This is a genomic window from Microseira wollei NIES-4236, assembly GCF_020521235.1.
In the GTDB taxonomy this organism is placed as follows: domain Bacteria; phylum Cyanobacteriota; class Cyanobacteriia; order Cyanobacteriales; family Aerosakkonemataceae; genus Microseira; species Microseira wollei.
Genome location: NZ_BLAY01000007.1, coordinates 1 through 57,671 on the forward strand (window position 1 = coordinate 1; position 57,671 = coordinate 57,671).

Consider the following 57,671-nt stretch of genomic DNA (forward strand, 5'->3'; position numbering starts at 1 on the left):
GGCACGGCAATCTCCAGATTGTGGGTGTGAAGACTTTGGTGATCGATGCCGTGCCCCTACTGACTGGGCACGGCAATCTCCAGATTGTGGGTGTGAAGACTTTGGTGATCGATGCCGTGCCCCTACTGACTGGGCACGGCAATCTCCAGATTGTGGGTGTGAAGACTTTGGTGATCGATGCCGTGCCCCTACTCAACGGGCACGGCAATCTCCAGATTTTGGCTGTGAAGATTTTGGGGATCGCTGCCGTGCCCCTACTCAACGGGCACGGCAATCTCCAGATTGTGGGTGTGAAGATTTTGGGGATCGCTGCCGTGCCCCTACTCAACGGGCACGGCAATCTCCAGATTGTGGGTGTGAAGATTTTGGCGCTCGATGCCTTGCCCCTACTCAACGGGCACGGCAATCTCCAGATTGTGGGTGTGAAGATTTTGGGGATCGCTGCCGTGCCCCTACCACTCGTATTCCAGCTCGCCTTTTTCAATTTTTTCCAGGATCAGGGTTCTGTACAATTCCAATTCTTCAACGGAAATCTTGCCGTCAGCCCATTCTGCTGCCTTAATCGTTTCTAGTTCTTGTCGCGTCACCTTGCCATCCGCTGTGGCACGCTCGATCGCCGCTTTGAGTTTTTCCAGTTGTCGGATTTCTTCGGCTGTGGGGTTTTTGGCGTTGGGGCGTGAAATTTTCATCGTGGCTTCCCTCCAACGAGTTTGAGTCTATCTTATGACCCCTAGTCCGCGATCGCGAAAAGCTTAACTGGGATTTAAACTATTTATTTGCGCCCCTTTAATAAATACGCCATCATTTCTCCTTTGCCTTTGACCGCGATCAGACCCCGTTCTTGCAGCCAAAAACGATCGCGCAATCGATCGTAGGTATCCTGGGTTACCTGAATCTCACCCGGTATCCCGTGAGATTCCATGCGGCTAGCTGTATTGACCGTATCCCCCCAGAGGTCGTAGATAAACTTTTTAACACCAATCACCCCCGCCGTCACGGGGCCGGTATGAATCCCAATTCGCATCCTAAAATTTTGACCAGTCTCGGCGTTAAACTGAACCATTGTGGCTTGCATGTCGAGTGCCATTTCCGCCACCGCAAGGGCGTGATCCGGTTTGGGGAGGGGAATACCTCCCACTACCATGTAAGCATCTCCGATCGTCTTGATTTTTTCTAACCCGTGTCGGTCGGCGAGATAGTCAAACTCTGAAAAAATCGCGTTCAGCATATGAACCAATTCTGTGGGCGAGATGCGAGTTGATAGTTCTGTAAAGCCAACGATATCGCCAAACAGAACGCTTACTTCAGCAAAGTGTTCGGCAATCGTTCTTTGATCCTTTTTCAGGCGTTCGGCAATCGTGGCGGGTAAGATATTCAACAGCAAGCGATCGGTTTGTTGCTGTTGATAGCGCAGTGCTTCTTCTGCTTGCTTGCGCTTCATATACTGACCGATTTGGCTACCAATCGCCGCCATCACCTGGAGCAAATCTGCATCGGGTGGTTCGACTTCGCGACCAAAAAATGTCATCACCCCCAAAACTTCACCGTTTCCCATGATGGGAAAACCCAAAGCCTCGTGCAATCCCTGTTGCGATGCCAAACTCGCGAGGGGAAAGTTGGCATCATCCACCACATCGGTCATCCACAAGGGGGAACAATTCTGCCAAACGCGACCAGCTAATCCTACACCCAACTCAAAGCTACTATGCCAGGTAAGGTTGGCAAACTCTGAGATGGAAACTGATGGTTTTACCCACTGTTGGGCGCATCGCAATAAGATCGGAATCGGACAACTTTCCCCTGCATTCGCTGGTGGAATTGCCTGCTGATTGGGTATCCACAGTTGACCCACATCCCATCCCAAATGTTCGCAAAGCGCTGATAAAATTTTTGGCGCGGCGACAGAAAGCGTGGCAGACTCGGATAAGCTGCGGGTTATGGCATACTGCGCCGCCTTGCGCTTTTCGGCGCGCAGGCGTTCGGTGATATCTCGACCGACATAAACAAAATCGGTAATCCCCTCGATTTCTGTCTCAATTGCGGAACAAGAAAAGGCCACGTCAATTTTTTTGCCGGTTTTGGTTTTACAAACGATTGTTAAATCTTTAAATACTTCATTTTGTTGCCCGTAACGCGATTCAATCGCTTGCAGCAATATTTTTCCATCTGATGCGATCGCTGAAATTGGCTGGTCGATTAATTCCCCTTCGCTGTAGCCAAACAAATCTATAGCCGCTTGATTGACTGTTTTGATATTTCCCAAGTTGTTGGTCACTAACAATACTTCTGCCATCGCATTAATAATGCCATCCAAGTAATGCTTCGCCGCAGCCATTGCACTGGCTAACAAACTGGTTTCATTGTATCCCTGGACTAAGTTTTGCTCCAAAACCATCTGTTTGGTTACATCTTCAATTAAAAAAAACAACCGTTCTTGCAACTTTTCTTCACTATATTTATCGCTGACAATTAAAATATCCACATACAGGGGATTGTGCGGGTCTAACAACCGACCAATCGCTTTTAAATTGAAACTTTTCTCCCGACCTTCAAGCACGTCGATCAGGATCTCTTCACACCCGAACAGTTCCGGAAAGCCAAATCGGACATCTTGCCCCAGCTTCACCTGATTCGGATCGTCGGCGAAGCGTTCCACACCCTCAGACATTTCTAGAATGTTGAATTCCCGGTCTACTGCCAAGTATTCCAGGTTCCGGTTTGGCAATAAGTGAGTTAATAGTTGCTTGACGAGGGTGTTCATTAGGTGTTATTATTTTAGTATCTATTTTTTCATAATATATCAATCTAAGAGTATTTTTTTTAGCGATGGCTCTACCTACAAGCGCTCGTTAATTCTCGAACAACATAGACAAAATCTTGGCATTCGTTAAATTCTGTTTGAATAGTTGAAGGGGAAAAGGTGACGGCAATTTTTTGACTATTTTTTGTTTTCAGATCTTTTAAAAATTTGCTATTACAGGTTTTATGGGCTATTTTCTCATCAGCGACGAGGGTTAATATCGGTTGAGCAATTAATTCTGCCTCCCCATACCCAAACAACTCTAAAGCGGCTAGATTAACTGTTTTTATCTTTCCCGAACTCGTCGTCACGAAGGCTTCAGGCATTGAGGTGAGAATTTGATTCAGGTAATTTTTGCAGGCATCTAAGGCAATTGATTGCCGAGTTGTTTCACGAATTGTCTGTGCTAAATATTGTTCTGAAATCATTTTTTCCGTCACATCTTCCAACAAAATTATCAAATTCGGTTGAAAAGACTTTTCATTTCGCTCTGAAACCCTAGCAATTCCTGTTAATTCAAAAATATCCTGCCTTGCTGGAAGCACAGCGGTTAAAATATCTTCAAACCCAATCAGTTCGGGAAAGCTGTCGCGGATATCTTTTCCCAGCTTCACTTGGGTAGCATGTTCGGCAAACTGTTGAACTTGCTGGGATATGTCTTTGATGCTGAAGTTTTCATCCACTACCAGGTATTCCATTTGGCGTGGTTTTGAAGCGTGGTTGAAAATCTGATCGAGTACCCAGTATTTCATAGTAGTAATGGAATAGTTCAAGAAAGTCCTTGACTCAAGGGTATCGTGACTGTAAACTTAGTGCCCACTCCTACTTCGCTCTCCACTGCAATTTTGCCCCCGTGCAAGTCTAAAGCTTGCTTGACAATTGATAAACCGAGTCCGGTTCCGGGAATTTTACCTACATTTTTCCCTCGATGAAACAACTCAAACAATTGTTTTTGGTCTTCTGAAGTAATGCCAATGCCCTCGTCTTTAATTTTAAAAATTACTGATTGCTCCTGATAATTTAGGTCAAAATAAACGGTGGTGCCTTCAGGAGAATACTTCACCGCATTCGAGAGTAAATTTGTCAGGATGTGCCGCAGCAGGTTTTCATCCATACAATGAAAAAAGGGGGTAAAGTTGCTTTCCTTTCCCCCTTCATTGTCGTTATTAATGGCAAAAATAATTTGGCGTTTGCCCCCCGCCGCCAGTTTTATTTGTTCTACTAATTCATTGCAGAATTTTATTAAATCGATGGCTGCTGGATTAAATTTTAATTTGCCTGCTTCTGCTTTGTTGATGACCAACACATCTTTTAATAGCTCGGTCATTTGGTTAGCGGCTGTTTTAATGTTCTCAATATATTCGAGGTTTTCTTCTGGGGTTGATTCAGTACCGTAGTGTTCGAGTAAGGCAACGGACATGAGTATACTGTTGAGTGGATTGCCAAATTCATGGGTGACCATTGAGAAAAAGCGGAATTTTAATTCGCTGAGTTCTTTTTCTTTAGCCAGCGCCTGACGAATTTCTGCTTCCGCTTGCTTGCGCTTGGTGATGTCCCGACCAATATAAACAAAATTGTGTAACTCTTCTATATCGGTTTGAATAGGAGAACGGGAAAACCCTAAGATAATTTCTTTGCCTGTTTTGGTTTGACAAACTACTTCTACATCTTTAAATATGCTTTTTTTAGGTGCGTCAGGTTTTTGCACAACCTTCGATAAAAAAATTTCATCGGGTATTAGCGTCGAAATATGTTGATTAATTAACTCTTCTTCCCTATAACCCCACAAATCTTTGGCGGCTATATTAACTTTTTTTATATAACCCGATTCAGTTGTGACTAACAATATATCTGTCATCGCGTCGATAATTTTATCGATGTATTCTTTGTACTGAGCTAGGGTACTTGATAAAAGACTTGTTTCCCGGATTGTCTGTGCTAAACTTTGCTCTAAAAGCATTTTTTCACTCACATCTTCAAAAATGATAAATATTTCGCTTTCTGAATCTTTTTGATTTTTCCTGAATAAAACAGAAATATCAATGTAGAGAGGAGAATTTGGTTCGGAAAATCGTTGAATTCCTTTTAACTCGAAACTCTTCATTCGTTCATCAAAGATGGCCATCAGGATTTCTTCAATTCCAATAAATTCTGGAAAGCCGAGGCGGATATCTTTTCCCTTTTTTACCTCATGAGGAGAATCAGCAAAGCGTTGCACTGCCAAGGAAGTTTCTTGTATTTTTAATTCTCGATCGAGCGTGAGGTAATCCATAATTCTAAGCAGATTCAACGATGCGGTAACTTAATTTTTCAAAAAGCTCGTCAACATGGATTCCGGTTTTGGCGGATGTGGGATAGGTTTGTATCACTCGCTCGTGGTCGTTGAATTGATAATTGAAAAGTAGTTTTTCTACTTTCTCTTCATCTACCAGATCGGCTTTATTTAAAGCAATAACAATAAACCCTTTGGGATTTACGGATAAAAACAGCTGAATATGCTCTGGAATCCGATCTAAGGTTTCCTGACGGCTGAAATCGCCAACGATGACGGCGCCAGCGGCACCTTGCAGATAGGTGGGAGCGATCGCTTTAAATTTGGTATGACCTTCAATATCCCAAATCAGCAACTGCACGTTCAGCTGATCTTGCTGTTTTATGTCGGCTAATTCCACCGTTTTGCGGGAAATCTTGACTCCCACCGTTGAAAGATACTTATCGTTGAACTGGCGTTCTACAAAGCGACGAATTAAGCTGGTTTTACCCACCCCGAAATCGCCAACCATACAGATTTTTTTGGATATTGCTGACATGACTTAATTGCTCTATTTTATCTGACAAAAGCTTACTATCATATCACTTATTATCCGCTCTTGCTTAATATTTTATTTTTATTTAATTGCTGGAACTGGCGTCAACGCCTCGAACCGCACAACGCGGCTTCTGGCGGCCTCTCGCTCCGGATCGACATCGAGGGGGGGTTGAGCGGTTCCAGCTATCAGTAAGCGCTTGGGGGCGATGCCAGCGCGGATGAGAGCATCTCGCACGGTTTTGGCTCGTTCCAAGGATAGGCGCTGGTTTTCTGGCAGGGTGCCGGTGCGATCGCTATGCCCGATTATTTTTAGATTTATTCCTGTATTTTTGCTGAGAATATCCTTAACTTGGTTAATTTTGTCACCCGCATCTGGGAAAGTTAATTCAGCAGAACCCAATTCAAAATAGATGCGGGCGTCAATTTTGAACGGCTGTAGCTGGACGGTGTTGGTCACAGATGTAACACCGGGAATTTGAGCAAACGCTTGGGTAATTTTCTGGGCATCGGTAAAAGAGTTGACAGTCCCGGACAAGGTCACTTTACCTGCATTGTATTGCGCCGCGATCGCCATGCCGTTAGTTTGATTGAGAACAGATGTCACCCGTTTAACTTCTGCACCTGCTAAGACCGGATCGGGAGGAACTTCGACGGCAACGATCTGATTGTATAACTTTAGGTTGGGTGCCGAGTCGCGGGCGATTTTTTCGGCTTTTTGGCGCAGATACTCAGTTGGCAACTTGCCAGACAGACGCAGGGTATCTCCATCCGCCTTGACGTTGAGGCGGTATACGGCTAATTCTGGGGCAGATGCTAAAGCTGCGGCGGCGTTAGCTTCGATGCGGCGGTCGATGCTGTTGCGATAGGCAAAAATTCCCCAAGGCACGAGAACCAAGCTCAAAGCTGCTAAGCTAACGCCGATCAGGGCAACTGGCGGTTTTGCTGCTTTCTGCTTGGAGGGGGTTTCTATCAACTTATCTAACATCGATCCCACCGGCGCGGGAACGTTAGCAGGATCGCCGTCAAACGACTCGATGGCTTTACCGTACTTGATGATGATAGTACTCAATGTTTGCCGCAGTTGTTTAATGAACTGTTTGGGCGGATCTCCTTTAATCACGATTGCCAGGTAGCAATATCCCGCCACTTCTAAAATGATTTTAGAATTGCCGTAGTCGATGGCATCGAGTTCGGAAATCTCTCCTGTCTGCGAGATACAATCATTGACGAAACTGCGGATAGCGGTGAGCATTCCTGCTACCATGTCTGCTTCTAGTCTCTGCTCTCCAGACATCTGGACTTCTGAAATTACCAGTCCAGAAGTTTTGTGAATTAAAAAGATAGCTTGGACGGTAAAGGGTATTGATTCTTTGAATATTAGTTCTCCCTCAGAAACTCCTTGCACTTTGGCGCGGATTTTGCGGCTAATTCCTTGTACGCTAAAAGCATTGGAGACTTTTTCGTTAATGTCGCGAATCGCTTCGGCTATGTATCTGGCAACGGTGCTGCCAATTACTGGATAAAGTGCGTCTACCATTGCGTCGCGTTCGAGGGCAATTTGTTCTTTGATTGCTTTGCCCATTGTCGGTGCAAGCGCTTGAGCAACTTCTTCGGGAGCATTGCTGATTTGTTGGGTAATTGCCGCCGCGATTAAAGGCGCTAAAGCCGCACTCATTGCTTCCCGGTCTTGCTCGGTTCTGCTCTCAATGATTTGATCTATGATCGGAGCGATCGCCCCTACTACTTCATCTTTAGACTCGTCTACTTTGCGACTTAAAAGTTCTGCTATCCACGGCAAAAGTAAATTTATCAACTCGCTTGGTTCGTAAATTTGATGCTCTAGATTTGCGACTTTCTGGTCTACATAAGCCACCAATTCGCGCACCTCAGATACTTCTGGCTGTACTAAAATATCTTGCAACCGCTTAAACGGATCGTCCTCGATTTCCGCTTCTTCTTCCCCGATTGCGGCTATCTCTGCCTGGTTTTCCCCCAAGGCATTCTCGATTTCTAAATTCTCTTTACTCGTTGTTGATCCCGCCACCGAAAATAACTGACTTATCAGTTCTATCGATCTATCTTCGTCGATTTCCGGCGTTTGGTTTAAATTATTTTCTTCTGGTTGGGATTGGTGATTCCAAGTTTCTTGACTGCGTTCGATTCTAGTTGGTAGGGGGGATTTTTTTTCCTTTTCCGCGTTTCCTGCATTGCTACCCTGAAGCGATGGCAACCCAATTTCTTTTGCGGGTGGCAGTGCCAACATTTGGGGTGGTTGAAACAGGTTTTTCCATGCTTCTATTTCCCCGCCTGTTTCCTCAAGCGATGAGGGTTTTAAATCCAACTCAGGTGACTCGTTCTGGTCGATGATTTTTAGTTCTACCAGCAGATCCAACAAGCCATTGATCTGGTTTAGTGCTACGGCACTTTCAACCTCTGGGGAATGGATCTCCTCTAGATTTTCTTTGGTTGTATCCATGCACTGCCATCCCTATCCTTATCCTCAAGCTTTAGCCGCCTACAATTCCCCCCACCTGTTTTATCTTAGCTCCAGATTGACTTTATGGGTTATCCTCGTCTTCCAGGACGGCAATACCGCCATAAACTTCTGTATCGGTTGCTTCTTTCAATTGGCGAACAAATTCAGTGCCTTTGATTCGCATTGCCACTTCAAACAGAATTTCTGCCATGTCATCTTTGGATACCTTGCCACTCCTCAAGGAAGAAAATTGCCGGTCTAGTTCTTCAAAAATTTGATCTCTAAGATTCCGGACATCTTCTTGGAGTCTGGCTTTAGATTCGGAAAGTTCATCGCGCAAGGAAGCAACTTGCTTATCGACGCTATCATTTAAAGCTTCAATCGTGTTAGAAAACCTTTTGTTCATGCGATCGCTCAACTGCCGCAGGTCGGCACTTTCTTCAGAAGCGGTTAAGCTGACCGCCTTAATTTTTTTATCTAAAGATTCAACCGTGAGGCGAATTTCAGCCGCGAAAGAGCTTTTGGTTTCTTCAATGCGATCGCGCAGATCTTGGCGCAGTAAAGATAAGTCCGCCTCTACCTGAGCGAGACGAGTTTCATAGTCTCGCAGTTGCGGCCCCATGAGAATATCGCGGATTTGGTCTATGTTTCCGAGTCTGTCGCGTAATGCTTCTTTTGTTACTTCAGCCATGAGAAATACCTAGTAGGGACATACAGATCAGCCATAAAACTTGGCTGTCTATCGTCAGTTTACCATCCAAGGCAGATTTAAGAATAAAGTCAGGCTAATTTTATGACTAGCGGGCAATTTTATCCTGTAATTTTGTTTTTCCTTAAACCATTGCGGCAGCATCTGGATACAGGTAAGAGGGAGAACGAAACTTAGATTCTTCGCACTCTAGAGTTTTTGCTCTCTCACTCTGGGTTGTCCCTCTCCCTGTCACTTTTACCGCTTTTCGAGTCAAGATAGAGTTAGTATGCTAATTGCTAGCCGGTATGAGTTATTGTCTTAATCCCGCTTGCCCCATGCCCCACCAGAATCTGGAGGGGACAAAGTTTTGCCGCAGTTGTGGGTCAAAATTGCTACTCAAAGACCGCTACCGAGCGATTAAACCCATCGGTCAGGGAGGTTTTGGCAGAACCTTTCTCGCCCTGGATGAAGATAAACCGTCTAAACCGCGTTGCGTTATTAAGCAATTTTTCCCCCAAGTCCAAGGTACCAGCAACATCCAAAAAGCCGCCGAATTATTTCACCAAGAAGCGATGCGCTTGGACGAGTTGGGCAAACATCCCCAAATTCCCGACTTGCTGGCGCATTTCGACCAAGATGGCTTTTCGTATCTGGTACAAGAATTTATCGCAGGATCAACCTTATCGCAAGAGTTGGCATCGAAGGGAAGTTTTAACGAAACCGAAATTCGGCAGGTATTAAACGATTTGCTCCCCGTGCTGCAATTTGTCCACTCCCAGGAGGTAATTCACCGAGACATCAAACCCGCCAATATTATTCGCCGCTCCCCCCCCAATGCAAGGGGGGGCCAGGGGGGGATCGACCCGCCCAATGCAAGGGGGGGCCAGGGGGGGATCGACCCGCCCAATGCAAGGGGGGGCCAGGGGGGGATCGTCCTGGTAGATTTTGGCGCGTCTAAAGTTGCAACCCAAGCTGCTTTACAACAAACGGGAACGACGATTGGTAGTCCCGAATACGTTGCCCCCGAACAAGCAAGAGGTTGGGCAGTATTTGCCAGCGATATTTATAGTTTAGGCGTCACCTGCATCCATTTATTGACAGGGTTATCTCCGTTTAACTTGTACGATATTCAACAAGATCGATGGGTTTGGCGGCAATCCTTGAAGCGTCCGGTGAGCGAAGCCTTGGGTAAAATTTTAGACAAAATGATCGAATCTGCAATCAATCGGCGCTATCAATCCGCTACTGAAGTGTTGAGAGATTTAAATCCACAAACCCCAGCCTCAGCTACTCCAAAACCTCCATCGCCTCCTCCAATCAAATCGTCGCCCGTTTTCGCCCCACCGCCTGCTGCTAAAGGAATTATCGACCAAGAATTAGCCGATGTGTCTTCTCAGTTTATAGGCGCTACCCCTGCTAAAAACCATCAGGAACCAGCAAATTCCCAAAAACCTTTGTCTTCGCCTAACACCAAGTCTAAAAGCCAAATCGATCAAGAATTGGAGGAATTAAGATCGCAGTTTATCGACCCAGGAAAGTGAAAAAACAGATGAGCTTCAGGTGCTTCAGGTGCTTCAGGTGCTTCAGGTGCAACTACTGTCCATAGTTCCGTTTTCGATAGCCAAATATAGACAGGCTATTTGACACGGCTTGAAGCGACTCCAACTGTTGCACGGACGCGCTCGAACGTTGGAGTTAACCGCCTTGGATGTACTACCAAACATCCCCTATCCCTCGCTACAATTGGGTTAAGTACCTCAAATGCAGTCGGGATTACTTTTAAGCCGATGTTGTAAGCACCATTGACATCGGCATGAATCTTTAAACCCAATTGAGAAACGTACCAGCTGCGAGCCACACGCCGACCTGAGAAACTGTGCTTTTCATTGTTATTCGGTCTGTAGGTTGGGATGTTGTCCCAATCCAAAAATGAAGCCTTACTCGTGTAAGATTCTTCACCGACCACAACTTTAATGCCGACTGCTTCTAACTTGTATGTCAGCAGGAAAATGAATTTCGCATGTGGCACAAAGACAAACTTCTGATTTGTCCGCTTACCCAGATTGATAGAAGTCTTCCATTGTGAGTTTTTTCCAATTGCTACAGTAGTCACACCTGCTGCCAACAACTCTTTGACTACCATCCTTGAGCATTGATGAAGGTACGAATCTACAAAGTTGTTGCGGTTACGGATAATATTTTCAATTCGTCTTGACGTATAAGTCCCTCCCGGCAAGAATCCTTTGAACAAAGCAATCTGCTTATTGTAAAACTGGTTGACTGATTTAATTGCTTTGCCGTTGATAATTATTGGTTGAGTCTGACCATCATTAAATACAATCGTTGCTAGGTTATCTAATCCAATATCAATCGCCGCTCTTAATCCCCCATTCAGACTACAGAAGAAATCCTCAGATTGTGTTATCTCTACGACAACTTCAATCACAAAGCATCCAATCTTCGGCACAATCCGAATTTCACATAAGTCAGCCAGTTTTATGTTCGGTTTTACTGGAATCCGAATTGGCGACATTGATGGCACAATGAAACCATTTTTAAACTCACGTTTACTAATTGCCTGATTATTGAACTTAACTAGGTTTCTGCTATGAGCATATCCTGGTGGTTTCGGCTTGCCTGTAAACTTTGACGCATCTTTGTCGTAAGCTAGAACTGCTTCAAAATAACTTGTCCAACTGTCGGCACATTGCTTCAGTACTAGCTGAGACACTTTGCTTGGCATGGCTTTATAGGCTTGATGCTGTTGGAACATCTTGTCTAGGAACGCAATTGATTGCGTTCCATGATGATAGAATAAACCTTGCCGTTGCACGTATTGTGCTGAGTTAAATAACTGTCTCGAAACATTGGTAATGCGATCGCAGTAACCAAACCATTCGTGATTTGACTTGATTATGTGCTTTTCAACTTGTTTCATCATCCCTACCGGACTGTAACTCACAAATAATCTTTTCCGTCTTTCGTTTGGCACGACGTTGACCATAAAGCCGTGCCGCAAATGATGTAATAATTGCCACTAAGTCTTGCATTAACTCATCTTTACCGTTGTCAGCCAAATTAACAATCTCAAGTCTCACTCCTAACTTTTTAAGTAATACGTCTATGTAATTAACACCGAACCTCGCTAAACGGTCTTTGTGTTCAACTACCAGTATTTCATACTCCTCATCTATTAATAATTTCTCTAGTTTCTTGCGATTATCATTTAGCCCACTGCCTACTTCTTTCACGACTTTCACAACAGTATATCCCTTGGCAACACTATATTTTACTAATCTTTCTGCTTGTCTATCTAGGTTATCTTTGTTCTCTGATGACGACACCCTACTGTAAATTGCGGCTCGATTAATCGGCTCATGCTTATTTGATGAATTTGGTACGTAATCAACAATCACCAGCCCCGTTTCTGTTTGGCGTGCTGGATGTGGCAACTTACCTGCTTTCCACCATCGCCAAGCCGTTTTGTAGCTAATCCCTAGTTCCTTTGCATAGTCTGGTAGCTTCATTTATCCATGAGAGTCTACTCTTGTCTATATATGTCTATTATATTAACTAATTTTTACAATACCTGTTACAGCGGATTGCAGCCCTATGAGGTAAGGCGCTTCGTTTGTGTAGGGGCAGCATTAATGCTGCCCCTACACAAACAAAGCATAGTAGCTTTACCTAACTCATTTGCAATCCGCTGTAATAAACTTATGATAATTTATTGTAACTTAGCCAAAAGTTAAGCTAGTTAAACTGTTAACAACCTACTAACCCAAGTTGCTAGTTACATCCTTTGACAAAGAAACCCGGTTTCTGCGTCGATTTCTCCCTGTCAAACCCACGATTTTTCAGAGAAACCGGGTTTCTTTGCCGCCAAAACTTATAACTAGCGACTTGCGTTACTAGCGCCAATTGTGATGCCAAAAGCGATCGCATATACCAACTCCGTACACAAACGCTATGTTTGATGTAACTATTGTCCCTGTCCCATGAGTAAAGTACCCTATGCAAATTACGCTTCAGGCACTTGACAAGTAGGTATGATCGCGCTTGTAAGTGGAGTGGCTTTAGATTAATCTCAACTCAGTTGTGTCTCGAGCTGGCTCGTCATGTCTGACCCCCACACCCCCGATTGGTACGACCGTTCCCTGGAAAAAGCTCTAACTAATAATTTGGTAGACCGCTATTTTAGCGAGTCCGAAAGCTGGCTGCGAGCCATCTTACGGATGTGTATTTTTTCACTTACTTATACGGATCGACAAGCGGCGCTGTTAATCGAATGCCCAAATCAGGCTGTAGCAAAGCGTCTGAGTCGCAAGACTTATCCACTGCAAGAGTTTGTGCAGCGTTTCAGTCGGCGATCGCGCGCCAGCAAGCGAGTCCTGATCTGCTACTTTGAAGACCCACTGGGATCTTGGCGCTGTTTCGATACTAAAACCAATGCTTGGAAAGATTTAAAAACTTGTCAAGTTCCGACATTGGGTAATTGGTAATTGGTAATTGGTAATTGGTAATGAGCAGATTAATTAAATCCAATCTAAAATTCCCCATTACCAATTAGCAATTAGCAATTAGCAATTAGCAATTAGCCCGTATTTCTCATTCCGGCGGCGATACCGTTGATGGTCAACAAGGCGCCGCGCAACAATTCGCCGCGACTGTGACGGGAGTCGATCACGCCGGAGGTGCTGTGAGTCTTGCTTTGACGCAGGCGTTTCAACAGAGACACTTGAAGGAAACCCAGGGGTACGATGTTACCGTTGCGTAACTGCACGGAGCGCTGCAAGTCTGGGTCGCCATCCAACAGCCGTTTGTGGTCGGTGATGTTTAGCACCAGGTCGCGGGTAAGATAGTATTCTTGGGCGATTTGCTCGAACAAACGTTCAAAGCGATCGCGGTCTTCTGGTTTTGATAATTCTTGCAGGTAGTGATGGGCAAGTTGCAGGTCAACTTTAGCTAAGGTCATTTCTACTTTAGAAATCACCATTCTGAAGAAAGGCCACTTGTAATAAAAGTAGCGCATTAACTTCAGATTTTCTTGCGGTTCTTCCTGCAAAAATTCTTGCATCGCCGTCCCCACTCCGTACCAAGCGGGTAACAAAAATCGACTTTGCGTCCAACTAAATACCCAGGGAATCGCGCGCAGGGTACTTAAATCTTTTTTACCACTCTTGCGACGGGCGGGACGAGAACTAATTTGCAGTTGGCTAATTTCATCAATCGGGGTTACTTGGTGGTAGAAATCGATGAAATCGGGTTGTTCGTAGATCAAGGCGCGGTAGTGTTCTCTTGACCGAGTTGACAACTCTTCCATAATTTCGTTCCACGGTTGGATATCGTCAAATCCAGTCCGCAACAAACTTGCTTGGATGACGGCGGTGGTGACGGTTTCCAGATTGTAAATTGCCAATTCGGGCCAAGAATACTTAGACGCCAGCACTTCACCTTGTTCGGTAATTTTAATTCGCCCGTTGATACTGCGACCCGGTTGGGCCAGAATAGCTTCGTAAGAAGGACCGCCACCGCGTCCGACACTGCCGCCGCGTCCGTGGAAGATGCGGAGGCAGATGCCGTGCTGTTCTGCCATTGCTTGCAAGGCTTTTTGTGCTTTATGAATTTCCCAGTTACTGCTTAAGAACCCCGAATCTTTGTTGCTATCCGAGTAACCCAACATGACTTCTTGCAAAGGTTGGGGCGTCAGATCGGCACTAGATTTTGTCTGCTGCGTCTTGCTGGGTGCGCCGTGCGCCATGCTTAATTTTTCGTTGCCGCTAGCTAGCATTGAGCGGTAGAATGGCAATTCAAACAGGGTTTGCATCACCGTGGGGGCGCGTTTGAGGTCTTCTACGGTTTCAAACAGGGGTACTACGTGCAGCGTGCCGGTGCCAGTTGCCACGTCGTACAATCCTGCTTCTTTAGCTAGCAGCAACACTTCCAGCAAGTCGCTGACATCGTGGCTCATGCTGATAATGTAGGTGTAGCAGATTTGGGGGCCAAATTCTTGCTGAAGCAGACGCACGACGCGGAAGGTTTCGATAGTTTCCTTAGTTTGGGCGCTAAAGGGCAGTTCTGGGGGAATTAAGGGGCGTCGGGTTTGCAATTCCGATACTAACCATTGAGTTTTTTCTGCTTCTGGCAGTTCGTTATAGGAACAAGGTAAGATTTGCAGGTATTCAACAATTTCGTTGATCGTGTCCGAGTGGCGAGTACTTTCTTGGCGGATATCGAGGTGAGCTAACTTAAAGCCGTAGATTTCTACTTGGCAGATCAGATTTTCTAGTTCGCGACAGTTGATGCCGCTTTCAGCCAAGTTGTGCTGAATCAGGCGCAACTCGGCGAGGAATTCTACGCCAGAGGGATATAGGCCAGTATTGTTAGTGGGTTGATGCAGATCCTGTTGCCAGTCGGTACTTTGGTAGAGTTGCCAATTGCGATCGCGGGTATTTTCCAATCGCTTTTTGACGTAGGACAACTTTAAGCGATAGGGTTCTTGGCGATAGCGAATCGCATGTTGGTCGTACACTTCTGGCATTTGCTGCCGGTCTTGTTCTAAAGATTCGAGCAATTCTGGTAGCACATCGCTCCAATGCAAAGATAAGCTCAAGCGATTAATCAAGCGCTCGACCGATTTGATATACTTTTCCAACACCAAATGGCGTTGGTAGCAAGCAGTTTGCCAAGTCACCTTCGGCGTTACCGAAGGATTGCCATCGCGATCCGAGCCTACCCAAGAGCCAAACTTGCAGAAATTGTAGCTGGGGGCGGTGAGATTGCCAAACGCACTTTGAAGACTGCGGGCAAACCGCTGATACAGTTGGGGCATGGCATCAAACAGCGCTTCTTGGAAGTAGTGGAGGGTATAGTCTACTTCATCCAACACCGTTGGCTTAAATTGGTGCAATTCGTCGGTGCGCCACCACAGGCGAATTTCTTCGGTTAATTGCTCGCGCAGTGCTTGCAATTCCCAGGATGATTCCCCAAAGGTTTTTGGCGCGGTTTCTTCCCAGGATATGGGCGATTCTTCTTCTAGTTTGTCTAGCTGTTGTAGAATCTTAGCGATGCTCCGCTGCTTATCACGGATGGTATGGCGGACGATTTCCGTTGGGTGCGCCGTAAACACTAAGCGAATATCGAGATTGTCGATCAGTTGCTGGATTTGGCGAGGCGGTACGTTCAGCTGTCGCAGATGGTTAAATAACCAGCCAAACGTGCTGCGTTCCCGTCGCGTCCAGGTTGCTTCAGTCCAACTTTTTTGCAGCGCATTGGCTTTGGGTTCGCTGCCAATAGATTCTGCATCGAGTTTAGCAAAGGCTTGTAGCGCCGGATCTGCCGCATTGTGGGCGCTTCCCATGCGTAATGATTGCAGTTGCAGGCGCTGCTCGTAGTGCTGTTCGACAATATTGATCAGTTGGAAGTAGAGGGCAAACGCTCTGGCGGCGCGAATCGCGGCGTTGATATCCAGACTGGCGATGATTCTGGATACTTCGGCGCTGGTTTCGTTCGTTGCTTGACCTTCTGGGGAACAGAGCGATCGCAGTTGCTTGAGTAAATCTACCAACTCCTGACCGCACTCAGAGCGGAGAACCGATTCCCACAAGTCCTCCACTACTTTAAGGCGATGGCGCAGAAACAAATTTGAAGGCGTTACGAGATCGACTGTCTGATGATCCGACTGGAGTATGGGACTCATAGATTCCATTTAGGGAGATAGCGGAGAAATTGTAGCGGATGATATTTTTTTTTTCGGTGTTAGAGTTGACCAAGTGAGAGCGCCGATGTTTTTTATCGGTTTGAGCGTGCCACAGGGTGCGGTCATCAGTAGTTGGGAGGGAAAAAAGTCCTGCTGGTCTTTTTTGTTTGATTTACCACCAACTGGTGCATGACCGCACCCATCGCGGTGTCTTTACTTGGGTTGGCGATCGGGGAAGTCGAGGATTGGCAAGCTGGCGCCCCGAAATACTTCCTCGCTCGCCGACCCAACTGCTTGCAGGAACTCCAGGGATGCTTTAGCGGCTAAAATGCCCACTAGCAATGGCCCCGTCGCCAGACTCAGTAGAATCTCTGTGGGAATTGTAACGCGAGGGGTGTTCAACGACCGACTTTCTTGCAGTTCTGTAATCTCTGATGGCATAGCGTCCTTTTAAACTTTAATCAATGTTGCCAGAAATGAATGTCAAAGATTGGCATTGACTTGATCGGTTGGGAAAGCTTGGTGCTTGACAAGCTTTGGCTTTTGCTCTCCATCATCTCGCTTGTCTTCCATTATTGGGGAGTTTTTTACTATTATCGAGGGGTGCTAAACGCTGCTGGTGTTGGCTTTAGAATCTGATAACAACGGCAGCAAGAAGTAAAACACTGTGTCCAAATCCTCCAGGGTGTGATATCTCTAAGGGTTGGTAGCAGTCACGATAACGATTTGTTGAGATTTCCGGTAGTATTGCCCTGATGCTGAAAGTCAACGAGCGCACAATTGCGGATAACCCCTCACGCTTGGCGCAATGGGCCAAACGGGCGATTGGACTTAGCGGGATACAAGTTAAAGTCCGGTTGCGAGAAAACAAGCTGCATATTCTCTGCGAAGGTCAAAGCTGTCCCGACAGGAAAATAGCATTGCAGCGGCTGCTTTTGGCACTCAAGGCGACCCAGATGGATACGCTGCTTCCTGCTAATCAAGCTCGGATTCACCAAGTGTTTCTTTACGGTCGGGTGTTGGGTCAAAAGCGCCCTGACTGGACAGAACAGATCGATCCCCATCGACTATTGCCAAAGGGGACAGGAGCGAGCCTCAGCCAGATCCAGAAGCCATTAGCAGCCTCGCCAAGGTCTGGGTTGGTAAAATCCACTTCACAGCAGTCACTCAGCTCTAGTGCGGATTTATTTTTGCAGGAGCAGGCGCGCGCTGGGGATACCTTGGCGATCGCTCGCTATTTAGGTTCGAGCCTCAAGTCTTTGGGGGTCAAGGTCAAGGTTGTTGCTAGACCTCTGCCTAAAAAGGAGGAAAGCCCTTTTGAAGGCGCTTTTGAAGATGGGGATCCCATCGAATCTCCTGCCCAAATCGGGTCGTCCTCTAGTGTGGTTCATCCAGCCAAACAACGCCGCCTTTGGGTGTTCTGCGAATCTGCCTACAGCCCCGATCCGTCGCTGCTAGCAACTCCGGTAATCCAACAGTTGCGCTCGCTGCGCCTCGAAGGGTTCCGGGATGGAGTAATTCTATCCCAGGTGACAGGTGAATCAACCCCAGAGTGGATGCTGCGGGTGGATCTGACACCCCCAGAAGAAATGCTCTCGCTTTGGGCAAGTTGGGGCGATGGGGAATCGATCGTTCGCCTTCTATCCGGCGCGTTGGCGGAAGTGGGCATCGCCGTCACCGCCGTTCTCAAAGAATCGACGCTGCATATTTCTTGTCACCACACTACCCTTCCCACCCATCCAAACAAACAACAGTGCATCAAAGCGATCGCGCCAATTTTAGAATCCCTCGCCCCCCGCAGTATCTTCGCCGCCACGATCTACGGTCACGAAGCGTTTGATGCACCGCCGGTATGGGTCGATTGGCTCGATTTACCAGCGGCGAAAAACCCCTCACTAGCAATGTCTGCCCTCGCCTTAGCCCAAGCAGGAGATGAGGGAGCGATCGCATTTTTACTCGGTCAATTGCTCAACCCCGATCTCGACACCCGTCTGGAAACTGGCGGTATTCGCATTCAAGTCCGGTTTAAAGACGATCTGTTGCACGTCATGACTGACGCCCCCGTTTGTCCCACCCAACAGCGCGTCGCCACCCTCACCGCCAAGTTCGTCCGCGACCTGGAAATTACAGATTTATTAGGTGTAAAAATATACGGAAGAAGGGCGGGTCAAAAGCAACCCCTGTGGAATTACAGCGTAGATTTTGTCCCGCGCAAGCAGCCCGCGGCGGGAGGGGCGGTGGAGTTTCCCAAAACCGATGCTTACGCAGACGGGCTGCTGACCCAGGAAGGGGAAGAAAAGGAAGCGGGCTGGCAAACCGATGTCAAAAATGGCTGGCAGCAATTGACTGAAGGAATTGCCAATCATCTGGTGGGTTCGCAACTGTTCGTCGGCAGCGAAGAAGGGCAAAATTTGGCATCAGTACCGAGTCAAATCGGTTACGAAGGCTCAAAAGTCGCTGTGGTTTGGGGCACGGTAGGACTGATGCTGACGGCAGGGGTAGATTTAGTCATCGGTCAAATCTTGCAATCGCCAGTCAATCGAGCAAGTTCATCGTCGTTAGTAGGCACAAACTCACCCCAGACCACCAACGACGCGCTGGGGGGAATCGAACTTTCGCCAAAAGCTCTGCCGTCGCGCCGGGAATCGCGCCGCAACAAAGATGTATTCGATACTACCGGCTTTACTGAACCGGGCAACGTCAGCGTTAGTCTGGACGAGACGGGTCAAAACGCCAAGATTACCACCAACAAATCGTATTACCCCAGCTTCAACAACCCGCAATTAGACGAAAAACTGGCATTTTACCAGCAGCACGTAGCCAAAAATGGTCCGCCAGACGTTTTAATTGTAGGCAGTTCCAGAGCGCTGCGGGGCATAGAACCAGGTGCGTTGGAACAAGCCCTAGCGGCCCAGGGATATGGGAAAATCCAAGTATTTAACTTTGGCGTCAACGGCGCGACCGCCCAAGTAGTAGATTTAACGATCCGCCAAATTTTAACACCAGAACAATTACCGAAATTGATTATTTGGGCCGATGGTGCGAGGGCATTTAACAGCGGTAGAACCGATGGCACATACCGGGCGATCGCCCAGTCGGCTGGGTATAGATTGTTAGCATCGGGTAGCCTTCCCAGACCCGGTGCAGTGGAAGACCCACCCGACAAATCCAATCAACCATTCGCCGCTACGTCAAAGGCATCGGGAGCGTCTGGTAATATTTTGGCAGTCAATTCCAAACAGATCGATTCCTGGTTAAATCAATCGTTGGCAAACCTATCGGCGACCTATCCGATGCGCGATCGCCTGCAAACTCTGTTGCAAGACAGCATCGCCGCGACGCTGAATCATAACTCAGCATCGCAAACAGTTGAGTCCCCCGATGGAGTAAACCGAATCATGGGCGACTGGGATGGGTTTTATCCAGTGTCGATCCAGTTCGATCCGGAAACCTACTACGAACAACACGCCAAAGTCACCGGCGAATACGACAAAGACTATCAAAGTTTTCAACTGGGGGGTGACCAAGCGATCGCCCTAGAATCCCTAGTCCAGTTCACCCAAGCGCGGGAGATCCCTCTAGTTTTCATCAACCTACCCTTAACCGAAGAATACTTAGACACAGTGCGGCGTAAGTACGAACAAGAATTCACGCTGAACATGCTGCGCCTCTCCTTGAGTCGGGAATTTACCTTCCGGGACTGGAGTACCCTGTGGCCTAGTAAAAACGAATACTTCTCCGACCCCAGCCACCTCAACCGCTACGGCGCCGCCGCCGTCGCCGAGAGACTAGCACAAGACCCCCTAATCCCCTGGCCCAAACCGAAACAGTAATGGGTAATAGGTAATGGCGTTCCCAGGCAGAGCCGTGGGAACGAGGGTAATGGGTAATTTTAGATTGCAGATTGAAATTACCCATTAGCAATTAGCAATCAGCAATTAGCAATTAGCAATTAGCAATTAGCAATTACCAATAATGACCTTCATCTCGCTTTCCTACGGACTCTTCTTGCTGTGCGCCATCGCCCTCTACTGGTTAGTGCGACACCAGCGGTTACGATTGTGGATAATTCTAATTGCCAGCGTAGTCTTCTACGCCTCGTTGCAGTGGCAGTACATACCCCTGCTATTTGTCCTCATGCTGATTAACTTTCGCTTGGGACAAGCAATTGGCAAAAATAAATCCCAGAAACCTTCTGATGCCAACTGGCAGAATTATAACCAAGATTGGCCTTTCATAGAAACAGACGGAAATCGCCGCCAAAAGCTGTTATCTTTAGGCATCGCGATCAACGTTTTTTTACTGTTGGGCTTCAAATACGTCCCCTTTATATTAAATTCCATCGGGCAGGTACTAAACTTGCCAATTCTCCAACAGCAAGCCAACTCCATCGGCACTAATATAATTGCACCTTTAGGAATTTCCTTCTTCTGCTTTGAGTGCATCGCCTACCTAATTGACGTGTATCGCGGTGCGCCTCCCACCCAGCAGTTTGATAAATTTGCCGCCTACAAACTGTTCTTTCCCAAACTAATTTCCGGGCCGATTACTCGCTATCATCATTTAGCAACACAGTTGAACCTGCTGCGGTTTCCCAATACCGAACAGATTGTCGAAGGATTGTGGTTAATTACCTGCGGTGCGGTTAAAAAATCCCTAATCGCAGATAGATTGGGAATATTAGTTAGTTTAAGCTTTGATAATTTAGAACGCGCAGGCAGCGGCGATATATGGTTGGCTACCTTCGCCTACGGATGGCAACTGTATCTAGATTTTAGCGCCTATGTGGATATTGCCCGTGGAAGTGCCTTACTTTTGGGATTGAATTTACCCCAAAATTTTGACTTTCCCTATCTAACTACTAGCATTGCCGATTTTTGGCGGCGGTGGCACATTACCCTGGGAGATTGGTTGCGAAATTACCTTTATTTTCCTTTAGGAGGTTCGCGGCGAGGACTGCCACGTACCTGCATCAATCTATTAATTGTGATGCTAATTGCGGGGATTTGGCACGGTGCAGCTTGGGGATTTATTATTTGGGGTGGGTTGCACGGTTTCGCCTTAGTAGTTCACCGCATTACCGAAGCGATATCTAGTCGCATTTCCTTGCTAAAAACTTGGTGGGTAAGCGTACCTGGGATTATTTTTGCATGGCTGCTGACCCAAGGAATGGTTTTCACCTGTTGGATCTTTTTCCGCTTACCCAATTTAAAAGAAGCTGGATGGGCAATTCAGCATTTGTGGGGGCATCAAGGTGACGTGCAGTTTGCACAGAAAGTTTACGTAGAAGCAATGGGTTTAGACGGATTTCAAATCGCTTTATTGCTAGGAATTTTAGTAGCCGCGATGGGGCTTATTTTCGCATTTCAAAGAGGGTTAAAGTTACAGCTTAACTGGCCTGTTAAACTTCTATTAGTGCCAATTTGTCTGTATGCAGTGTGGTTGTTAGCGCCTCAAGAAGTATTACCTTATATTTATTTCGAGTTTTAGTAGGGGCGGGTTTAGTTCTTAACAGAAACCCGGTTTTTTGGAAAAACCGGGTTTCTTTATGCCAAATCGAGGCTCCGCCTCGTGATTTTCGTTCCCAGGCTCTAGCCTGGGAACGAGATGGGGGAGGTTCTACCTCCTGGTTTTTCGTTCCCAGGCTCTAGCCTGGGAACGAGATGGGGGAGGTTTTTCGTTCCCAGGCTCTAGCCTGGGAACGAGATGGGGGAGGTTCTACCTCCTGGTTTTTCGTTCCCAGGCTGGAGTCTGGGAACGAGATGGGGGAGGTTCTACCTCCTGGTTTCTTAAGTTTCGATTTTAAGCAGCTAGAACGAAATCAACATCACTTGCGCCTGCTGTTTGGCTTTGACCGGATGCAATCTTTTCGCCATTTACTTCGACGGCAAAAGGTGTATCGCTCATGTTAATATTGTAATCGGTTTGATCGCCGGTATATCCAACGCTGGCGATCATTTTACGGCCTTCATCTGTGTACTTGAAAGCCAGCATTTGATTTTTGGCTTTTTCGTTGTCGTAAGCCCAAATCACCATGTATTGTTGTCCCTGATAATCGAAAATTTTCGGAGGACGGTTGGGGACGTAACGACCTGGATCGCCGAAACTAGCATCGAGGAAACTTTGCACCGAACTTTCTTCAACGGTGGCATAAGCAACTTCTTCAGCCGAGGTTACTTCAGCATCGCCTTGGCTTTCATCTATGACTTCTTCTTTGCCACGATTTTGAAAATAATCTACTGCTAATTTAGTGCCAATTGCACCAACAGCAGCGATACCAGCCCCTACGAGAATGTTGCGAAGATTCATACTCATCTTTTCTCTTTCTAGGTTGCAAGTGTTCAGGTTAATCGTACCACTGTTGAGGACGCTTGCGTCGAGGTAGAAATTCCAACATTGGCGGTTGGGTTTTCTACCTTGCAACCCAACCCACTACGATTGAACCGCCAGTCGCGATGCTATTGTCTTTAACCCAAAACAGCCAATTATCCTAATTTTTTATAAAAATTAATAATTATGGATGAATAAAAACAAAAAATTGATGTAAATATGACTAAAGATGATTGCAGCAGCAATTCGAGAGGGTTTCTGTACGGGTTTAGCAGCGATATGCCTCCGGCACACTGCGCGAACGCAGCTAAAAAATGAACGATTTGGCAATATATTATCAGTATAATAGAGTAGGGAAAATCACACAAATTGGAGGCAGTCCCACGGTTTACACACGCCCTTTGGCTCGTTTAATTGAGGAATTGCAGCGCTTGCCGGGAGTTGGCCCTAAAACCGCACAGCGCTTGGCTCTTCATATCCTAAAGCGCCCCGAGGCAGAGGTACAAGCTCTGGCACATGCTTTAGTCGAAGCAAAACAAAAAATCGGGCTTTGTTCGGTGTGTTTTCACTTATCGGCTGAGCCAGTTTGCGAAATTTGTCGCAACCAAAATCGGGACGATACAACTATTTGCGTGGTAGCGGATTCTAAAGATTTGATTGCTTTAGAAAAAACCCGCGAGTATAGCGGCAAATATCACGTTTTGGGTGGTGTAATTTCACCGATGGATGGCATTGGGCCGGAACAGCTTAATATTTCACCGTTGGTGCGGCGGGTGAGTCAACAAAGACCGAAAGAAGTGATTTTGGCAATTAGTCCGAGTGTAGAAGGAGAGACGACAACGCTTTATGTCGGTCAGTTATTAAAGCCTTTTACAAAAGTGACCCGAATTGCATTTGGTTTGCCGGTGGGTGGAGATTTGGAATATGCAGATGAAGTAACTTTGGCGCGTGCGTTGGAGGGTAGGAGGGAGTTGGATTAAGCGCATGTGAGAAACCCGGTTTTTCTAACAATACCTTCGCCAAAAAGCCGACACCCTTAAGGGTGTGGCTATACAAACAAAGCCCGCAAGACAAGGGCTGTAAGAATTTCAGCCCACGCAGGTGGGCTTTGTTTGTGTAGCCCCATGCTTTAGCATGTGGGGGTGGGCGTTTCAGAAAATTGGCGCAGGTATTGTCTAAAAAACCGGGTTTTTTACATTTAACCGGGTGTACGGCCTACAATATGGATCTGATCGGTGGCTATGCGATCGCTCGAATCTTGATTAAATGGATCTGACACTCGGTCATTGTCATTTGTCTGAACATCGGACTTAGCAGTATGGGGGACATCAATATCGTTATCCGAGGTAATTGTACCCGGATCGGGGGCGGAAGCGTCTACGGTTTTGGGGCGCTTGTGGATATCTAATTCCATTTTCTTTTCTCCAGGAGCAAGAACTGGCAAGTGATACCATCATTGTGGAAAATTGGTTCGGAGTTTAAATCAGTCTCAGGTGCGAGGTAATGGCTAATTGCTAATGGCTAATGGCTAATTGTCTAGTGATATCATGTTCGTTCGCGGTGGTTGGGTATATTTGAAGGATTTGTAGCGCCAACCAATTAGCAATTAGCAATTAGCAATTAGCAATTAGCAATTAGCAATTAGCAATTAGCAATTAGCAATTAGCAATTCCCACTTATTGGTGTTCTACTCGAAATACATTCGCATAGAGATTAGCCACTATTTGCCTTCCTGCCATTGTCAGATCTAAGTAGTTTAATGCTGGTTCGATGTAAGGATAAACAATATTCCAGTAAAAATTAGGGTAATTCTGCCGCAAATGTCCGGGATTTTTGTAACCCAAATCTTTATTAACTCCTGTTTCTTCAAACTCGTAAAATAGCGCAGCAATTTTTTTCAGATAGCGCGGGTCGCTGAGTTGACCGATTAAATCGGCGGCGCGCACTAAACCGGGATAGTTAACTGTGTCTTGATGATCCTCATCTGCCGGGACGGGAAACCGAGTTAATTCTATGTTGCGCTTAATTGTTGCGGCATCAATCAGTTTGTTAGTGCCAAAACGCTCGTCAATAAATAGTTCGCCTCGGTCTACATGATAAGGGGTAAGACTGGCATCTGTGCAGCCTAAAGGTAGAGAAACCATCGTATTTTCTAGACCAGTAGCATAGAGTCTTTCGGCTAACCGATCTTGCTGGCAAACTCCTTTAACGTATCCAATATCGTGGCACAGCAGAGAAATAATAAAGTGCAGCCAGTCTTCGCAAGTCACTCCACCCTCGCGGATGTGCTTGCCCCAAAGAATTTCCTGTCCTACTAAGGTAACGTAGATTGTATGTTCGACATTGTGATAAAGCGCATCGCTGTTGGCAATGTTTTCCAGCGCCATATTTCCAGCCCAACCGATGATATCGGCGTAATTTGGCTTCAAACCCCCGTAATTGCGACGGTAACCAGCCTGTAAGGTTTGAACAAAGCTATCAATCGTTACTGTTGTGGGATTAAACATGGCTTTACCCTGAATAAACGATTAGCATTGCGGTGGTAATTGGTAATGGCTAATTGCTAATTGCTAATTGCTAATTGGATTAAAAGGCAGTAGGGGCGGGTTTAACGAGATCAGAAACCGGGTTTCGACCATGATCTCTTTCCTTGCTCAACAATTTTTCACAGAAACCCGGTTTCTTTCCACAGATTGATTGGTAAAACCCGCCCCTACTCTTGACAAATACCCATTAGCCATTAGCCATTAGCCATTAGCCATTAGCCATTAGCCATTAGCCATTAGCCATTAGCCATTAGCCATTAGCCATTAGCCATTAGCCATTAGCCATTAGCCATTAGCCATTAGCCATTAGCCATTACCAGATTCCATCCCAGGTATGTCTTATTAGTTTGCCCGCTCTTTTAATTAAAAACAACCAGAAAATTTCATGGATTTAGCAACCTTTCAAATTCTCCATTTTCAAAAACCTCATAAAATCTCAGGAAAGCTCAGTTAATCTGGCCAAATATTACACTTCTTAACCAAAATTAAAATAAAAAATTATCATTTTTTAGAATAAAATTTAAATTTGGGTGAGATTGCTAGATTTGAACGGGGAATAAGTATAATACTTAAATTAAGCACATAAGAAAAACCACAGGTGGTTTATGGAGGTTGAAGAAGCATTAGAATTTGCAGATAAATTAATCTATTCCCAGACAGGAAGGCACCTCAACGATCTGGAAAGACAAGTATTTGTGGGGTCTTGGGAAGGACTGAATTATAAGAAAATTTACCCATTGAATCCTGAGTATATCGAAAAGAATGTCGGTTTCAAATTGTGGAAGAAATTGTCAAGGGCTTTGGGAGAGGAGGTGGGTAAAAAAAATTTTCGGGGGGCGATTGAGCGATGGCTTAAAGACAAGATGAGAAAGAAAGTGTTTATCTGCTATCGTAACCAGGAACCAGACCTAAGTCTAGCGTTAAAATTTTACCAAGGGATCGAGGAGGGAGGAGCGAGGGCTTTTATCGTTACCTTAGATTTTAACACTCCGACCGCAGTGTCACCAGCAGGGTGGGAAGGACTGGGAAACCGAGGCGGAGACTGGTTGGGGCGCATTGATGCTGAATTGAAGCAATGCGACTACTTTTTGCTGTTTTTATCTCCCGAAGTTGCGGTCAGTGAAATGGCAATCGAGATGTTACGGTGGGTTAAAGAGTTGCACTCGAGCCGCAATAAGCCCGTGTTGTTGCCGATCCGGGTCAATTGTCCTCAAAGCGTACCATTGAATCACGATTTGCGCTGCTACCTGGATGGAATTGGACAGCGAGAGTGGAAATCTCCTGCTGACACGCCAATTTTGCTGCAAGCAGTCCTAAATTTATTGAGAGGAAGCGAGAACAAAACATGGGAAGATGAGGATAATTGCAGCGTTTCATCACCGCACCCGGTTGCTCCCTCACTACCATTACCAGTGGCAGAACCAGAGTTACCCAGCGGACAAGTGCGGCTGGCTTCAGCATTTTACGTAGAGCGAGTTCCTTCTGAAGTCCAATGCTACAGGGAAATTTTGCAACCGGGGGCGTTAATTAGGATTAAAGCGCCGAGACAAATGGGCAAAACTTCGCTGATGGCGAGGATTCTTTATCATGCCAAAGAAGAACAAGGCTATCGCACGGTACCGTTGAGTTTTCAACATGCAGATACAGCGGTTTTTACGAATTTAACTCAACTTTTGCGGTGGTTTTGTGGCAAAATTTCTCGCAAGTTACGACTGACGCATCAAATAGATGATTATTGGAGCGACACTTATGGCAGCAAAGATAACTGCACGGCTTATTTTGAAGATTGCTTGCTGTCAAATTCAGACAAGCCGCTGGTATTAGGTTTAGATGAAGTCGATCGGGTTTTCCAATATCCGAAAATAGCTGATGATTTTTTTGGTTTGCTGCGCGCTTGGTATGAGGAAGCTGGATATGGAGATAAAGACAGCAATCTGTGGGAAAAACTGCGATTGGTAGTCGTGCATTCGACGGAAGTTTACGTGCCGATGAATGTAAACCAGTCGCCGTTTAATGTCGGGTTGCCTATTGAATTGCCGGAGTTTAGCTTAGAGCAGGTGCTTGATTTAACAGAGCGGCATAGGTTAAATTGGAACGCAACTCAGATTGAACAATTAATGGCTTTAGTAGGGGGACATCCGTATTTACTGCGGTTTGGTTTGTATAACATTGCACAGCAACAAATAACTCTGGAGAAACTATTGCAAACGGCCGTCACCGAGGCGGGTCTTTACAATGACCATTTGCGAAGACATTTGTGGACGCTAAAACAGTATCCGGATTTGGCAGATGCTTTTGCTAAAGTAGTGAGAGCGAATGCACCTGTGGAGTTGGAATCCTTGGAAGCGTTTAAGTTACACAGTATGGGGTTGGTTAAGTTTGAGGGCAATCAGGTGATTCCTCGGTTTGATTTATACAGGATTTATTTTCGCGATCGCTTGTCCAGTTCGTAGCTACCCAATGACCAATTACCCATTACCAATTACCAATTACCAAAAAATCAGGCGCATTGTATGACCTACACTTACAAAGTCGGCGGACATTTACCTTTAGATGCTCCCACCTATGTAGTGCGACAAGCAGATAGAGAACTTTATGAAGGATTAAAAGCCGGGGAGTTTTGTTACGTTTTAAATGCGCGACAGATGGGAAAAACCAGCTTGCGGGTGCGGACAATGCACAAATTGCAAGCAGAAGGTTTTGCCTGTGCTGCGATCGATCTAACCAAAATTGGTTGCCAGGATATCACTCCCGATCAGTGGTACGCTGGGATGATGCGACGGCTGGTGACGAGTTTCCAACTATCCTCCAAGATTAACTTACAGAGTTGGTTGAGCGATCGCGCGTATCTCCCCCCCTTGTCGCGCTTAAGTGAGTTTGTCGAACAAGTTTTGCTAGAGTCAATTAGTGAAAATATCGTAATTTTTATCGATGAAATTGATAGCGTTCTCAGCTTAAGTTTTAACACCGATGATTTTTTTGGCTTTATTCGCGGTTGTAATGAATACGGTAGTAGGTTAACGTTTGCTCTGTTGGGAGTAGCAACTCCTTCGGATTTAATTCAAGATAAAAACCGCACGCCGTTTAATATTGGTCGTGCCGTTGAATTACACGGCTTTCAATTACAGGAAGCTCAACCGCTTGCTCAAGGTTTGAAGGGAAAAGTGAGCGATCCGCAAGCGGTTTTAAAAGCAATTTTAGACTGGACAGGCGGACAACCTTTTTTAACGCAAAAGTTATGTAACCTCCTCCTGCAAGAAGCGGATATGCCTGGAGATGAGATGACGCAAATAGAAAAATTAGTGCGATCGCGTCTGATCGAAAACTGGGAAGCTTCTGACGAACCGCCGCATCTGAAAACGATCCGCAATCGCATTCTTAGAGTGGGACAACATAAAAAATTGTTACTCGATCTTTATCAGCAAATTTTGCTGCTAGGTGAAGTCCCAGCAGACGACAGTCGAGAACAAATGGAATTGCAATTATCGGGGTTAGTCGTCAAGCAGCAGGGAAAGTTAAAGGTTTGTAATCGCATTTATGCTGCTGTATTTAACCGCACTTGGGTGAACAAGGCATTAGCAGACTTGCAGGCAGATTTTATGCAAGTTATTGTCACCCAAGAACAAAAACTCCTATCCATGCTGATTGTGATGGAGAGCAAGGGATTTGATTATATTCTGCATGAAATTTTTGGTTCTATTACCCTCAAACTGGCGGAATTAATGCGGGTAGACCAAACTAAAATTATCTTTCTTGATGAAGAAAAGTTTGAATTGTGGTCGATTAGTACTAGGGATGGAGGCAGTAGTTACCCAAAGATTGACATTATTTCTCAAAAAGAAACAAAGGATCGCCTCGCCTCTTTTAAAACATTTCTCAATCAGCCGTTCGTGTTTGGCGACGAAGGGAATCAATTGTTAGCAGAAGATGCAGACGAAGAAAAGTTATATCGGAATTACAACGAGTTAGTGTTACCGTTATTAAACGAGAAGGGAGATTTAGTCGCGATCGTTCAATTAGTGAATAAACTAAAATTATCCAGTAATCCTCAAGCGCCTTTATCAGAAAGAATTGACAAACAGGGCTTCACGGAATCGGATCAAAAACAGTTTGCCGACTATGCGCCGGATATTCGCAGAATTCTGCAAAGATGCCAGTATTGTTATAAATTAACGCAAAGATTACAAGCTTCGGAAGCGCTGACAGAAGCCACGCGATCGCTTGCTCAAAGCAGCCTTGATGCGGAAGAAGTGCTGGCTAAAGTCATGGATGAAGCCAAGAAGCTGATGACTGCCGATCGCAGCACCCTATGGCTGATAGATAAAGAACAAGAAGAACTCTGGACAAAAATAACATTTGAAGACGGTTCTGTCAGAGAATTGCGGATTAAAATTGGGCAAGGTTATGCTGGCAAAGTTGCTCAAACAGGAGAGCCATTAAATATTCCCTTTGACCTCTACGATCGCCCAGATTCAGAAACAGCCAAGCAAACCGATCAAAAAACAGGTTATCGCACTTGTAGCTTACTTTGTATGCCAGTTTTTAGTCCCGATGGCGAGTTGCTGGGTGTGACTCAATTAGTTAACAAAAAAAGATTGGGAGAATTTCCCCAATATAATCCAGAAGATTGGCCCGAAGCACCCGAATGTTTTAAAGCTAGCTTTGACGATCAAAGTCAAAAATACATGCAGCTTTTTCACTCTCAAGCAGGTGTAGCGCTGCAAAATGCGAGGATGTTTGCCACCGTTAAGCAAGAAGCAGAAATGCACCATAAAAATAATGTGGTGAGTCAAACCCTAGCAATGCTCAATAGCGTCATGGATAATCAAGGGTTTGATGATATTCTCGATGCCACCTTACGCTCTATTACTATCAGAATGGGGAAATCCCTCAATGCAGACCGCACCAGCATTTTCTTATTAGATGAAGAGAAAAACGAATTTTGGTCAATAGTTGCCGAAGCAGACGGCGATGGTTGTCTAGAAATTCGGATTCCTGCTAATCAAGGCATTGTCGGCGAGGTGGCAACTTCCAAGCAACTGATTAATATACCCTTCGATTTTTATGACGATCCGCGCTCAAAAATGGCTCAAGAACAAGACAAAAAAAATGGCTACCGCACCTACACTATGTTAGCCTTACCGCTGTTAAACGACCAGGGAAATTTAGTTGCCGTTGTGCAGTTACTCAACAAGTTGAAGCCACGTAATAACCGCACTGCTGCTTTATCGGAAAGAATCGATCCCCAGGGTTTTACGCCAGCGGATGAAGAAAAATTTGCCGAAAGCGCACCGATGATTCAAATGATTTTAGAAAGCTTTCGCTCTTATCATAAAACTGCCAGGGGACAACGAGTAGCGGCGGCGCTAATGGCAGCGACGAGATCTGTCAGTCAAAGCAGTTTGGAATTAGAAGAAATTCTCCAACGGGTGATGGAAGCGGCGAAAAAATTAATTAATGCCGATCGCAGTACGTTGTGGTTATTAGATCATCAGGCGCGGGAATTGTGGACGAAAATTACCTTTGAAGATGGTGAGGTTCGGGAAATACGAGTACCAATAGGGCAAGGTTATGCGGGTACGGTAGCAGCAACAGGCGAAACTTTGAATATTCCGTTTGATTTGTACGATCATCCCAATTCAGAAACAGCGAAGAAAACGGATAAAAAAACCGGCTATCGCACTTGCAGTTTACTGTGTATGCCAGTGTTTAGTCCGGATGGCGATTTGATTGGGGTGACTCAATTAATTAACAAGCGGAAACCAGGGGATTTTTCCGACTATCATCCTGAGTGGGAGGAGAATGTACCAGATTATTTTCAGGTTAGTTTTGATGAAAGCGACCAAAAATCCATGCAAATTTTTAACAATCAAGCGGGTATAATTCTTCAGAATGCCGAACTGTTAGCAGCGCTGAAACGACAGGAGCGATTGCTGCGAACTCATCTGAGTTAATTTTAGATTTTGAATTTCGGATTTTAGTTTATAATTTTTCGTATAAACCGGGTTTTTTTACCTAGAGTTTATAATTTGCTAATTGAATTCAATTGAAGTAAAATATTTATTTGTGATTTTGTATGAGTTGAGGTCAAGCGTGAAATTACCATTTGTAACAGAAGTAATTAAAAAGTTAGCGACTCAGATAGGAGCCACGGTTTTAATTGAACCAGAATATGGTTTTGTGGGACATATTACTTTTAAAAACGGCAAGAGAAGCTTTTTTCGGAACGGGAGATTCGAGATTAACAATCATGCTTCGGTAGAGATCGTGAAAGATAAAGGTTACGCTAGTTTCTTTCTTAAAGAATTGGGATACAAGGTTCCTGAAGAACAAACATTTTTCAGCGATAAACTGTGCAGCAAGCTGATTAAAAAGAGAAATATTGATGACGGTTACGCTTTCGCCAAAAATCTTGGCTTTCCTGCAATCGTAAAACCCAACGATCTAAGTAAAGGAATTATGGTCGCTAAAGTTTATAACAAAGAAGAATACTATGAAACAGCCCAACAAATATTTTTAAAGACTTCAGTACTACTGATGCAAAAATTTTACCCTGGTAACGACTACAGAGTTGTGGTTTTAGATGGCGAGATCGTCTCTGCCTATCAGAGAACGCCACTATCGGTAATCGGGGATGGCAAATCTAGTATTCTTGAGATTCTCGCTCAAAAACAGACAACATTTTTACAAGAGAACAGAGATATAACTATAGATTTGGATGATTTTAGAATAGCGGCTAAATTGCAAAGACAGGGACTAACACTTAATAGCGTCATTCCGGAAAATACCAGAATAAAACTATTAGATAATGCTAATTTATCAACCGGAGGTGAAGCAATAGATGTAACAAAAGAAATGCATCCGGATTTTCAAAAGCTAGCAATAAGCGTTACCAAAGATATGGGTTTGAGGTTAGGCGGTGTGGATATTATTACCAACGACATCACGCAGCCTATGCAGGATTATGTCATTCTTGAAATCAATGGCGCTCCTGGTTTAGAACATTACGCTTCCATTGGGGAACAACAAATGAAGGTTGTAGAAGAATTGTATCTGAAAATTCTCAAAGCGATAGAAATGGGTAACTAATAGCTAATTGCTAATTGCTAATTGTCAATTGCTAGAGAGCAGCCATTAGCGATTAGCTATTAGCAGTTACACAACCGATGCGAAGGGACATGATATTACCCCAGTCATAAACCCGGTTTATTCGTTAACGATTTTTCAGAGAAACCGGGTTGATTTGCCAAAGCTGATAACTAGCAACTTGGGTGAATATCATCTAATCAGTTTGCTGTATTCTTTTTTGTTGTAGCGTACTATGTTGGCGACCATAAGTGAAGTAGATCAGCAAACCAACTGCCAACCAAATTATCAATCGCAACCATGTATCTCCAGGGAGTGAAACCATTTGCAACCCCGATATTAATGCACCTAAAATTGGCACTAATGGCACTAGGGGTGTTTTGAAAGGTCTGGGTAAATCCGGTCTGGTGCGACGCAATACTGCAACGGCGATGCAAACTATTAAAAATGCTAGTAAAGTGCCGATTGAAACTAATTCTCCTAATACTGATATCGGCAATAATCCTGCTAGCAACATGGCGACAACTCCCGACACAACGATGGAAATATAAGGTGTGCGGAATTGAGGATGAACGGCGGCAAATGGAGAGGGAAGCAATCCATCTTTTGCCATGGCATAAAATACTCGCGATTGCCCTAAAATAAATACTACTATTACCGAACTCATTCCCGCGATCGCACCTATTTTAATTATCGGTTTCAGCCAGCGCAATCCTTCTCCCACCGCATTTACTCCTACTGCAATCGGGTCGGGAACATTTAATTCTGTATAGGGTACAATTCCTGTCAAAACTAACACAACGGCAATATAAAGTATGGTGGCAATTAGTAAAGAACTCATAATCGCAATCGGCATATCTCGCTGGGGATTGCGTGCTTCTTGCGCGGCACAAGAAATCGCATCGAAACCGATGTAAGTAAAGAAAACTACTCCCGCACCCCGCAAAACTCCACTCCACCCATAAATGCCAAATTGTCCTGTATTTTCGGGAATAAATGGCAGCCAGTTTTGTTGGTTAATGTAACCTAATCCGCCAAAGATAAATAATAAAATTACTAGGGTTTTTACTAATACGATAATATTATTAAACCTCGTCGATTGCCGCAAACCGATAATTTGCAATATCGTCATCAAAGCAATAATAAACATAGCTGGTAAGTTAAACGGTGGATTGGCTAATTCCGCAGGAATGACAATTCCTACATCTTGTAATAAACTCACCATATATCCCGACCAACCAACCGCAACTGTAGCACCGGAAAAGATATATTCTAAAATTAAATCCCAACCGACGATCCAAGCTACCAATTCTCCCAAAGTTGCATAAGCATAAGTGTAGGCACTGCCAGCAATCGGAATCAACGAGGCAAATTCGGCATAACAAAGTCCGCACAAACCGCAGCCGATCGCCGCTAAAATAAATGATATAGTAATAGACGGCCCTGCATAGTTCGCCGCTGCTTGTCCGGTGAGGACAAAAATACCGGCACCAATTATACCACCAATACCAAGAGCGATGAGCGCGACTAACCCAAGAGATTTATCCAGTCCTTTATCGCTGTCTAAATCGTTTGCTTGCAATAATTCGTCTACTGATTTTTTGCTGAACAATCCAGGAGTCATTTTGTCCAAAGCTTAATGCAGGTATTCGGGTAAAATTTAGCACAGATTTATATATAAATTAAAGTTAAGGTGAAATTTATGCACCAAAAGTAAAACTTGTAGTGCGATATGCCTCCCTTCCGCTTCGCGAACGCTCTCTACAATCGAGGTGAATGAGAGGATTTGAACCGCGAAGGCGCGATAGACGCTTTCTTCGGCGCACCCGTTGGGTAGGACGCGAAGAGAGGGAGTAGAGAGAGCGATCGCGTTGAATCTGGTATCTTTAATTACCGTCACCGCGCAGGAAATAACACAACCGCCACTGTCGGCGCGATCGCAAATGCGTCATACAATCTGTATGTGCTGTTCTTGGCTTGCGATCGCGCCGATCTCGATCTAACTACGGGGTGAAAAAGCAGTGAATCTCGATAAAATCTTTCAACTATATGATTACCCGCGTCGAGATTTATACGATATTCGGGTTTATTTGGCAAGATTGTTAGAAATTATTGAAATGCAGGCGTTTGAGGCTGCTATCTGTTCTGCTGTATTTATTGCTCTTGCGGTGATGCGAATGGTAGCAGAACAACATGGGATTGATTTTGAGTCTCAAAATCCGAAAACTTTAGCTCAAACATTCTTCGCTTATAATTTCTATAACCAGGAAGATTACGAAATATTGGTGACGGGGATTGATTTGCGCGATCGCATGATGTTTAAGCAAGAAAAATTGACGATCGATCCCAAGTTAGCTTACCAAACTCTAGAGGTGGTGCAACGTCTTTTTAGTCGAGTTGAAGGGGAGGGATAGAATGCGATCGCTCTTTATAATTCAGGTGAATAAGATTTGAACCACAGAGACGCAGAGGACGCAGAGACAGAGTAGAGAGAGCGATCGCATCCTATAGAAACTCTAGAGCGGATTGCAAGTGAGTGAAGTAAAGCCTTCTGGCTTCGTTTGTGTAGCGGCAGCATTAATGCTGCCCGCACACCGCTGTCGGTGTACCATCACCGGCTGCAAACCGCTATATCTTGTGGGGTGGGCATCTTGCCTGCCCTACCGCGCATCGCCAATTAAAATAAACGGCGACCAAAAGTAGGGATGGCGATTAATTTGACTCAGTTTCGCTTTTTGCAGCGCTTCCCCTTTGCTCATTCCCTGCTTTAGATTCTGATAAAATTGAGTCATCAATTCTTTGGTTGCATCATCGTCAGCATTCCAAAGACTTGCCATTACTCCCTTAGCACCAGCGCGTTCAAAAACATAGGCAACTCCGGCAATTTCTTCGCCGTTTGAATTAGCTTGGATTGCAGTTTCACAGGCGCTGAGGGTGAGGAGTTGGGTGTTTTGCAATCCCAATAAGGCGGCGTCGGCAATGTTGAATTGTCGATCTGCAAATAGTATGGTATTCGCCTCCATGCCCAATGTTTTGCAGCCTTCGGGTTGGAAACAGCCGTGAGTTGCTAGGTGCAGGAAGGGAAAGCGGGGTGCTTGGAGTTTGAATTTTTCGAGAGTGGCGTCGTTGCGGAGAAAATATTCGCTACCGGGGAATAGTTGAGTGATATTTTTGACTTCTTCTTCGGTTCCGGGTATATCTTGCGGTTGGCGGGGGACGGGATTTGCTAATGCTAAGATACCTTTTTGTAGAGACGTTTCATGAAACGTCTCTACATTCGATTCCAGGGAACGACTGGAAAGGCGAGTCAGATAGTTGACGGGATATTTTTGGATGAGGAATTGGTCGGTTTGTTCGTCGTAGAGGGTTTCAAAGGGGATGTAGCGCAGTTTTCCTGTAGCGATGATGCTCAATTGTTTGGGCGAGAAAGCTTTGATTTTGTCTTCAACTGGACGAATTAGAATGTCGTAGAGTTTGCCTGCGGTTTCGATGTAGCTAGCATCCTTTTCGTTTTGCAGTTGTTCGCGGTATTGGGTGAAGAGTCGATCGAATTCGGCAGGGTCAATTGGTTTTTTAATGACGCTCAGTTGGTCTTTGGTTAAAACAAATATGGCTACAGTATTTGGTACGTTTTCTATATTGGTCAGCAAGACGGGTTGAATTACGACCGTTCCTGCTTGAATACTGGCTCTTAGTTGGGCAATATCTGTGGGTTTGGTTTCAAATAGTTCGGCGACTTCAGGAAAGCGACGGGAAATGTCTTCAGCTTGTCGATTTGTTTCTTCATCTAATGCCCGAAATTGTTGGAATAGTTGCTCTGAACAGTTGTTTTGCAGTTGTTGTAGTAAGAATTGCCGTTGTTGATTTTTTTGCTTCCATTCGTCAATTGCTTGCTGCGCTTGTGGGTTGGTAACTTTGGCGTCAATTAGGCGCGTATAGTCTGCGAGATCTGCTGTGGTGAAAAGGTTGAGCCATTCAAAGGCTTTTTCTGGTTGGTTTAGGTCAATGAGGAAAGAGATGAGAGCGATCGCTGTTCCTCCACGAATACCTGACTGCAAAAACTTTTGCCGATTTTCACGCTGTAAACCACCCCGAATTTCTAGGGTAATTTTGGTTGACTGCTCCAAATAAGTGATAGCCTCAGATGGTCGATTCGTATCTCGGTAGACCCCACCGATATTACTCAGCGTCGTGGCTTCCCCTGAGCGATCGCCCACTTTCCGGAGAATCGGCAAAGCTTGGTTGTAGTATTCCAAAGCCTTCTGGGGTTGTCCGATGTGAGCGCAAACGGTACCGAGATTAGTCAGCGTCGTCGCTTCTCCTGAGTGATTGCCCACTTTCTTGAATATGGGCAAAGCTTGGTTGTAATAATCCAAAGCCTTTTGCCGTTCTCCGATGCGATCGTAGACCGCACCGATATTATTCAGCGTCGCGGCTTCGCCTTTGGGATCGTCCACTTCCTTGAATATGGGCAAAGCTTGGTTGTAATAATCCAAAGCCTTTTGCGGTTGCTCGATGACTTTGTAGATCCCACCGATATTATTTAGCGTCGTCGCTTCTCCTGAGCGATCGCCCACTTCCTGGAGAATCCGCAAAGCTTGGTTGTAGTATTCCAATGCCCGTTGCGGTTGCCCAATGGCATGGTAGACCAAGCCAATACTACTCAGCGTCTTAGCTTTTCCTGAGCGATTGCCCACTTCCGAGAGAATCGGCAAAGCTTGGTTGTAGTAATCCAAAGCCTCTTGCGGTTGCCCGATGTCATCGTAGACTAAACCGATATTACTCAGCATCGCGGCTTCACCCAAGCGATCGCCCAATTCCCGGAGAATCAGCAAAGCTTGCTTGAAGTAATCCAAGGTTTGCTGGCGCTGACCCATGTTGTAGTAGTTAAAACCAATCCCAAGCAGTGCAGTCGCTTCAAGTTCTCTAGCTTTAAACTGTCGCGAAATTGCTATAACCCTCTGCAATTTTTCTATTGCTTGTCGGGGTTGCCCTTGCTGCGTATGTTGCGCTGCTTGCTCTAGCAGTCGCTTTAACTCTTCAACCTGCGAATTTTGACTTTGCCCCCAACTCGGTTGAACCATCAGCGGAACTGTCGCCGGAATTAAACAGATACCCAAAGCCAAAACACTGCTGATAATTCGTTTCATTGACATCAACTCACAGATACTATGTAAAGCAATTTTCGATTTGTATTTCAAAAAACTAGCTCAAACTCACCAGACAATTGAGATATTGCACCAGTCTCATAGCCCGCCCGGAAATCAATGATGCTGTTCGTGAATCAATCCCTGTGTCGCCCAAGCCCGCCCGGAACTCAAGTTCCGGGCTAACAGCGAAAGTCCATTTTAATGGACTGGAAGATTAGTATTGAGTCCACTTGAGTGGGCTAAAAGGGTTTAATAATAAGTATTTAGTCCTCTGAAGAGGACTTTCGCTATTAGACAGGGAATTGATTCCCTGTCGGGCTAACAACGAAGCGATTGGAATCGTGTAAAATTAACCTCCGATTTATTCACCAAAAATAAACATTAATTGGTAAAATTTATCGCTAACGACTATAAGGTGTTGCTTTAATCGTCATTTTTCCTGAAGATTCAAACGAAATTTCATCCACCACATAGGGAGTCGTTGCTGCAACTGACCGAAGACCCCGCAACTGCGCCCGACTAACTACAGTCCCTAGCCTCACTATCGCCTGCCCCTGGTTAGCGTCTCGCAGTTCAAACGCATTCAGGGGAACGCCTCGCCAGGTTTGTTGCCCAGTTGTCGTCGCTACCCTCTCCTCACCTCGAATCCTTCTAGAACCACCTGCTGCCGGAATCCACACGTCACCTGTGAATGTTACGGTTTTGATTTGAGCGATCGCCATTGATTGAGAAAAGCCATTTTCTGCCGAAAGCGTTAACTTTCGCCCCTGTGAATCGAACCCACTCACCCGACCACTCATCGAATCCCTTGCTGTCCGCACCAATGCCGACTGCGGCAAGGATACGGTAATCGTATCTTCCGCCCTAGCAGCAGGTGCTTGGGTTATATTTCGTTCCTTTATTTGTGTCTGTGCATAACCCGCCAGTCCAGGTATGGAAACTAGAAGTGCAACCACCAGCACCTTAAAAAATACTTTCATCGTTTCCCCAGCGCTCTGTCTCGATCTACACTAAACTTCTTGCATTTTTCGCTCAGATTTTAATCTGACGAGTGAGGTAAAGCCTTTTGGCTTGGTTTGTGTAGCGGCACCCTTAAGGGTGCCGCTACACAAACCAAGGTGTACCTCATCCGAGTGCAAACTGCTATATGCCCACCCCACAAGAGTTTTTTTTGCTTTGTGGGGTAGGCGTCTCGCCTGCCCCATTGCCCCAAATACTTTTGCAAGAGGTTTACTCTTCAAATATAGTCTAAGTAATATTTAAAACAGCCTGTGTCCCAAGCTACCCCACCTCCCCCACCTGCTGACGAACCCAATATTTTGGGGAAAATAATCGGTTTGCTTGGCTTGCTAGCCGTGTTTCTCTACTTCACTGGCTGGGTTTACCGCTGGGCATATTTCAGCTTTTTTCAGTTAGAGATCGCGACTCTCGACTTACCCGTCGAGTCATTTTTTATCGCGTCTTTCCAAGCACTTGTCGGGAATATTTGGGCAATTTTCCGCACCGCGATCGCATTCATCCTCACCGCCATTTTGATTCACTTAACCCTATGGCTAATTCCGAAACTTGCCAATGCGATCGCCAGACAATTAGACAGGATGCGATCGCGGATTGTTACCCTCACCAACAGGCGTCAGCGGTTTTGGATCGCGCGACAGATCGAATCTTTAGCACAGTTTAGATCGATGGACTTGAGTACGGTCAATTTTTTGCGATCGCTCATCCAAGAAACAGTCGTCGTCCCATGGACATTGATTGCCTTATTTTACCTAGCTCAATGGCAAGCAGATGCAGATGCTTTGATAGATGCCGTCAATTCCACTTCTAGTTTACCCGTCGTCACTTTAATCAATTCTGATGCTGAAAACAAGACAGCACTAGGACGCAAACTCGATAATCCTCTCACTAATCCTTCTCCTGCAAACTTCCGCATTATTGGCGATAAAAATCGCTACGAGTCCCTATTAGGAAAAGAAATTAACGATCCAAAGAACACCAGAGTTTGGCGCTTACTAATTGCTCGCAATAATTATGTTTATATCTTTCCCGCTTTACCAGAAAAAACTGGTAATCTACGTCCGCCAGTTGTAGCAATTCATGAAAGCGATGGTGGCGAACCCCTGTTGATACTCAGTCCCCAAGCTTCACCAAAGCGATCGCGTTGACTCTGGTATGTTTAATTACCATCCCCGCACCAGAAATAACGCAGCTGCCACTGTCCGCGCGTGAAGCTTGCGCTATCGCTCCAAGAATCGCAAATGCGTCATACAATTTGTATGTGCTTTTCATCGTTTGCGATCGCGTTTAATCCGGATCTAGCCAGTCTTCTAATTGCAATCCAGGAATATTGATAAAATCGCGAGTGTTGTGAGTAACCAGTATATCTCCACGAGAACGAGCAACAGATGCGATCGCAGCATCTAAGTCCCCCGTTGGTCTACCTATGCGTCTTAACTCACCTTGAATGCAAGCCGAATTCTTCAGCTGCGACGAGATCAAATTCCACCACAGTGGGTATAAAGCTAATAAACTCCTCTATCTCATTGATATTTTGATTAATTTGCCCAGAACAGTATGCACCCTTATAGAGTTCTGCTATTACAATTGTCGTCAAGTAACACTGGCTGTATTTGGAGTAAAATTTAGGCAGGACGAGGGGGTTTTGGTCAAGGATTGCACTACAAATATTGGTATCCAACAAATACACGAGCGTCTTTCCCTAAACATTTTGGTTATCCATCTGTTTGTCCCAATGGGCATGACGCTCTTGATCTAGCTCGTTCAAAATTTTGACAAGCTCCTTTCTCCCTTCACGAGGAGTTTGCAAGAATTCCTTCATCTTTTGCAGTTTTTCCTGTTCGCTGATTCCCTGAACCGCTTGTACTTTAATGATAATTTCTGTTCCATCAGGGATGTTAAGTTCCTCTAAAAGTTCGATGATTTTACCCCGCTTAATCCCTTTAGTTTGCATAAGTATTCCCCCATGCTGCTGCATAATTAGATTTTAACATTAGCGATCGCTCTAAAATCCCTCCTTCGTTACCCTGCTATGTTTAATTACCCCCACCCCGCAAGAAATAACGCAACCGCCACTGTCCGCGCGATCGCACAAAACTCACCCGATAATCTCTGGTTTCATAATATACAAACCTGTTTTGCACCCAACCCCGCTTGCCGTCGTTGAGAATTACCGGCGTCCAACCTTCTATGTCGTTGATTGACTCTTGCTGCCTTACGGGTAAATTCGTAAAATTTTCGGTATCAAATTGTACTAGCTCTTTGGAAAGGACGACGACGATATCGCTGCGGGTATGGGGTTGCGATCGCACGTTGACGTTTTCTCCTAAAATTCCCACTTGCGCTTGTCCTGCGGCGTTACTGATGGGGCTAAGCGCCATATCCGGACATACCCAAACATCGGAATCTGCGTCTTTTTCAGCGACGTTGGCGTTGCGTTCTATGGTACAACCTGCGCCAACCGCTTTTTCCATTGCTTGCCAGAAATTAGATTGAGAATCATCAATTTTATAAGTTTCTATATCAATTGTACCGCTGCGACTCCATTGGGTTTGGGGAGTGGAAATGGCACGAATAAAATTAGCGTCGCGGCGTTTTACCGACTCTAAAAAACGCTGGCGAAACTGGGTAAATTCGCTATTATTTTGTTTTTTTTGCAGCGTTATTGGTTTTTCAAAGCTAGAATTTGGCGTCCCACTTCCACCCTTGAATAAAACTAATGGATTTGGATTGATGACTCTAGATTGTCTGCGGTTGAGATAAGCAACTGTTGCCAGGGTTGAGCCAGTCACCGCCCCAAGTACAATCATTATAACCATCAGAATTTGTGCGGGTTTCATAAAAGCTAGGGACTAGGGATTAGGGGCTAGGGAATAGGAGAATAAAAAAAATCAAACTTCAGATTAATTTTTCAATCTGAAATCTGAAATCTTAAATCTACAATTCCCTAGCGAGAATAACTAGGTTCGTTACCGGGTTTCCATTTAATATTGCAGCCTATGCTGGGTTTTTGTTCTTGGGTAATCGGTTTATCGACTAAAATTGTTTCTATTGCCAAGCGCAAGTGTTTACCAGTCACGGGTATGCCGTTGCTGGGACGACTGTCATCTAATTGCCCGCGATAGACTAACTTGCGTGAGGCATTAAATAGGAAGAAATCGGGAGTACAAGCGGCGGTGTAAGCTTTAGCAGTTTCTTGGGTTTCGTCGTAGCAGAAGGGAAAGGTAAACCCTAATTCTTCTGCCATTTGTTTGAGTTTCTCTGGTGCATCTTCTGGATATTGATCGACGTTATTGGCGCTAATGGCGACGATGCCGATGTTTTTTTCTTTGTAGTCTTTCCCCAATCGTGCGAGGTCCGTTTGGATGTGTTTCACAAATGGACAATGGCGGCAGATGAACATTACCAGCAATGCTTTTTTACCGGCAAAGGTATCCAAGGAAATCGTTTTGCCCGAAACAACATCGGGAAGCTGGAATTCGGGTGCTTTAGTATTCAATTCCAACATAGTAGAAGCAGTTAATGCCATGGGGATTTTTCCTTTTAATCGACGGGGAACAGGACGCACCGGACGCACCGGACGCGGCGACGCGGGGAATGATCAAGGTGGGGAAGATGGGGAAGATGATGAAGATGATGAAGATGGGGAAGTAATTACTTCTACTTCCTTGTCTTCCTCTCTCCGCGTCTGGTGCATCTTTGCGTCTCCCTCATCTCCATCACCTCCAGTTGCAAAACTGGCAAGGGTCGCCAACCTGATAAGATTAGTTTGGGCTAATGTGAACTACCTAAACTGACCCCAAGGGTACAGTCTAGGCTTCTGACTTCTTTGCCCGTTGCCCCTTCACCTTACGGTTATTCGGTCTTACACAGGCTCCATCAGCAGTACCGGGGTTCCCTCCGGCATTGACCTCCATTAATGGAGAGTTTTGTATTCGGATGCCTTCAGTCCTGATATTCTTGGCTGCATTGGAGTCCCTGTCATGAAGCGCGTCGCAAGATGGACAAACCCACTGTCTGATGTCTAGGGACATTTCATCCATGATGTGACCGCAACAAGAACACTTTTTGGAACTGGGGAAAAATCGACCTATTTCTACAAGTTTTCCTTCTTTCTTTTTCAACTTGTAGTCCAGAAAGTTAACGAACATTCCCCATCCCACATCCGAAATTGATTTAGATAGCTTGCGGTTGCGTATCAATCCTTTAACGTTGAGGTTTTCAACTGCAATGACTTGGCTGTCGTCTACCAACTTTCTTGAGATTTTATGCAAGAAATCTTGGCGGTAATGTGATACTCTCTCGTGAACCTTGGCTACTAGCTTTTTGTACTTCTCTCTTGCCTTACTCCCTTTCTGTTTCCGAGCAAATTTTTGTTGTTTTCTGGTTATATTTTTTTCATGACGTTTAATGTGTTGAGGATTTGAGTATTTTGTAACTTGTTCACCGTCATAAACAATGGCAAAGTCTTTTAAACCCAAGTCTATACCAAGTACTTTATCCCCTGATGATTGACTATCACTATCTTCTACTTCACACAAAAAAATAGATGCAAAGTACTTATCTGTAGGTGTTTTGCTTATAGTAACAGTCTTAATGTTCCCTTCAATTGCTCGGTGAAATACTGCTTTAATGACTCCAATCTTGGGAATATTCAAGTATTCGCCTATAATAACTGTGACATTTTGTGGATGGATTGATTGCTTGTGATGTTTAGACTTAAATCTAGGAAACTTAGCACGTCCTTCAAAAAAGTTCTTGTAAGCTTTGTCCAGATTTAAAGCAACTGATTGCAATACTTGTGAATAGCAATCATTCTTTAACCAAGGATGTTCTATCTTTAATTTAGGTAGTAAACCGTAGACACTTACTTTTAACGATTTACCTGTTTGTTCATAATGTTGAATGCAAGTATTTAAGGCATAATTCCAGTACCACCTAGCACAACCAAAAGACCTGGCTAGAGCTATTTTTTGTTCAGTTGTTGGGTATAGCCTGACTTTTACTGCCTTCAACATTTTAATCGACCTCCTTGTTACCTTATGCTACCATCCTCATCAACCCCTCTCTCGCGTTGACCGACGGTCAACTCTTGTCGCAGGTCAATTCGTCATTGCCCCAAAATTCATCCCACGCTGCACTTCCTGTCAGATGTGGGGCTTCTTTTGGTTCAAGCTAAGATCGGCAATACCTTCTGTTTGATTGAGCCAAAGCCGATGACGCGCGTTTATTGCAGCAAAGGACACGAAAACGCTCCCGATAATCTCTATTGTCAATGGTGCGGTGAGAAGTTGAGTCAACACCAACCTGCTGGCAAGGGGATTTATCCGGGGATGCTGTTGGGCGATCGCTATCGCATCGTGCGTCTGCTGGGGCAAGGTGGTTTTGGACGCACCTATCTAGCTGAAGATATTAACCGATTTTCTGAACCCTGCGTATTAAAGGAATTTGCTCCCCAAGTGCGGGGTACCTACGCGCTGCAAAAAGCCGAACAATTGTTTGAGCGCGAGGCAGGTACCCTCTATAAGCTGCAACACTCCCAAATTCCCCGTTTTCGCGAATTATTCCGCTTTAAGCTGCAAGATGAAGGGCATTTATTCCTGGTACAAGATTATGTAGAGGGGCAAACTTATCGAGGGTTGTTAGAGACGCGGAAACGGCAAGCACAGCGGTTTAATGAGGCAGAGGTACAACAGCTACTGGTGCAAATTCTGCCAGTTTTGGATTACATCCACTCGATGGGTGTGATTCACCGGGATATCTCACCGGATAATTTAATTTTGCGGAATTCCGACTCGATGCCGATAGTGATCGACTTTGGTGGCGTGAAGCAAGTCGCCGCAGAGGCAGAATCTCAGTTTACTCAAGCTGCACCCGACAATGTTCCCTCTTTTGCCACGAGGTTGGGTAAAGTTGGCTATGCGCCAAACGAGCAAATGCAAATGGGGATGGTTTCTCCCCACAGCGACTTGTATGCTTTAGCTGCAACGGCGTTGGTGTTGCTGACGGGGAAAGAACCCCAGCAGTTGATCGACCAAAATTCGATGAGTTGGAATTGGCGGCGGGAAATTAACCTGAGTCCGAATTTAAGTGCCGTATTGGATAAAATGCTGAGTTATCGACCGGGCGATCGCTTTCAATCGGTTCGCGAAGTCATGCAAGCATTAGGCGGAACTATCCCTCCCGTCGCTACTTTACCTCCCACCCAACCTGCTTTACCCCCCACGCCGCCGCCTCAACAACAACCAACGGGGGTGACGCTACCTGTAGCACCGGGACACAAATCGATACCGAATCATCCCCCCGTTATTCAAACGCCGCCTCCTACTCCCTCGAATAATTCAGATCGGGGTTGGTCATCTTTGCTATTAACTAATATCTTTGTGATTGCGATCGCAGTTGTTGGTATTGCCGGTATTGGTTGGGTTGTAAATGGCATCGTCCGCAATATACCATCTGCCTCGAAACCTACTGTAAAACCAGTTCCGCCTAAAACCCCAGATCCAGAACCCGCACCCGCGCAGCAGTTTTCCCCAGCAGAACAAGCACGCAAAGAAAGGTTGCGCGATCGCCGTCGTCAGCTGGGGATTGATTATAACTTTTATGTTTCGTTGGTAAATGAAGCATTTTGGCACAGAAATCCGAATTTACGCGGACGCACCCTCAGCGACGAACCCAGGGACGAAGCTTTGCGGGAAAGATGGGATGCGATCGCTTCTGAATTACTCGATAAACTCAGATTGTTAAGTGCATCGGCGCGTCAGCGTTTGGGATTTTACGGACAAGCAGACCGCGATCGCTTTAAAGCAGATGTCAACGAGCTGCGGCTTTCCAGTCGCGCCCTCAATGATATAGTTGATGGGGAATTCTTTTATCGGTTTCCAGAACAGGAAGGGAAAGATTTCCTCGCTAAACCGATGGGTCAAGTTTGGAGTGCGATCGCTGACGATAAAGTTAACGCCATCAAATCCCAAACCGCGCTCAAACGAATTGAATTCGACCCAGGTGCAACTGGAAAACAAGTCAGCGGTACCCTTGAACCTGGAAAAGGCATTGCTTACATCGCCGGTCTTGCAGCCGGTCAACAAATGCGGGTAAATTTAGATGCTGACCGCACTGCTTTATTTTCCGTCTATCCGCCTACTAGCAATCAAAAAGCGCTCCTCGAAGATTCTACTAAACGCTCTTGGTCGGGGGATTTGTCCCAAAATGGTTTTTATGAATTTGTAATTGTTTCCAAAGCATCTAAACCAATTAATTATCGACTCAATCTCACCGCAGAAAACCCCGCACCACCTGCAACACCTGAACCACCTTCCCCGCCAAAACCTAAACCAATTCCCTCGCCTAGCGTTGACCGATCACCTACCTCACCACCAACTGAACCACCTACCTCACCACCAACTGAACCACCTACCTCATCTCCAACTGCACCACCTACCTCATCTCCAACTGCACCACCTACCTCACCACCAACTGACGAAACACCAGCAACTGACGAAACACCAACTAAAGATGTACCAGCGGCATCTTCCTCGCCTACACCTGGCACCACTGAACCTGCGCCGAAGCAATAAAAATTGAAAAGGGAATGAGCGCTCGCTCTCGTGCATTGCGAAAAAAGTTTAATTATGTTTGATCGCATTACTTTAAATTATGGGAGGACGAGCTTGTATTTGAGGCATCCGAATCACCGTTTCTCTAGTGGTGACATCCTCCCGACGCTGATGACGTAAAGGCTATTTATTGCCAAATAGCAAAAGATTGCTTGTTGCCCTATTTGTTAAGTTTTATTTAATTTGATTTATAGTTTGACATCGCCAGATATAATTTAATCATTTAAAAGCCGCGGAAGCACAGCGCCTAGCTGAGACGGTTTTCCCATAAAACCAATAACAACTGGGGATTGGATATGACGAGCAATTTAGCACAGCCCGAAGTGACGCCGAGCAGATATGTTACGTGCAATCTTTGCGGCAGCGATGATTATACAGTTTTGTTTGAGTCTGGGGTTGCCCAAACTAATCAAATAGTCAAATGTAACTGCTGCGGTTTGATGTATGCTAACCCCAGAGCGCAGGAGCCAGATTGCGTACTAATAGAACAGTACGATCCAGACTTTGTTCTCTCTACCATTCGCGGTAAATATAGCTGGAGGAATGAAAAAGAAGCACTCCAGGTTAGAGATTACGAAACAACAAAAGCTTATCTCAGAAAAAATTATCCTCAAAAAGGTCTCTTAGTTGAGGTGGGCAGCGGTTTGGGTTATTTATTAAAATTTTTTAAACAAGATGGGTGGGATGTGCTGGGAGTTGAACCCAATGTAGGCATGTGCAAATATGCCGAAAGAGAATTGGGTATAAAAGCTATCCCAACAATTCTAGAAAAAGCTGAACTACCCGATGAGTCAGCAGACGCGGTTTTAATGATGCACGTAATCGAACACGTACCCAATCCTTTGGAAACGCTGCAAGAAGTGTATCGCATCTTGAAACCCGGTGGAACCTTCGTTTTAGAAACGCCGCGTTACGATACGTTGATGTTCAAATTGTTGGGAAAAAGGGAAAGAAGTTTAAGCTGCGAGGGACATATCTACTTTTTTACCACCAACACGCTAAAAACAATGGCAAGTAAGGCAGGGTTTACAGTGGAAAAAGTCGATTATGTTGGGCGATCGCTTACAGTAAATAGGTTATTCTATAATTTGGGGGTGATCGGCAAGAGCCAGATTGTGAAGCGAGCGCTTGAATCGATATCCAAAAAGCTGAACTTAAATAAAGTTTGGCTCGAAATAAACCTGCGGGATATGCAGCGCTTTTATTTGAAGAAAGCCTAAATTTAACAGGACTTACGCAAATCACCTTTGTTTCTCGTCGTAAACAAACCGGGTTTCTTGATTTATACAGATAATCGTACTTGCCTAATTGCTTAACAAACACATAGTGAAAAAAATTCACTTGCTGCTACAAATCGCTGGCGCTGTTTCCCGTTTCACCAATAACCTCCTGATAAATTTTGACGAGATTTCTGGCTTTGCATTCCCATTCAAATTCTCTAGCTCGTTCGATAGCTTTTGCTGACATACTTTTTCGCAAATCTTCATTATTGACTAAAAGTTCGATTTTATTCGTTACTTCTTGCGTCAAATATTCCCTAGACAAAGGCTCAATTTTAAAACCCGTTTCCTCAGTAACATATTCAGCAATCCCGTCTCCAACTGAACCAACTACCTCACCACCAACTGAACCACCTACCTCATCTCCAACTGCACCACCTACCTCATCTCCAACTGCACCACCTACCTCACCACCAACTGACGAAACACCAGCAACTGACGAAACACCAACTAAAGATGTACCAGCGGCATCTTCCTCGCCTACACCGGGCACCACTGAACCTGCGCCGAAGCAATAAAAATGGGAAAGGGAATCAGCGCTCGCTCTCGTACATTGCGAAAAAAGTACAATCTAAGAATAGAGGCAAGTTTAATTATGTTTGAACGCATTACTTTAAATTATGGGAGGACGAGCTTGTATTCGAGGAATGCGAATCACCGTTTCTCTAGTGGTCAGTTTAGTTGCAAATGGCATGACTGTGGAGGAAATTTTAAAAGCTTATCCCTATTTAGAACCAGAAGATATTAAAGCGAGTTTGCAGTATGCTGCTTTTTTAGCTAATGACGAAGTTCGCCCCTTTGCCTCAATTATAGCATGAAATTTCAAGCTTATATGGGTGTTTCTCCCCAAACAGTTGAAATACTGCGTCAGAATGGATACGAGGCAGTTCACCTAATCGAAGAAGGATTGGAACGTCTAGAAGATTCTCTGATTTTAGAGAAAGCAAGACTTGAGGGGCGAATTGTTTTAACCTTCGATTTGGACTTTGGAGACTTATTAGCTGCCAGCGGGGATGCCTTGCCCAGTGTAATTATTTTTCGACAAGCAGAATACAACACCGAATTTTGTTTCGGCAAGACTGCTTCAAGTTTTAGCAGAATGCAGTCAAGATTTGGCAACTGGTGTAATTATAACCGTCCAGGATAATCGATATCGGTTGCGCCGACTGCCAATACAACCTCTGGAAAATTAATCAAGGGTGTTGACGACTCCCAGAAGTAGAAACTTGCTTTTTCCCATATTAACGCAAGTTGCTAGTTATAAACTTTGGCGTTGCTAATTGCTAATATAGGATTTTTACCAATCTCGCCATTAGCCATTAGCCATTAGCCGCTCCCAGAGAGATAACTAGCAACTTGAGTTATTATTAAATTTTATTTAAATTTGCGAAATTTTTAAATTAGCCAGATATAATTTCATCATTTAAAAGCAGCTCAAGCACAGCGCCTAGCTGAGACCGTTTTCCCATACAACCAAATTTGATATGACTAGCAATTTAGCACAGCCCGAAGTGACGCAGAGCAGATATGTTAAGTGCAATCTTTGCGGCAGCGATGATTATACAGTTTTGTTTGAGTCTGGGGTTGCTCAAATTAATCAAATAGTCAAATGTAACTGCTGCGGTTTGATGTATGCTAACCCCAGAGCGCAGGAGCCAGATTACCTAATAATAGAACAGTACGATCCAGACTTTGTTCTCTCTAGCGTCCGGAATATATTTAACCATAGGAATGAAAAAGAAGCACTCCAGGTTAGAGATCACGAAACAACCAAAGCTTATCTCAACAAACATTATCCTCAAAAAGGTCTCTTAGTAGAGGTGGGCAGCGGTTTGGGTTATTTATTAAAATTTTTTAAACAAGATGGGTGGGATGTGCTGGGAGTTGAACCCAATGTAGGCATGTGCAAATATGCCGAAATAGACTTGGGTATAAAAGCTATCCCAACAATTCTAGAAAAAGCTGAACTACCCGATGAGTCAGCAGACGCGGTTTTAATGATGCACGTAATCGAACACGTACCCAATCCTTTGGAGACGCTGCAAGAAGTGTATCGCATCTTGAAACCCGGTGGAACCTTCGTTTTAGAAACGCCGCGTTACGATACGTTGATGTTCAAATTGTTGGGAAAAAGGGAAAGAAATTTAAGTTGCGAGGGACATATTTACTTTTTTACCACCGACACGCTAAAAACAATGGCAAGTAAGGCAGGGTTTACAGTGGAAAAAGTCGATTATGTTGGGCGATCGCTTACAGTAAATAGGTTATTCTATAATTTGGGGGTGATCAGCAAGAGCCAGATTGTGAAGCGATCGCTTGAATCGATATCCAAAAAGCTGAACTTAAATAAAGTTTGGCTCGAAATAAACCTGCGGGATATGCAGCGCTTTTATTTGAAGAAAGATTAAATTTAACAGGACTTACGCAAATCACCTTTGTTTCTCGTTGTAAACAAACCGGGTTTCTTGATTTATACAGATAATCGTACTTGCCTAATTGCTTAACAAACACATAGTGAAAAAAATTCACTTGCTGCTACAAATCCCTTGAGCTGTTTCCCGTTTCACCAATAACCTCCTGATAAATTTTGACGAGATTTCTGGCTTTGCATTCCCATTCAAATTCTCTAGCTCGTTCGATAGCTTTTGCTGACATACTTTTTCGCAAATCTTCATTATTGACTAAAAGTTCGATTTTATTCGTTACTTCTTGCGTCAAATATTCCCTAGACAAAGGCTCAATTTTAAAACCCGTTTCCTCAGTAACATATTCAGCAATACCACCATTATTTGCAATAATACAAGGAAGTCCACAAGCCATGGCTTCTAAAACAACTGCTCCTCCAGATTCTCTCACAGAAGGAAAGCAAAAAATATCTGCTTCTCCATAGTATTTTATTGTTTCTTGATTGCTAACCCAGCCTACAATTTTTACGATATCTTCTAGAGACAAGTTTTTTACTTGTTGTTGCAATTTACTTTTTTCTGGGCCATCACCTACAACTATCAATTGAATTTTACTTTTGATTTCTGGCTTTAATTTGTTCACCGCTTCTATCGCGATCTCTGGACATTTAAAAGCGACCAATCTGCCAACAAAAATTAAAGTGATTTTTTCGCAATTTTTGGAATTTTGTTGAGATTTTTCCAAAAAATATTTGTCTACTCCATTTTCAGTCAATAAACTTAGTCTATTATCCTGTATGTTAAAAATCTTTTTCAATCTGTTTAAGGTGAAAGTTGAACCAACCAAAATTTTATCAGCGTTTGTGTAAGTTTTTATATACCCCGGTATAATAAATCTAGACAAATCCACTAAAAAACTTAAGTTTAAATATTTTTTGAGAGCGACTTCCTCAAACCAATCTGGAAAAGGAACACCACCATTGACTGGTCCTAAAACAAAACGAGTATTCTTACAAGCTTTGACAATTTTAACCGGATACCTAGTAGAAGTACCTGTAGGTATGGCATGAACTATATCATAATCTCCATTTATTACAGGTGTTTTAAACTTTTCATATACCAGGCGTTCAAATTCTTCATACATTAAATAAAAACAGCCAAGTTCTACTGGTCTCTTGATCGCTTCTCTAGGAATTTTTTCGGTTAATCTTGTATATAAACGATAATAGTTTTTAGTAAAATTGCTTTCGTTTATGTAAACAATATCCTGACAATATCCATGCTGTTCTAAAGCCGATCTATTACGTGAGTGAGTGACAAGGGTTATGTCTACAATTTTCTTAAGTTCCTTATAAATATTGAAGCACACTAAAGGAATCGATGACCAATCGGGATTGCACTGTTCTGCAATCAGCAAAACCTTCAGTTTTTTTTGAGACATATCCACCACCACAAAAATTCAACACTACATTAATGATGATTTTTGATTCATGGGATTAGCCACGCTGAACCAGATATAACCATGGATGAATTATAATTGCTGCCAGCTAATAGAGTTATTCTTATCTTATTATAGCAAGAGTTACCCATTTTGGGTAAACATCACAGGTATCGATATTCAAAAGGCTGAATTTAAATAAAGTTTGGATTGAAATCAAGGTGGGGGATATGCAGCGCGTTTATTTGAAAACAGCCTAAATCTGAGCGACCGGGTTTATGCTATTTCTAATTTTTTATTAGACAAATAATCGGACTTGCCTAATTGCTTAACGAAGGCATAATAATCTTGTATATAAGCTTCTATCTCTTCTCTAAATTTGTCATTTAAGAACTCGATCAATAAATATTTTGGTTTGTACTTGTTCAAGTCTAAACCTTTTAAAACATTGAGTTCGTAACCTTCTACATCTAAAGAGAAAAAGTCGATTTCCGTTACCTTTAATTCATCTAAAATAGAGGTCAGCGTTCTAGCAGGCACTTCAACTTCGTAGGGAGTAACGCCAAAAAACTCTTGTGCTTTTGTTAAATGCCCTGCTTCTACATAGGGATATTGAAAAGAACCTTTAACTAAAGACATCAGATGTCCGTAACTCATTTTAACGTGAGTTTGTGGATAATCGGCAGATACTAAAGCGCAGTTAAACACCTTGGAATTCGGACGTTCTAGAACGCATTCTCGATAAAGTTCGGGAATGGGTTCGATTAAAATTCCCGTCCAATTTTTCCAGCGTTCTAGGTAATAAGTATTGCTTTCGGAAAAGCCATCATTAGCGCCGACTTCAATAAAAAATCCCTGAGTGGGGAGATATTTTTCTAACTGTTTTTCCAGATTAGATTTAGCGGGTTTGGAGTAGCGATCGCTTCCCCAAAATTCAAACAAGCGGCGACGCCAGCGTTTCAAGGTTTGTTTTAATCTGTTGCGTTGGAACATTGCATCTATCTGGGGATAGATATACAGCGGCTTGCAGCCGCGTGAGGGAAAGCGTTATCGCTTTGTTTGTGTAGCGGCTGCCATTTTTGCTGCGCGCTTGACAAACAAACAAAGGTGTACCTCACAAAGAATGCAATCCGCTGTAAACCCGATTTCTACATCATACCAGGTTTCTAGTAATGTTGCGCTGGCTGTGCTAAAAAATTGACGATGGCATCTGCATCCAAAACCAGCATTTTTTTAGCTTGAGGACTGGCAATTTGGCCTTTTAAACACAAACTTAGCACCTGCATCTGTGGGTTTAGAATGGTTGGTGGTGGCTGAAGTTCCAACGCTTCATAACCGATGGAAGATCCCATTTGATGAACTGCTAGACCTAAAAATTTACCCAGACTGTGAATGACTATAATGCTATGTTTTGGATAAGACAAACCTTGGGAAAATAAAGCACCGAACCCTAGTAGATAAGCTAAATCTACTACCCATAAAACCTGCCCTCGCCAGTTACAAACCCCCATGACACTGGGGTGCATATCGGGAATGGGGGCGATGTGACTGGGGTCTAAACTTAGCACTTCAGCCAAGTTTGACCCAGGTAGCATGAATTGATTTTCATCTATTAGGGAGAAGCTGAGGAACTGCATGGTAGGAACATAGGTGGGATAAAATCATATCGCGAATATCAGTTGCTTGTAAAGTGGAACTTGGCAGCAAATTGGTTTGATGAGTAATGACTAGGGGACTAACATCTGGAGAACTGGGAATCCGACCGTGCGACCCTTTTACCAACGAAGCATCTAAGGGAATAATATCTAGCAAGGTGCGAAATCCAAACTGTTTTTTAAGTAATAAACTAGCGACTTTTAATGCAGGAAATCGAATAGCCGGATCGATAAACAACTCGGCTGGATCGTAACCTGGTTTGCGGTGGATATCTACAGTGCGAGCAAAGTCGGGTGCTTTTTTTTCCTCCAACCAATAATAATAGGTAAACCAAGCATTTGAGGCTGCAACTGTTACTAAATCCCCAGCGCGAGGATGATTTAAATGGTACGCTGCTTTTTCTTTTTCACCGAGTACTAATTCTACACCGGGTACGTTTTCCAGCAGTTGGCGCACGAGGGAAATTTTGTCTTTGTCGTTGACGTAAATGTGAGCAATTTGATGGTCGGCGACGGCGAAAGCAATACTTGCTCCTGCATCGAGTAATTCTCGCCCTAATTCTTCTCGCACGGTGAGATATCCATATTCTCGCAATACTCGGTTTAATGAAACTGGGCGACTAACGGGTGTGATGCCATATTCAGAAAGGACTATGACTTGCGCGCCGCGAGCGCAGTAAAATTGAATTAAGTCTTGGCAAATTTCATCGACTTGTTTTAAATCGGTTGCATTGGCTTTTTGATCGGTTCCCAAGCGCTGCAAGCAGTAATCTAAATGGGGAATATAAATTAACGTCAAAGTTGGGTTATGGAGTTCTTCGACAATTTTTGCAGATTGAGCAATCCAGGCACTAGAACGGATGGAAGTTTTTGGCCCCCAAAACTCGAATAAAGGAAAAGTACCCAAACGGTTTTGTAGTTGCGATCGCAAGTTGGCGGGTTGAGTATAAATATCGGGAATTTTGCGACCGTCGGCAGGATACATCGGTTTTGGCGTCACCGAAATATCCGCAGTTGAATACATATTGTACCACCAAAAAAGGTTAGCACAGGTAAAGTTTGGAGCGATTAATTTGGCAGTTTCCCAAATTTTAGGAGCCTGAACGAGTTGATTAGACTGTCGCCAAAACTTCACTTCACATTCGTCTTGGAAATACCAACCATTGCCGACAATTCCATGTCGATCGGGCGATTCTCCCGTCAAGTAAGTTGCTTGTACAGAACAAGTTACGGCAGGTAAAACCGGCTTAATTGAACTAACTTTACCTTGAGACGCCCAACGGGATAAAAATGGCATATGTTCCCCTAAAAGGCTGGGTGTTAGTCCTACAACATTGAGAACAACTGTTTTATGCCAGTCGGATTTAATGGCGGTATTTTTCATAATTTACAACCAGATTAATTTGAGTTTTACCGTCGGAGATAGTATGAGCTAAATTTATTCGCGATTTGTGTTTCAGTTCTTTTACCTTGAGTACGATGAGATATTCGTAAAACGCCTGCAAGGTACACCAAGTAAAACCAGCCGAACCATCCAAAAAACCTTTCAGCCCAAAATACATATAAAAGAAGCGAACTAACGGTCTAAAAGGAACGCGCAGGGACAGATTTTTGAGAGCGCGGCGTCTTTCTAATTCCGAACGACCAAAAAACAAATCTCGCCAATTAATTGTTCCCGATTATAACTGGATCTTGGTTTCAATTGCTTCATCGGTTGAGTAGCGGTTGTGCTTTTCAATCCAGCGACTAAACCCTTTGCTACAGGTATAATGGGGATAAGTTTCTTTGAGAAATCCGGTTGGCCCTAAACAAACTTCTCGTTCGGCGTGACCATAATCGGTAAACCAAACTTTGTCTTTACAAAATAGGCGCATTTGGTAACGGGGATATTGGGTGCTGTGACGAATCCAAGTCCCCATAAATAAGACTTGTTCGGCAACGTAATAACCAACGTATTTAGATGTTTTGATAGCTTCGAGACATTCAGCAAATAGCTTTTGTGTCATCCGTTCGTCGGCTTCTAAAATGTAAACCCATTCGTATTTAGTGGGGACATTTTGTAACATCCAAGTGCGTTGCTGTCCGTGACTTTCAAACTTGTGCTGTACAATGCGCACGGGGTAGCGACGGGCGATTTCGACAGTGCGATCGCTACTGTATGAATCCACTACAATGACATCATCAGATAGCATTGCCGATTCAATTGTATAGGCAATATCTAGTTCTTCGTTGTGGGTCAAAATGTAAATTGAGATCATGATAATCGTTTAACAAGCACCAACTTCTCGAATCACCACGTATATAGTTTGACAAATAATTGCCAAGTCGTACCAAAAACTCCACCGACGCTGATAGCGCAAGTCTAACTCGACTACTTTTTCAAAATCTTTCACCGTAGAACGACCTCTAACTTGCCATTCTCCAGTGATTCCCGGTTTAACATCTAAGCGTCGCCAATGATGCTTGCTATAATGTTCGACTTCATCTAAGGTGGGTGGGCGAGTTCCTACTAAACTCATTTCTCCCATTAGTACATTCCAAAATTGCGGTAGTTCATCCAAACTGGTGCGGCGTAAAAAACGTCCCAACCGGGTGACGCGCGGGTCATTACGATTCTTGAAAATTGGGCCATTTGCTTCATTTTGTACTAGGGATTGTAACTTTTCTGCCTTGACTATCATTGTGCGAAATTTGCTAATTTTAAACGGTTTTCCGTAAATAACGCAACGTTTTTGCGCGTACAAGATCGGGCCAGGATTATCTAAATAAATAGCAATTGCTATCGGGACGAAAACAACTGCCAAAATCACTAATCCGATTGTACTGCCTGCAATATCGAGTAGACGCTTAGAAACTGAATTAACTGAAGGATGAGTAGAGCCAACCCTGATAGATAAAGTGGTCATAGGTAATGGGTAATAGGTAATAGGTAATAGGTCATGAGAAAAAACAAATAACTAATGACCAATAACTAATAACTCCAGGACTTACGCAAACACCAAAGTTTCTATGAAAAATCGTCGCTTTGTCACCACAGATATACGCAGAAACAAAGGTGATAGGTCACCCAAGGTAGGGGCACGGCATCGAAGATATCTCGGATAGGCTAACTATATTATTGTTGCCGTGCCCCTACGCCCCATGACAAAATTAGACAAGTACAGCTTCTGGTTTGGGCCAACGATTTCTGACTTTACCAATAACAGCCATTTCGTGCATGAGACGGTCAAATCGTTCTGGAGTTAAAGATTGAGGACCATCTGATAAAGCTTTTGCCGGATTGGGATGAACCTCGATCATGAGAGAATCTGCACCAGCTGCGATCGCTGCAAATGCCATTGCAGGAACATACTCTGCTTTACCCGTGCCGTGACTGGGGTCAATTGCAATTGGTAAGTGAGTTAAACCTCGCAAAACCGGCACAACTGATAAATCTAAAGTATTGCGAGTATAGCGCTGATCAAAACTACGAATTCCGCGTTCGCAAAGAATCACATTTGGGTTACCAGCATCCAAAATATACTCAGCTGCCATCAACCATTCTTCAATCGTTGCAGACATTCCCCGCTTCAAAAAAATTGGCTTATCTTGCGCGCCAACTTTTTTAAGTAAAGGGAAGTTTTGCATATTGCGAGCGCCGACTTGTATTATATCAGCAACCTCGGCTACTTTACTCAGATCCGCCGTGTCCATTACTTCTGTAATAATGCCCAATCCGGTTGCTTTTCTCGCCGCTGCTAACAACCCTAAAGCACTTTCGCCATATCCTTGAAACGCATAAGGAGATGTGCGAGGTTTATAAGCACCACCGCGGAGAAATTTTGCGCCTGCTGCTTTAACTCGCCGCGCTGTTTCTACAATCATTTCTTCATTTTCCACCGAGCAAGGGCCAGCAATTACTACTAATGGATGTTCTTCGCCAAAGTGTACAGTTCCAGATGGTGTAGAGACAGCAACTTCGCTCGGTTGTCCGTGACGAAATTCGCGACTAACTCGTTTGAAAGGTTGTTCTACTCTTAATACTTGCTCGATCCAAGGACTAATATTTTGAATTTGCAGCGGATCGAGAGTCGCAGTCTCGCCAATCAAACCAATGACAATTTTATGCCGTCCAACGCTTTTTTCTGTTGTAACTTGCCAAGTCTCTTGTAACTCTTGCCGAATCCGATTAATTTCCTGTTCCGGCGTGCTGCTTTTAATCACTACAATCATGGTTACGTTCCTCGCGTGTTGTGAATGGCTAATGGCTAATGGCTAATGGCTAATTGCTAATTGGCAGTTCAATTAACTATTAGCAATTAGCAATTAACTAATGAAGAAATTGGGCTAATTGTTCCAACTTTTTCCAAGCTGCTCCGCTTTGCAGGATGTCTTTAGCGATTGAAATGCCTTGAGTCAATTCTGCGATCGCTTCGCCGACGTACAATGCTAAAGCGGCGTTTAAAGCCACTACATCCTGTTGCGATCGCGTGCCTTTTCCTTGTAAAACTGCTTTGAGAATTGCGGCATTTTCCCCCACATCTCCACCCCGCAATTCCCCTGTGGGTGCAGCCTTCAAACCGAGTTCTTCGGGATTAATTGCCATCAAGCGCACCTGTCGATCTTCCACGATAGCCAAATCGGTTAAATCGGCTAATCCAGCCTCGTCTAACTTCTCGCGTCCGTGCAATACA

At 44.5% G+C, this 57,671-nt stretch carries 47 protein-coding genes and 2 pseudogenes (1 of these 49 running past the window's edge); 16 read left to right on the top strand and 33 right to left on the bottom strand.

The window, feature by feature from the left end; genetic code table 11:
* From MiSe_RS03630 to MiSe_RS03665, 8 genes are all read right to left on the bottom strand, one after another.
* Nucleotides 1–484, bottom strand: a 484-nt coding sequence (locus MiSe_RS03630) for a hypothetical protein (RefSeq protein WP_226574926.1), incomplete at its 3' end; no start/stop codon positions are given.
* On the bottom strand, nt 453–689 hold the full coding sequence (locus MiSe_RS03635) for a hypothetical protein (protein ID WP_226574927.1): 237 nt from the start codon (nt 687–689) through the stop codon (nt 453–455). The genes MiSe_RS03635 and MiSe_RS03630, both read right to left, overlap by 32 nt.
* Before the next feature lie 83 nt (nt 690–772).
* Entirely contained in the window at nt 773–2,761 is a 1,989-nt protein-coding gene (locus MiSe_RS03640) for an adenylate/guanylate cyclase domain-containing protein (protein ID WP_226574929.1), read from the bottom strand.
* Nucleotides 2,762–2,832: 71 nt separating this feature from the next.
* A complete protein-coding gene (locus MiSe_RS03645) occupies nt 2,833–3,552 on the bottom strand; it encodes a PAS domain S-box protein (RefSeq protein WP_226574931.1) in 720 nt (239 codons plus the stop codon).
* A 17-nt stretch (nt 3,553–3,569) separates the two neighbouring features.
* On the bottom strand, nt 3,570–5,072 hold the full coding sequence (locus tag MiSe_RS03650; RefSeq protein WP_226574933.1) for a PAS domain-containing sensor histidine kinase: 1,503 nt from the start codon (nt 5,070–5,072) through the stop codon (nt 3,570–3,572).
* 4 nt (nt 5,073–5,076) lie between these two features.
* Complete coding sequence (locus MiSe_RS03655) at nt 5,077–5,610, bottom strand: Rab family GTPase (RefSeq protein WP_226574939.1); 534 nt, start codon at nt 5,608–5,610, stop codon at nt 5,077–5,079.
* A gap of 78 nt (nt 5,611–5,688) precedes the next feature.
* Nucleotides 5,689–8,085 carry an OmpA family protein gene (locus MiSe_RS03660; protein ID WP_226574947.1) on the bottom strand — a complete coding sequence of 799 codons (2,397 nt, stop codon included), beginning with the start codon at nt 8,083–8,085 and terminating at the stop codon, nt 5,689–5,691.
* Nucleotides 8,086–8,167: 82 nt separating this feature from the next.
* On the bottom strand, nt 8,168–8,776 hold the full coding sequence (locus MiSe_RS03665; RefSeq protein ID WP_226574949.1) for a hypothetical protein: 609 nt from the start codon (nt 8,774–8,776) through the stop codon (nt 8,168–8,170).
* 305 nt (nt 8,777–9,081) lie between these two features.
* Between MiSe_RS03665 and MiSe_RS03670 the strand changes: the two genes are divergently transcribed.
* Complete coding sequence (locus MiSe_RS03670; protein ID WP_226574951.1) at nt 9,082–10,317, top strand: protein kinase domain-containing protein; 1,236 nt, start codon at nt 9,082–9,084, stop codon at nt 10,315–10,317.
* 95 nt (nt 10,318–10,412) lie between these two features.
* Here MiSe_RS03670 and MiSe_RS03675 read toward each other — a convergent pair whose 3' ends face one another.
* Both MiSe_RS03675 and MiSe_RS03680 read right to left on the bottom strand, forming a co-directional pair.
* The gene (locus MiSe_RS03675) at nt 10,413–11,738 is read right to left on the bottom strand and encodes an RNA-guided endonuclease InsQ/TnpB family protein (RefSeq protein ID WP_226574953.1); all 1,326 of its coding nucleotides are present in this window, start codon (nt 11,736–11,738) and stop codon (nt 10,413–10,415) included.
* Nucleotides 11,701–12,303, bottom strand: a complete 603-nt coding sequence (locus MiSe_RS03680; protein ID WP_226574954.1) for an IS607 family transposase — start codon at nt 12,301–12,303, stop codon at nt 11,701–11,703. Before MiSe_RS03680 ends, MiSe_RS03675 begins: the two co-directional genes overlap by 38 nt.
* Before the next feature lie 591 nt (nt 12,304–12,894).
* Here MiSe_RS03680 and MiSe_RS03685 point away from each other — a divergent pair.
* On the top strand, nt 12,895–13,278 hold the full coding sequence (locus MiSe_RS03685) for a transcription antitermination protein NusB (RefSeq protein ID WP_226574956.1): 384 nt from the start codon (nt 12,895–12,897) through the stop codon (nt 13,276–13,278).
* 92 nt (nt 13,279–13,370) lie between these two features.
* Here the strand turns inward: MiSe_RS03685 and ppc are convergent, their stop codons facing one another.
* Both ppc and MiSe_RS03695 read right to left on the bottom strand, forming a co-directional pair.
* Nucleotides 13,371–16,475, bottom strand: a complete 3,105-nt coding sequence (gene ppc, locus MiSe_RS03690) for a phosphoenolpyruvate carboxylase (protein ID WP_226574958.1) — start codon at nt 16,473–16,475, stop codon at nt 13,371–13,373.
* A gap of 213 nt (nt 16,476–16,688) precedes the next feature.
* The gene (locus MiSe_RS03695; protein ID WP_226574960.1) at nt 16,689–16,916 is read right to left on the bottom strand and encodes a hypothetical protein; all 228 of its coding nucleotides are present in this window, start codon (nt 16,914–16,916) and stop codon (nt 16,689–16,691) included.
* 314 nt (nt 16,917–17,230) lie between these two features.
* Here MiSe_RS03695 and MiSe_RS03700 point away from each other — a divergent pair, with 314 nt between their 5' ends.
* Together MiSe_RS03700 and MiSe_RS03705 are read left to right on the top strand one after the other, a co-directional pair.
* On the top strand, nt 17,231–20,308 hold the full coding sequence (locus tag MiSe_RS03700) for a DUF1574 domain-containing protein (protein WP_226574962.1): 3,078 nt from the start codon (nt 17,231–17,233) through the stop codon (nt 20,306–20,308).
* 142 nt (nt 20,309–20,450) lie between these two features.
* Nucleotides 20,451–21,965 carry an MBOAT family O-acyltransferase gene (locus MiSe_RS03705; RefSeq protein WP_226574964.1) on the top strand — a complete coding sequence of 505 codons (1,515 nt, stop codon included), beginning with the start codon at nt 20,451–20,453 and terminating at the stop codon, nt 21,963–21,965.
* 312 nt (nt 21,966–22,277) lie between these two features.
* On the opposite strand, the gene MiSe_RS03710 is transcribed toward MiSe_RS03705, so the two are convergent.
* Nucleotides 22,278–22,790 (bottom strand): hypothetical protein, encoded by a 513-nt coding sequence (locus tag MiSe_RS03710; protein ID WP_226574966.1) that lies wholly within the window; start codon nt 22,788–22,790, stop codon nt 22,278–22,280.
* Nucleotides 22,791–23,119: 329 nt separating this feature from the next.
* Here MiSe_RS03710 and recR point away from each other — a divergent pair, with 329 nt between their 5' ends.
* Nucleotides 23,120–23,785 carry a recombination mediator RecR gene (gene recR, locus MiSe_RS03715; RefSeq protein ID WP_226574968.1) on the top strand — a complete coding sequence of 222 codons (666 nt, stop codon included), beginning with the start codon at nt 23,120–23,122 and terminating at the stop codon, nt 23,783–23,785.
* Nucleotides 23,786–24,003: 218 nt separating this feature from the next.
* On the opposite strand, the gene MiSe_RS03720 is transcribed toward recR, so the two are convergent.
* Nucleotides 24,004–24,219 carry a hypothetical protein gene (locus MiSe_RS03720; protein WP_226574969.1) on the bottom strand — a complete coding sequence of 72 codons (216 nt, stop codon included), beginning with the start codon at nt 24,217–24,219 and terminating at the stop codon, nt 24,004–24,006.
* Between the two features lie 262 nt (nt 24,220–24,481).
* Nucleotides 24,482–25,312 carry an Npun_R2479 family HD domain-containing metalloprotein gene (locus MiSe_RS03725; RefSeq protein WP_226574971.1) on the bottom strand — a complete coding sequence of 277 codons (831 nt, stop codon included), beginning with the start codon at nt 25,310–25,312 and terminating at the stop codon, nt 24,482–24,484.
* Nucleotides 25,313–25,956: 644 nt separating this feature from the next.
* Between MiSe_RS03725 and MiSe_RS03730 the strand changes: the two genes are divergently transcribed.
* The 3 genes from MiSe_RS03730 (at nt 25,957) to MiSe_RS03740 (ending at nt 32,440) form a co-directional block, all read left to right on the top strand.
* The gene (locus tag MiSe_RS03730) at nt 25,957–27,804 is read left to right on the top strand and encodes an AAA-like domain-containing protein (protein WP_226574973.1); all 1,848 of its coding nucleotides are present in this window, start codon (nt 25,957–25,959) and stop codon (nt 27,802–27,804) included.
* A 60-nt stretch (nt 27,805–27,864) separates the two neighbouring features.
* Nucleotides 27,865–31,305, top strand: a complete 3,441-nt coding sequence (locus MiSe_RS03735; protein WP_226574974.1) for a GAF domain-containing protein — start codon at nt 27,865–27,867, stop codon at nt 31,303–31,305.
* Nucleotides 31,306–31,444: 139 nt separating this feature from the next.
* The gene (locus MiSe_RS03740) at nt 31,445–32,440 is read left to right on the top strand and encodes a cyanophycin synthetase (RefSeq protein ID WP_226574976.1); all 996 of its coding nucleotides are present in this window, start codon (nt 31,445–31,447) and stop codon (nt 32,438–32,440) included.
* 193 nt (nt 32,441–32,633) lie between these two features.
* Here the strand turns inward: MiSe_RS03740 and MiSe_RS03745 are convergent, their stop codons facing one another.
* Both MiSe_RS03745 and MiSe_RS03750 read right to left on the bottom strand, forming a co-directional pair.
* Nucleotides 32,634–34,061, bottom strand: a complete 1,428-nt coding sequence (locus MiSe_RS03745; RefSeq protein ID WP_226574978.1) for an amino acid permease — start codon at nt 34,059–34,061, stop codon at nt 32,634–32,636.
* A 36-nt stretch (nt 34,062–34,097) separates the two neighbouring features.
* Nucleotides 34,098–34,337 carry a hypothetical protein gene (locus tag MiSe_RS03750; RefSeq protein ID WP_226574979.1) on the bottom strand — a complete coding sequence of 80 codons (240 nt, stop codon included), beginning with the start codon at nt 34,335–34,337 and terminating at the stop codon, nt 34,098–34,100.
* A 121-nt stretch (nt 34,338–34,458) separates the two neighbouring features.
* Here MiSe_RS03750 and MiSe_RS03755 point away from each other — a divergent pair, with 121 nt between their 5' ends.
* Nucleotides 34,459–34,851, top strand: a complete 393-nt coding sequence (locus MiSe_RS03755; RefSeq protein WP_226574981.1) for a hypothetical protein — start codon at nt 34,459–34,461, stop codon at nt 34,849–34,851.
* 246 nt (nt 34,852–35,097) lie between these two features.
* Here the strand turns inward: MiSe_RS03755 and MiSe_RS03760 are convergent, their stop codons facing one another.
* Both MiSe_RS03760 and MiSe_RS03765 read right to left on the bottom strand, forming a co-directional pair.
* Entirely contained in the window at nt 35,098–37,587 is a 2,490-nt protein-coding gene (locus MiSe_RS03760; protein WP_444980456.1) for a CHAT domain-containing protein, read from the bottom strand.
* Between the two features lie 401 nt (nt 37,588–37,988).
* Nucleotides 37,989–38,567, bottom strand: a complete 579-nt coding sequence (locus tag MiSe_RS03765) for a hypothetical protein (protein WP_226574985.1) — start codon at nt 38,565–38,567, stop codon at nt 37,989–37,991.
* Nucleotides 38,568–38,858: 291 nt separating this feature from the next.
* Between MiSe_RS03765 and MiSe_RS03770 the strand changes: the two genes are divergently transcribed.
* On the top strand, nt 38,859–39,752 hold the full coding sequence (locus MiSe_RS03770) for a hypothetical protein (protein WP_226574987.1): 894 nt from the start codon (nt 38,859–38,861) through the stop codon (nt 39,750–39,752).
* Between the two features lie 139 nt (nt 39,753–39,891).
* Here MiSe_RS03770 and MiSe_RS53630 read toward each other — a convergent pair.
* The 4 genes and pseudogenes from MiSe_RS53630 to MiSe_RS03790 all read right to left on the bottom strand — a co-directional run bounded on the left by MiSe_RS53630 (nt 39,892) and on the right by MiSe_RS03790 (nt 42,133).
* Nucleotides 39,892–40,294, bottom strand: a pseudogene (locus MiSe_RS53630) (type II toxin-antitoxin system VapC family toxin).
* Between the two features lie 12 nt (nt 40,295–40,306).
* Nucleotides 40,307–40,558 carry a hypothetical protein gene (locus MiSe_RS03780; RefSeq protein WP_226574990.1) on the bottom strand — a complete coding sequence of 84 codons (252 nt, stop codon included), beginning with the start codon at nt 40,556–40,558 and terminating at the stop codon, nt 40,307–40,309.
* 82 nt (nt 40,559–40,640) lie between these two features.
* On the bottom strand, nt 40,641–41,423 hold the full coding sequence (locus MiSe_RS03785) for an SH3 domain-containing protein (RefSeq protein ID WP_226574992.1): 783 nt from the start codon (nt 41,421–41,423) through the stop codon (nt 40,641–40,643).
* Between the two features lie 128 nt (nt 41,424–41,551).
* Nucleotides 41,552–42,133 (bottom strand): thioredoxin family protein, encoded by a 582-nt coding sequence (locus MiSe_RS03790; RefSeq protein WP_226574994.1) that lies wholly within the window; start codon nt 42,131–42,133, stop codon nt 41,552–41,554.
* Between MiSe_RS03790 and MiSe_RS03795 the strand changes: the two genes are divergently transcribed.
* Nucleotides 42,132–42,401, top strand: coding sequence for a hypothetical protein (locus MiSe_RS03795; protein ID WP_226574996.1), 270 nt, complete (start codon nt 42,132–42,134; stop codon nt 42,399–42,401). The genes MiSe_RS03790 and MiSe_RS03795 overlap by 2 nt on opposite strands.
* 15 nt (nt 42,402–42,416) lie before the next feature.
* On the opposite strand, the gene MiSe_RS03800 is transcribed toward MiSe_RS03795, so the two are convergent.
* Nucleotides 42,417–43,622, bottom strand: coding sequence for an RNA-guided endonuclease InsQ/TnpB family protein (locus MiSe_RS03800; protein ID WP_226574998.1), 1,206 nt, complete (start codon nt 43,620–43,622; stop codon nt 42,417–42,419).
* Between the two features lie 147 nt (nt 43,623–43,769).
* Here MiSe_RS03800 and MiSe_RS03805 point away from each other — a divergent pair, with 147 nt between their 5' ends.
* Nucleotides 43,770–46,181: a protein kinase domain-containing protein gene (locus MiSe_RS03805; protein ID WP_307731168.1), complete on the top strand. Its 2,412-nt coding sequence runs from the start codon at nt 43,770–43,772 to the stop codon at nt 46,179–46,181.
* 335 nt (nt 46,182–46,516) lie between these two features.
* Nucleotides 46,517–47,440 (top strand): class I SAM-dependent methyltransferase, encoded by a 924-nt coding sequence (locus MiSe_RS03810; protein WP_226574999.1) that lies wholly within the window; start codon nt 46,517–46,519, stop codon nt 47,438–47,440.
* Between the two features lie 127 nt (nt 47,441–47,567).
* Here MiSe_RS03810 and MiSe_RS03815 read toward each other — a convergent pair whose 3' ends face one another.
* The gene (locus MiSe_RS03815; protein WP_226575001.1) at nt 47,568–47,993 is read right to left on the bottom strand and encodes a glycosyltransferase; all 426 of its coding nucleotides are present in this window, start codon (nt 47,991–47,993) and stop codon (nt 47,568–47,570) included.
* 127 nt (nt 47,994–48,120) lie between these two features.
* On the opposite strand from MiSe_RS03815, the gene MiSe_RS03820 reads away from it, so the two are divergent.
* The 3 genes from MiSe_RS03820 to MiSe_RS03830 all read left to right on the top strand — a co-directional run bounded on the left by MiSe_RS03820 (nt 48,121) and on the right by MiSe_RS03830 (nt 49,908).
* A complete protein-coding gene (locus MiSe_RS03820; protein ID WP_307731169.1) occupies nt 48,121–48,318 on the top strand; it encodes a DUF433 domain-containing protein in 198 nt (65 codons plus the stop codon).
* On the top strand, nt 48,315–48,647 hold the full coding sequence (locus MiSe_RS03825; RefSeq protein ID WP_226575004.1) for a DUF5615 family PIN-like protein: 333 nt from the start codon (nt 48,315–48,317) through the stop codon (nt 48,645–48,647). The genes MiSe_RS03820 and MiSe_RS03825 overlap by 4 nt, the downstream gene beginning before the upstream one ends.
* Nucleotides 48,648–48,984: 337 nt before the next feature.
* Complete coding sequence (locus MiSe_RS03830; RefSeq protein WP_226575006.1) at nt 48,985–49,908, top strand: class I SAM-dependent methyltransferase; 924 nt, start codon at nt 48,985–48,987, stop codon at nt 49,906–49,908.
* Nucleotides 49,909–50,035: 127 nt separating this feature from the next.
* Here the strand turns inward: MiSe_RS03830 and MiSe_RS03835 are convergent, their stop codons facing one another.
* From MiSe_RS03835 to trpD, 8 genes and pseudogenes are all read right to left on the bottom strand, one after another.
* Nucleotides 50,036–51,346 carry a glycosyltransferase family 4 protein gene (locus MiSe_RS03835; protein ID WP_226575007.1) on the bottom strand — a complete coding sequence of 437 codons (1,311 nt, stop codon included), beginning with the start codon at nt 51,344–51,346 and terminating at the stop codon, nt 50,036–50,038.
* A gap of 273 nt (nt 51,347–51,619) precedes the next feature.
* A complete protein-coding gene (locus MiSe_RS03840; protein ID WP_226575009.1) occupies nt 51,620–52,336 on the bottom strand; it encodes an FkbM family methyltransferase in 717 nt (238 codons plus the stop codon).
* A 173-nt stretch (nt 52,337–52,509) separates the two neighbouring features.
* Nucleotides 52,510–52,938 (bottom strand): chemotaxis protein CheW, encoded by a 429-nt coding sequence (locus tag MiSe_RS03845; RefSeq protein WP_264196319.1) that lies wholly within the window; start codon nt 52,936–52,938, stop codon nt 52,510–52,512.
* A gap of 10 nt (nt 52,939–52,948) precedes the next feature.
* Nucleotides 52,949–54,382: an alkaline phosphatase family protein gene (locus MiSe_RS03850; protein WP_226575013.1), complete on the bottom strand. Its 1,434-nt coding sequence runs from the start codon at nt 54,380–54,382 to the stop codon at nt 52,949–52,951.
* Nucleotides 54,363–55,256: pseudogene (locus tag MiSe_RS03855) on the bottom strand (glycosyltransferase family 2 protein). Before MiSe_RS03855 ends, MiSe_RS03850 begins: the two are co-directional and overlap by 20 nt.
* 9 nt (nt 55,257–55,265) lie before the next feature.
* Nucleotides 55,266–55,904 (bottom strand): sugar transferase, encoded by a 639-nt coding sequence (locus tag MiSe_RS03860; RefSeq protein ID WP_226575019.1) that lies wholly within the window; start codon nt 55,902–55,904, stop codon nt 55,266–55,268.
* Between the two features lie 244 nt (nt 55,905–56,148).
* Nucleotides 56,149–57,210, bottom strand: coding sequence for a 3-deoxy-7-phosphoheptulonate synthase (aroF, locus tag MiSe_RS03865; protein ID WP_226575020.1), 1,062 nt, complete (start codon nt 57,208–57,210; stop codon nt 56,149–56,151).
* Nucleotides 57,211–57,307: 97 nt separating this feature from the next.
* Nucleotides 57,308–57,671 carry the 3' portion of an anthranilate phosphoribosyltransferase gene (gene trpD, locus MiSe_RS03870; protein ID WP_226575022.1) on the bottom strand. 749 nt of this gene lie beyond the right edge of the window, so only the last 364 of its 1,113 coding nucleotides appear in the window; the start codon falls outside the window, past its right edge; its stop codon occupies nt 57,308–57,310.

What these genes read in the sequence shown, in the direction of transcription:
- MiSe_RS03820 (WP_307731169.1), top strand. Translation starts at nt 48,121, where the DNA reads ATGGGAGGACGAGCTTGTATTCGAGGAATGCGAATCACCGTTTCTCTA.
- MiSe_RS03835 (WP_226575007.1), bottom strand. Translation starts at nt 51,346, where the DNA reads ATGTCTCAAAAAAAACTGAAGGTTTTGCTGATTGCAGAACAGTGCAAT.
- MiSe_RS03700 (WP_226574962.1), top strand. Translation starts at nt 17,231, where the DNA reads ATGCTGAAAGTCAACGAGCGCACAATTGCGGATAACCCCTCACGCTTG.
- MiSe_RS03640 (WP_226574929.1), bottom strand. Translation starts at nt 2,761, where the DNA reads ATGAACACCCTCGTCAAGCAACTATTAACTCACTTATTGCCAAACCGG.
- MiSe_RS03785 (WP_226574992.1), bottom strand. Translation starts at nt 41,423, where the DNA reads ATGGTTATAATGATTGTACTTGGGGCGGTGACTGGCTCAACCCTGGCA.
- MiSe_RS03665 (WP_226574949.1), bottom strand. Translation starts at nt 8,776, where the DNA reads ATGGCTGAAGTAACAAAAGAAGCATTACGCGACAGACTCGGAAACATA.
- aroF (WP_226575020.1), bottom strand. Translation starts at nt 57,210, where the DNA reads ATGATTGTAGTGATTAAAAGCAGCACGCCGGAACAGGAAATTAATCGG.
- MiSe_RS03645 (WP_226574931.1), bottom strand. Translation starts at nt 3,552, where the DNA reads ATGAAATACTGGGTACTCGATCAGATTTTCAACCACGCTTCAAAACCA.
- recR (WP_226574968.1), top strand. Translation starts at nt 23,120, where the DNA reads ATGAACGATTTGGCAATATATTATCAGTATAATAGAGTAGGGAAAATC.
- MiSe_RS03660 (WP_226574947.1), bottom strand. Translation starts at nt 8,085, where the DNA reads ATGGATACAACCAAAGAAAATCTAGAGGAGATCCATTCCCCAGAGGTT.
- MiSe_RS03760 (WP_444980456.1), bottom strand. Translation starts at nt 37,587, where the DNA reads ATGAAACGAATTATCAGCAGTGTTTTGGCTTTGGGTATCTGTTTAATT.
- MiSe_RS03730 (WP_226574973.1), top strand. Translation starts at nt 25,957, where the DNA reads ATGGAGGTTGAAGAAGCATTAGAATTTGCAGATAAATTAATCTATTCC.
- MiSe_RS03795 (WP_226574996.1), top strand. Translation starts at nt 42,132, where the DNA reads ATGGGGATTTTTCCTTTTAATCGACGGGGAACAGGACGCACCGGACGC.
- MiSe_RS03825 (WP_226575004.1), top strand. Translation starts at nt 48,315, where the DNA reads ATGAAATTTCAAGCTTATATGGGTGTTTCTCCCCAAACAGTTGAAATA.
- MiSe_RS03790 (WP_226574994.1), bottom strand. Translation starts at nt 42,133, where the DNA reads ATGGCATTAACTGCTTCTACTATGTTGGAATTGAATACTAAAGCACCC.
- MiSe_RS03650 (WP_226574933.1), bottom strand. Translation starts at nt 5,072, where the DNA reads ATGGATTACCTCACGCTCGATCGAGAATTAAAAATACAAGAAACTTCC.
- MiSe_RS03860 (WP_226575019.1), bottom strand. Translation starts at nt 55,904, where the DNA reads ATGACCACTTTATCTATCAGGGTTGGCTCTACTCATCCTTCAGTTAAT.
- MiSe_RS03670 (WP_226574951.1), top strand. Translation starts at nt 9,082, where the DNA reads ATGAGTTATTGTCTTAATCCCGCTTGCCCCATGCCCCACCAGAATCTG.
- MiSe_RS03685 (WP_226574956.1), top strand. Translation starts at nt 12,895, where the DNA reads ATGTCTGACCCCCACACCCCCGATTGGTACGACCGTTCCCTGGAAAAA.
- MiSe_RS03850 (WP_226575013.1), bottom strand. Translation starts at nt 54,382, where the DNA reads ATGAAAAATACCGCCATTAAATCCGACTGGCATAAAACAGTTGTTCTC.
- MiSe_RS03840 (WP_226575009.1), bottom strand. Translation starts at nt 52,336, where the DNA reads ATGTTCCAACGCAACAGATTAAAACAAACCTTGAAACGCTGGCGTCGC.
- MiSe_RS03720 (WP_226574969.1), bottom strand. Translation starts at nt 24,219, where the DNA reads ATGGAATTAGATATCCACAAGCGCCCCAAAACCGTAGACGCTTCCGCC.
- MiSe_RS03765 (WP_226574985.1), bottom strand. Translation starts at nt 38,567, where the DNA reads ATGAAAGTATTTTTTAAGGTGCTGGTGGTTGCACTTCTAGTTTCCATA.
- MiSe_RS03695 (WP_226574960.1), bottom strand. Translation starts at nt 16,916, where the DNA reads ATGCCATCAGAGATTACAGAACTGCAAGAAAGTCGGTCGTTGAACACC.
- MiSe_RS03800 (WP_226574998.1), bottom strand. Translation starts at nt 43,622, where the DNA reads ATGTTGAAGGCAGTAAAAGTCAGGCTATACCCAACAACTGAACAAAAA.
- MiSe_RS03745 (WP_226574978.1), bottom strand. Translation starts at nt 34,061, where the DNA reads ATGACTCCTGGATTGTTCAGCAAAAAATCAGTAGACGAATTATTGCAA.
- MiSe_RS03830 (WP_226575006.1), top strand. Translation starts at nt 48,985, where the DNA reads ATGACTAGCAATTTAGCACAGCCCGAAGTGACGCAGAGCAGATATGTT.
- MiSe_RS03810 (WP_226574999.1), top strand. Translation starts at nt 46,517, where the DNA reads ATGACGAGCAATTTAGCACAGCCCGAAGTGACGCCGAGCAGATATGTT.
- MiSe_RS03655 (WP_226574939.1), bottom strand. Translation starts at nt 5,610, where the DNA reads ATGTCAGCAATATCCAAAAAAATCTGTATGGTTGGCGATTTCGGGGTG.
- ppc (WP_226574958.1), bottom strand. Translation starts at nt 16,475, where the DNA reads ATGAGTCCCATACTCCAGTCGGATCATCAGACAGTCGATCTCGTAACG.
- MiSe_RS03845 (WP_264196319.1), bottom strand. Translation starts at nt 52,938, where the DNA reads ATGCTACCTGGGTCAAACTTGGCTGAAGTGCTAAGTTTAGACCCCAGT.
- MiSe_RS03635 (WP_226574927.1), bottom strand. Translation starts at nt 689, where the DNA reads ATGAAAATTTCACGCCCCAACGCCAAAAACCCCACAGCCGAAGAAATC.
- MiSe_RS03780 (WP_226574990.1), bottom strand. Translation starts at nt 40,558, where the DNA reads ATGCAAACTAAAGGGATTAAGCGGGGTAAAATCATCGAACTTTTAGAG.
- MiSe_RS03735 (WP_226574974.1), top strand. Translation starts at nt 27,865, where the DNA reads ATGACCTACACTTACAAAGTCGGCGGACATTTACCTTTAGATGCTCCC.
- MiSe_RS03725 (WP_226574971.1), bottom strand. Translation starts at nt 25,312, where the DNA reads ATGTTTAATCCCACAACAGTAACGATTGATAGCTTTGTTCAAACCTTA.
- MiSe_RS03680 (WP_226574954.1), bottom strand. Translation starts at nt 12,303, where the DNA reads ATGAAGCTACCAGACTATGCAAAGGAACTAGGGATTAGCTACAAAACG.
- MiSe_RS03705 (WP_226574964.1), top strand. Translation starts at nt 20,451, where the DNA reads ATGACCTTCATCTCGCTTTCCTACGGACTCTTCTTGCTGTGCGCCATC.
- MiSe_RS03710 (WP_226574966.1), bottom strand. Translation starts at nt 22,790, where the DNA reads ATGAGTATGAATCTTCGCAACATTCTCGTAGGGGCTGGTATCGCTGCT.